Source organism: Flavobacterium sp. Sr18 (assembly GCF_011064265.1).
Lineage (GTDB): Bacteria > Bacteroidota > Bacteroidia > Flavobacteriales > Flavobacteriaceae > Flavobacterium > Flavobacterium petrolei.
Genome location: NZ_CP049329.1, coordinates 1,326,441 through 1,384,111, shown reverse-complemented (window position 1 = coordinate 1,384,111; position 57,671 = coordinate 1,326,441). Strand labels below are relative to the sequence as shown.

The following is a 57,671-nucleotide window of genomic DNA, read 5'->3' as shown; positions in this document are numbered from 1 at the left end:
AGGGAAAGCTGTTGATGTTGGTAAATTCACTGCTCCAGTGATAAGCATAGCATTCAAAACTAACCCAATTGCATATGCAACAACTTCCGGAAATATGTTGGTTCGTTTTAATCCTACAAGCGGGAGTAATAATTCTGTTGCATTAACTGGTTTAGCTGCAAATGAAAGTATTGTCGGTTTAGATTTTAGACCTGCAAACGGAGGTTTATATGCTATTTCAAATCAAAGCAGATTGTTTTCTGTGAATACAGCTAGTGGAGCATTAACAGTAATTGGGTCTCCTTTATTAACGGCATTGTCAGGTACTTCTTTTGGTTTTGATTTTAATCCAACAGTAGATAGAATCAGGTTGGTGAGTAATACAGGTCAAAACTTACGTTTACACCCAGATTTAGGAACAGTAGTGTCAGTAGATGGTAATTTAAATCCTGGAACACCATTTGTGAATGGAGCTTCTTACACCAATAATATTGCTGGAGCTACAACAACTACTTTATTTGTAATTGACTCACAAACGGATATGATATATCGTCAAGATCCACCAAACAACGGGACATTAGTTGCTATTGGAGGTTTAGGGGTAAATGTTGATGCTGATAGCGGATTTGATATCGGTGGAAATAGTGCTGCTGCTTTTGCTTTATTGAAAGTAAATAATGTTACATCAGTGTATAGTATTAACTTGGCAACTGGTGCAGCTACTAAAGTTTCCGATATAAATATTCAAGCTACAGCAATGGCTGTTGGTCTAGGATTCTAAAATAGAATATAATTGAAATAAAAAGTCGGCTCTTTTATTAGAGCTGACTTTTTTTGTTTGAGATAAGAAATAATAATCATTGATGATTATTTTTATTTCAAGCTGACTATTTTAAAAATGCAAAGCAAAACCAATATTAAATTGCAAACTGTTGTCGTAATATTGTTTGTGAGTAGCTAAGTTATAACGAATACCGGGTTCGACACTTACATTTTTTCCTAAAAATACCGCATAACCAATTTGCGCACCTAGGTAGGTTGGATTAGCATCTGCTTCACCAAAACCTACTCCATTATAAGAAAGCTCGATAGGAATCATCGTTTTCAAATAGTATTTAGCTCCTATTTTATAAGCAATCGGTTCTCCATTTCCATCTATTTCACCGTAGCCTAATCCTAATTTAAGCGCCAGATTATCTTTGATAAAATAACCTCCTTCAGCTCCAATGTTGTAGGAAGTGATCCCGTCTGAAGAACTAAAATGCATTGCGGTAGTTCCTACGTTTCTACCAAAGCCAGTATTGGCTTCAATAAGCCATTTTCCTTTTGATACTTGACCTTCTTTGGCTTGACCATTGGCAAAGGCAAAAGCAAATAAGGCTAAGATCGATACAGTAATTTTTTTCATATTGATTTGTTTTTTGTTCATCCAAAAATAGTTTTAAAATTGATTAACGTATGAATTTTATGTCTTATTTAACCTTGTGGATTATTGGTACAAGTTTTTATTCTTAGGAAAATACTTGAAATGGCAAACAGGCATAAAAAAAGGAACTCCAATACGAAGTTCCTTTTAATATTCTGATATAAAATAAATTATTCTTTTAATCTACACGCTTTGGTATCTCCATCAACAACTACTTCAGTCAATCCCAAAGAAGATAAGTTTTTCATGGCTTTGTCCCATTTTTTACCACTCAATCCAGAATTAATTTTAAGTAGACCAAATTCCATTTGGTTATTGTTAGTTTGCAATAACACAACAATCAATTTCTCGTCGTCTTCTAATTCAATTTTAACTTGTTTTTTCTCAGGACGCATTTGTGGAAACAATAATACTTCTTGGATAGATGAATTATTGGTTAAAAACATCATCAAACGGTCCATTCCAATTCCTAATCCAGATGTTGGTGGCATTCCGTATTCTAAAGCTCTCAAAAAATCCTCATCGATAATTCCAGTTGCTTCATCATCTCCTTTTTCAGACAAGCGCATTTGCTCTTCAAAACGCTCTCTTTGATCAATGGGGTCATTTAATTCGGAGTAGGCATTTGCCACTTCTTTTCCGCAAACCATTAACTCAAAACGTTCTGTCAATTCTGGATTGTCGCGGTGTTGCTTGCATAGCGGAGACATTTCCTTTGGATAATCCGTGATGAAAGTAGGCTGAATATAATTCCCTTCGCATTTAGCGCCAAAAATTTCATCAATTAATTTTCCCTTACCCATGGTTTTATCTACGTCAATTCCCATTCCTCTTGCAGCATCAAATAATTCTGCTTCGTTTTTTCCTGAAATATCAAAGCCAGTAAAATGCTTAATAGAATCTGTCATTGTAACTCTTGCATACGGAGCTTTGAAGTTCACAGTGTGTTCTCCAAACGTCGCTTCGCTGGTCCCGTTTACACCAATGGCGCAATGTTCCAATAAGTTTTCGGTGAATTTCATCATCCAGTTGTAGTCTTTGTAGGCTACATATATTTCCATGGCGGTAAATTCCGGGTTGTGCGTTCGGTCCATTCCTTCATTACGGAAATTTTTCGAAAACTCATAAACCCCATCAAAACCACCAACAATCAATCTTTTTAAGTACAACTCATTTGCAATACGCATGTACAATGGCATGTCAAGCGAGTTGTGGTGCGTGATAAAAGGACGCGCTGCAGCACCACCGGGAATCGGTTGCAGAACAGGCGTTTCTACCTCCAGATACCCTTTGTCATTAAAGAAAGAACGCATCGCATTAAACAATTTAGTTCTTTTGATAAACGTTTCTTTTACATGGTCGTTTACCGTTAAATCTACGTAACGACGACGGTATCTTTGTTCCGGATCAGCAAAAGCATCATGCGTTTTTCCATCAGCATCCGTTTTTACAACAGGAAGTGGTTTCAAGGCTTTCGCTAAAACCGTCAAACCATAAACATGAACGGAAATTTCACCCACTTGAGTTTTAAAAACCGTTCCGCGAACCCCAATAAAATCGCCAATATCCAATAGTTTTTTGAAAACCACATTGTACATTGTTTTCTCCTCATCCGTCGAAATATCATCTCTCGAAACATACACTTGAATACGTCCCTCAGCATCTTTCAATTCCGCAAATGACGCCTTTCCCATGATACGTTTCCCCATCAAACGGCCTGCTAAAACAACTTCTTTTCCTTCGTACTTTTCGAAATCAGCTAAGATTTCGCTTGAATAAGCGGTTGTTATAAATTCGGCTGCTGGATAAGGCTCAATACCTAAATTGCGTAATTCTGTAAGTGCTTCTCTGCGTAATATTTCTTGTTCGGATAATGCCATTTTATGCTGATTTTAAGAGCGCAAAGATACTATATAAGTTTTAAAATGTAAAGTTTAAAATTCAAGGTTTTTTGAAGCAGAATATTTTGTTTTTTCAATACGATTTGTCCCGCTATTCGCTCTATCTTTTTTTCTTGTTTGAAAAAAAAACAAGAGAAAAAGGATGCCGCTGTTATCGGGGCTATTCCACTACTTTTTCTTTTTCAAAATAGCGTGAAAAATAGTACAAATAGTGTATATTTGGAAACCAATAAATACTCTAAATTACCAAATGAAAAAATACGCCTTACTACTTTTAGTGTTATTTTTAACCAGTTGCCAAGTCACAGAAACCATTCATTTAAACCAAGATGGAACCGGAAAAATTGAAATTAATGAGTTGAGAGACGAGCATAGTTATATGCAATTAATGGGTGAAAACTACTCCAAAGAAGAAGTCTTTAGAGATACTACTTATGTTTTTCAGGATCTGATAACAAAACATTCCGAGACGTTTTCCAGATTGCCAGCATCAGAAAAAGCAATTTTTCAAAAATTTGGTACTGTAAAAGTACATATCAAGAAAAGTTCATTCGAGAAAGAATTTCGTACAACAATCACGCAAAATTTTACTAAAATAGAGCAAGTTGCTGATCTATATAAAACCGAAGAATATGCTGATGACATCGAAAATAATTATGCATTGGTTGCCGAAGAACATTATTATAGTGTGAACTATGCTTTTGACGGAAGTGTTTTTAAAAGGATAGTGAAAATTACTGATCCGATAGAATTAAAGAAACAGCAGGATAAAATTGAAGGATATAAAACGCAGGTTTCTAAATTCAAAATCACACAGCCTTTTGTTCTAAAATATCATTTCCCAAAGAAAATAAAGTCCGTATCAAATCCGAATGCAAAAATTAGTGAAGACAAGAAATCACTGGAAGTGCAATTTCTGATAGCGGATTGTTTAGTAAATCCGGAGAGTACGAATTTGGAAGTTATTTTAGAGTAATTCATTCGAAGTTTTTCTACTCATTAAGTTCTCTTAAAAACTTTGTACCTTTGCCGCTCTTAACCGTTGCATCTTTCAAGAATGAATAAAAATATCCAACTTCAAGATTTAGGAACTACAGATTACAAAGAGACTTGGGAATACCAAGAGGAATTGTTCAAAGGAATCGTTGACTTGAAAATTCGAAATCGCAGAGAAGAACTTGAATTAGAGACTCCAAATTACTTTCTTTTCGTGGAACATCCACACGTGTATACATTAGGTAAAAGCGGTGATTTAAGTAATTTACTGTTATCTGAAAAACAATTGGAAGCCAAAGGAGCAACTTTCTACAAAATCAATCGTGGGGGTGATATTACGTATCACGGGCCAGGACAAATCGTAGGTTATCCTATTATAGATTTGGAAAACTTCTTTACTGACATTCATAAATACTTGCGTTTTCTGGAAGAAGCCATTATTCTTACTCTTAATGAATATGGAATTGCTTGCGGCAGAAGCGAAGGTGAAACCGGAGTTTGGTTAGGCGCAGGAACTCCATTTGCAAGGAAAATTTGTGCCATGGGTGTTCGCGCCTCCCGTTGGGTAACCATGCACGGATTTGCTTTAAACGTAAATGCCGATTTAGGTTATTTTGACAATATCATTCCATGTGGGATTCGCGGTAAAGCGGTAACTTCCTTAAACGTCGAACTTGGCGTAGCAAAAGTTAATGAAGAAGAAGTCAAAGAAAAGATTCTGAAACATTTCAGCAATCTGTTCGAAGCGATTATTATTCGATAAATTTTTATTTGTGGGTTTTTTGATTTCCAATAATTTTATAAAAAAATTATTGGGATTAGAGTAAAACTATTCTTTTTGTTTTACTCTGTTTTTGGTCCGTTGTAATTTTTTTAATTCTTTTTTTTTAATTGAAATACAGCGCATCAGGTTATATTCTAGATTTTGAAAACAGCCAATTTTTCATCCTTTTCTATTCTTTTTCAGATTTTTTTGAAGCGGCAAACACTTAGAAAATTGAATCTAGAAAAAAGTCTTTTTTTAGGATTCATAAAACCTCTTTTTTGTATGTTTTTAATCAAAAAAAGATGGGTCGATATTTGGATTTTGCTAAAAAAAGTAAGAACCAAAAAACATGCAAAATATAATGTTAAATTAATAGAGCTAGAAGGCGATGTATAACCAGTAGCTGATTTTATTACGTTTTTTGGTTTTATTGCGAAAAATTTAATTTTGATATCTATAGGAATAATTTTAAAAAAAGGAATAATCATTCTTTTTTTAAGAGTTTGTCCTGATAATTTTTAACCGAATGTTAAATGTAATTTTTGGTTGGTGTTTGATATGGATAGTTTAAGCTTTTATTAAGAATTTTGCTGAATAACTAATTCAAATATTTCAATAATGAGGTTAAAATTTAAATGGATTTATGCGCTTTTAATGGCGTTGTCTCTTCAGTTTGCTTTTGCACAAGAGCGAACTGTTACAGGTGTAGTTTCAGATGCCATTGGATCAATTCCAGGGGTTAATATAGTTATCAAAGGGACAAACAAAAGTGTCCAGAGTGACTTAGATGGTAAATATGCCATAAAAGCTAATGCTGGGGATGTTTTAGTATTTTCGTTTGTAGGAATGCAGGACTTTTCGTCTGTAGTGGGAGCATCTTCAGTTGTTAATGTTAAAATGAAAGAAGAAGGCAAAGTTTTAGAAGAGGTTGTGATTATGGGTTATGTTTCTAAAGGGAAAAATCAAGTAACCGGTAGCGTGAAACAACTTTCAGGAGAGAGCTTAAGAGGAGTTCCTGTTGTGTCTGTTGATCAGGCTTTGCAAGGAAAAGTGGCTGGTTTGCAGATTTCACAATCTTCAGGAACACCAGGTTCAGTTCAAGATATCCGTATTAGAGGTGTGGGTTCCGTTTCGGCAAGTAATCAGCCTTTATATGTAATTGACGGAGTTCCGGTAATCAATTCTAACTTTTCAGGAAGTGATAATGTTTCTACTTTATCTCCTTTGGCTTCTATCAGTAGCAATGATATTGAGAGTATGACCGTATTGAAAGATGCTTCTGCTACATCAGCTTATGGAGCAAGAGGTTCAAATGGTGTAATTATCATTACTACTAAAAAAGGGAAATCAGGAAAAACGGCTTTTAATGTTAATACTTCTGTTGGTTTTCAAAATAATGCTGTAAAAGGACAAACACCTTTAACTGGCGCGGAAAGAAAAGAATTGTACTTAGATGCGGTTTATAATACTTACGGAGCTTCTAAAGGATTTACCAGAAATGGCGCCGAAGGATTTTTATTAGGCACCTCTGAAGGACTTTCTATCGATGAAAACTTTGCAGGATTGCAATATTGGAATGGTAAAGAAGGAAATTGGGCAGAAATTTTAAAAAATAAAGATGCCGTTTTGAGAACTTTTGATATCTCTGCAAGTGGAGGTGACGAAAAATCAACTTTTAACCTGTCTTTAGGTTACAATAAAACAGATGCTACCGTGATTGGGTCAGACTTTAAACGTCTTACTGCAAAAATTGGTATGACAAGAAAATTGACTGAGGATGTTAAATTTTCTACAAACAACACTTTTTCGGATTCAAAGCAATCTGGGGTTCTTGAAGGAGGAGGTTTTTTTGCTAATCCACATTTAGCGCGTTATTTCATGAATCCATGGGTTAACCCATATAATGAAGATGGTTCATTGAATATTGAAGATATAAAAAGTTATACTGGCTTGCCAAATACTTTATATGTTGTTGAAAATAATTTAATCGAAAACAATTTAGCTCGTATTCTCTCAAACAATACATTAGAGTGGAGAATTTCAGACCGTTTTAAATATAAATCTGTTTTTGGGATCGATTACAATCTTGCCAGTTACCACCAATACGATAATCCAATTCATGGAGATGGAGCTGATGTAAATGGTGATGCAAGTCAACAAGTTTCTCGTAACTTAAATTTAGTTGCTCAAAACTCGATTAATTACAATTATAGATATAAAGACCATAGTTTTGATGCTACCGCTTTATTTGAATACCAAAAAAACACCTATAATGAATTAGGTGCTTATGGTGAGAACATTGCTTCTGGAGGATTAACATATGTTGATAATGTTGTTTCAAACATAAGTGTTAATGGAAATTACCAAGATTGGTTAAATGTATCTTACTTAGGGTTATTGAATTATAATTATAAAAGTAAATATGTTGTAGACTTCACGTATAGAAAAGAAGGTTCTTCTCGTTTTGTGCAAATTCCAGTGATATTGACCACCCAATTCCAATTTAAAGTGAGCACCTGATTCCAATTCAAAATGACCACCTAATTCCGGAGCAAAATGACCACCCCATTTTTCATTAAAAACTACTCTTTTTCATCTGTTAATTAGTATTCAAATATACTTAAATATTAGCCTTTGTTTATCCCTCTTTTTTTTCTCATGGATTCTCCATGTAATTCGAGTCGATGAGATTGATGAATCAGTCTATCCAAAATGGCATCAGCTATGGTTTTTTCTCCAATGATGTCATACCAGCCTTGCACTGGGATTTGTGAGGTTACAATAATAGAACCGTTATTATGCCTGTCTTCAATGATCTCTAAAAGGGTAATTCGGTTACTGCTATCCAAAGCTTGGAGTCCAAAATCGTCTAATATAATAACATCTTGCCGTTCTATTTTGGCCAATTCTCTCAGGTAAGAACCATCTGCTTTGGCCATTTTTAATTTAGCAAACAGCTTCGAAGTATTAAAATAACTTACTTTAAAACCTTGGATACAGGCTTGATAACCCAATGCTGTGCCTAAATAACTTTTGCCTACACCAGTGCTTCCCGTTATTAAAATGTTTTCATTTTTTTCGACAAATTCACATTCTGCCAGACGCAGTATGGTATTTCGATCCAGATTACGGGTTTGGTCAAAATTGATACTTTCAATATTTGATTTGTAATGGAATCGGGCGTTGGTGATACTGCGGGCAATACGCCGATTGTGCCTTTCATCCCATTCGGCATCAATAAGCATCGATACAAACTGATCGAGCGTGTAATGGTCTGTTTTTCCGCTTTCAATGGCTGTTTTAAAAGCATTGTGCATGCCGTAAAGCTTCATTTGTTTCATTTTTGTTACTGTGGATTCATTCATGATTACTGTGTTTTAATTTAATTATAATACTGTTTTCCTCTTATGTTAGCGTGAATTGGAAGTTCCTGCTCAGGTTCTTGTTCAAATTCGATATGATCTAAGTTGTTTTCTAAAATATTTTGAATGGTCTTAAAATTGTAAATTTTAAAATCAAGTGCCCGCTTACAGGCATTTATTAATCGCTCTTTCCCTACCTTTTTCTCGAAGTTTAATATTCCCAAACAACTTTTATAAGCCTGTTCAGGATGGTTTCTACTTTCAATTATTTGCATAATATATTCTGCTACTGACTCGTCAATACTACTGGCCCAATCAATGAAGCGGGCAGCACTCCACTGAGCTACAAATTGATGCGTGCTAGCCATATGTTCCGGGATTGTGGTATAGATATAAGGTTTGTAATTCCTTGGATGGATGGCTATTCGATTGTATTTGTGATAGATCTCTACCGTTGATTTGGTATACAATAGTTTCGCTTTTTTCTTGACATATTGATACGGAACGCTATAGTAATTTTTGTCCTGACTTAATTGAACATGCCCATTTTGCATTACTGTTGCAAAGGATTGGTATTTGATTTCAAAACGTTCTTGTGGTAATGGACTTAGTTTTTGTTGCTCATCTTCTAAAAATAATTCTATCCGAGAGTACGGACGTCCTGTGAGTTTTCGACTGTTATGAGCATCCAATAAATCCCATATTTGCTGGTTTAATTCTTCCAGAGAAAAGAATTTAGTTTCTTTTAGATTTACATAAATCCTTCGATACAAGATCTTAACAGCTCCTTCAACCAATGATTTGTCTCGGGGTTTATAAGCCCTAGCAGGCAAGATTGTAGTTTGGTAATGTTCGGCTAAATCAGCTAAGGTTTCATTAATTGTGGGTTCAAAACGACTGCTTTTTATTACTGCAGATTTTAAATTATCGGGAACAATTGCCGCAGGAGTACCTTCAAAAAAACGCATAGCATTTTCTACCGAAGTAACAAAATCTTCTTTTTGTTGGCTCATGGAAGCTTCGGCATAGGTGTATTGACTGGCTCCTAATATGGCTACAAAAAATTGTACTTCTTTAATTTCTCCCGTGTCTTTATCAATGATGGAGAGTGTTTTTCCAGCATAATCCACATACATTTTATCACCCGCTTTGTGATTCATGTGCATCACTGGATTGACTCGTTTGCTCCATGTTTTATAATGATGTCCAAATTGCGAGCTTCGGTAACCATTAGGATTTAGGGCAATATATTGCTCCCACATGTGCTGTATGGTAACGCCAACTTTTTTTAGTTCGCGTTCCATTTTAGGAAAAAAATCATAAAGAATCTGCAGTTTGGGACTGATTGATTCCACGGTAGTGTGTGAAAACAAAAGTTCTAACTCAGCATCTGTTTTTTCGTTAATTACTTCAAAACTTAATCCTAGCACTTCAAATAAAGAAATATACTTCTTTACTGTATTTCTAGAAAGAGATAAGTACTTACTTATGAATAACTTACTTTTCCCGTTACAGTAGAATTTAATTGCTTTTCTAATTTTACTCATGTCTGTTATTTTGTTTGCCATAATCCGTATTTTTTTAACGAATGTATGGTGCTAACAACATGAAAAAGTTAGTAGTTTTTAATGTCCAATTTTAGCCCAAAATCAGGTGGTCAATTTGGACTGGAAAATGGTGGTCAGTTTGCTCCGAAACTGGTGGTCAATTTGAACTGGAATAGGGTGGTCAATTTGACTGGTTTTTCCACGTTTTGCACCAACAAGACGTTTTGGAGATTTCTGGTCTGTAGGTTCTGCTTGGAATGCACATAAAGAAGAATTTATGCAAAATTCTATTTTCAATGAATTGAAAGTAAGAGGTTCTGTAGGGACTTCAGGGAATAATGAAATTGATTTGAATCAATATCAAGCGTTACTTGCTTACGATACAAATTATGCAGGTAACCCAACAATATATCCCTCTACTTATGGGAATTTAGATTTGCAATGGGAGAAAAATAGAATGATTGATTTAGGAGTAGATTTTGGAATTTTAAATAATCGCATCTCTGGAAGTATTGGAGTTTATAATAAAAGAACGTTTGATTTATTGCAAGATGTGCCATTATCAAGAACTACTGGTTTTAATTCCTTATCTGCTAACGTAGGTGAGATTGTGAATAAAGGAATTGAAGCTGACTTAACTTTTGCTGCGTTCCAAACTAAAAACTTCAACTGGACTATTTCAGCAAATTATGCTTTGAATCATAATGAAGTAACGAAGTTGGCTAAAGACGCATCAGGAACTGATATTAACATTGCTACCGGGACAAAAATCACTAAAGTAGGTGAAGCTGTAGGAACTTGGAATATGAGAAAATGGGCAGGAGTTAACCCAGACAACGGATTACCTTTGTGGTTCGTAAATGGTGTTGATGGTGCAGTAACTAGCGTTTATAATGAAGCTAAAGTTGCTATTCAGGGAAAATCATTACCAACTTATTCAGGTGGTGTGAGTACCCATTTGGATTACAAGGGATTATTTTTTGATGCTAGTGTTTATTTTGCTGGTGGTAATAAGGTTTTTGAAGACTGGGCCGGTTATACACAAAGTACAGGCCAAAGAACTATTGTTTTTTACAATGGAGTAAATACTTTGTTAGACAGATGGCAAAATCCAGGAGATATTACTGATGTCCCTAAGATGGACTTGACTTCCACCGGTAATAATTCTGCTTCATCTTCAACTCGTTTCTTATATGATGGAGATTATATCAGAATTAAGGATTTAGTAATAGGTTATTCTTTTGATAAAGAATTGGTACAAAGAATGAGTTTGGATGGTTTGACTTTGTCTCTTAGAGGATCAAACTTATTCACTTTTGTAAAAGATAGCCGTCTAAAATATGATCCAGAAGTAAGAGCAGATGGTTTTACACGTTTAACTACACCTCCAGTTAAGTCAGTAACATTTGCCGTTAATTTTAAATTTTAAACAATGAAAACAATAATAAAAAGCCTAATGGCGCTGTCATTACTATTTACGGTAATTTCATGTGACGATAAAGATTTAGATCCAACATTAAGTGTCAATAAAGATATTACAACTATAAAATCAGTTAATGATTTGAACTTAGTTGTTTCTGGTGCTTATGATAGAATGACTAATAGTTTTTATTATGGTCGTGATATATTAATTTTTGGTGATGTTCGTTCAGATAATGCTTATTCTAATGGAAATTCAGGACGTTTTGTGACTGCAGGTTCAATGGATATGGTAGATTCTGATGCGTACCCTAGAGATACTTTTACACAAATTTATAAGGTAATTGGTAGCTGTAATATTGTAATTAATTCTTCTATAGCAGGTGCTAATGCTACTGAAACAAGCCAAATTAGTTATTATAAAGGTCAGGCGCTTACATTGAGAGCTTTAGCCCATTATGATTTACTTCGTCTTTTTGGTCAACAAAATGTTGATGGAGGAGGACTTACTGCTAAAGGGATTGCTTATGTTAGAGAATTTCAAAGTTCTAATTTGAGCCCTTCAAGAAATACTGTAGGTGAAGTTAAAGATTTTATTTATGCTGATCTAGATCAAGCATTATCTTTAATGAATGCTGATTTAGATGGTTCTAAAGAAACGATAACAACGCCAGCTGTAAATGCTATAAAAGCAAGAGTTGCATTGTATTTTGAAGATTGGACTATTGCTAAAAAGGCATCTAGTGATGCGATGAATACTGCTGCTGCAAACGGATCCCGTATCGCTCAAGCAAATGAGTTTGTAAATAGCTATACTATGCCAACTCCTGTTAATTCAATTTTTGAATTGGCATTTAGAGATAACGATAATCAATCTATTGATGGTTTGTATAATATTTATGCAGAAACAAATTATGGAGATGTAGCAGTTTTACAAAATTTTAAAAATCAATTTAGTCCTTCTGATGTAAGAGGTAGTGCGGCAATGTTAGCTGTTGATTCAAAAAACAAATTAAGAAATGTAGGGAAGTTTATTTCAAACTCTTCTAATGTTCCTTTAATACGTTTTGAAGAAATGGTTTTGGTAAATGCTGAAGCTTCTTTTATGTTGAATAGCGCTGATCCATCTGTTTTAGTTTCTTTGAATTCAATTGCAGGTAATAGAGGAGCTAATTTATATATTGCAGTTACCAGAAATGACATACTTACTGAGCGTCGTAAAGAGTTAGCTTTTGAAGGATTTAGATTTGATGACTTAGCAAGAACTAAAAAAGATATGCCTATTGTGGATGCGTTAAGACAAACGTATGATGATAAAGGAGCTATCGTTTTTGGAAGCTACAGATATGCATTTCCAATTCCTTTGGTAGAAACAAATGCTAATGCAAATGCTACGCAAAATAAAGGGTACTAAGTCTAATTAATTAGTGCAATTTATAAAAAAGAGGATACTGAAAAGTATCCTCTTTTTTTATTCATTAAAGCGAATCAAAATCCAATTTTGTTTGCTCTGGCAACAATCGAAATGTCATTCTGTGGTATTTCGTAATCCCGTGTTTTCGGATTGCTTCTCGGTGTTCTTTGGTGGGATACCCTTTGTTTTGTTTCCAATTATACATGGGGAATTCCTCATGAATGCGGTTCATATATTCATCACGATATGTTTTTGCCAAAACCGACGCAGCTGCAATACTCATAAATTTAGAATCACCTTTTACAATACTTGTATTTGGAATCGAATTAAGGATTTCAATTTCAGCATCGGTAAATATCTTTCCTCCTCGATTTTTAATTCCGCCTTTAGGAATGAACGGACTATTTCCGTCTACTATAATATGAAGCGGTCTCGGATCCAGTTTTAGGATACTTTCTTGCATTGCTTTTATAGAGGCATTCAGAATATTTATTTCGTCAATAACTAAAGGTTCCAAGTGGGTTACTGCAAATGAAATGCATTCTTGCTCTATAATAGGTCTTAGTTTTTCTCTCGCTTTTTCAGATAGTTGCTTACTGTCATTCAGTAATTCATTTTGAAAATTTTCAGGTAATAGGACAGCGGCAGCAGTAACAGGTCCAGCCAAACAACCACGACCGGCTTCATCCGCTCCTGTTTCTAAATATGGTGTTAAAAAGAAGGGGCTTAACATTAAATTAATTTTGACAAAAATATAGCTTTATAGAGCATTATTAACGCATGATAAATAGTAAATATCAAAAAAAAATGAGTTTATCTATTAATTTAAGTAGAAACTTTAACAAATGTTAACTTCTTTGTTTGTAAAATAAATTTGTTTCTTTAAGAAATTATTATGATTTTTGTCAAATAACTAATTCAATAAATTAATATGAGATCAAAGTACAAATGGATTATCACGCTTTTTTTAGCGTTATCAATGCAGTTATCGTTTGCTCAAGAGAAAACGGTATCTGGTGTAGTATCTGATGCAGCTGGTTCTATACCAGGAGCTAATGTTGTTGTTAAAGGTACGAATAGAAGTTCGTATACTGATTTTGATGGTAAATATTCCATTAAAGCTAATGTCGGTGAAGTTTTAGTATTCTCTTTTGTAGGTATGAAAGAAATAACTGCTACTGTAGGAGCTTCTGCAACGGTTAATATTAGAATGGAGCAGGATAGTAATACCTTGGAAGAAGTGGTAGTTGTTGGTTATGGAACTCAAAAGAAAAAGAATCTTACTGGTTCAATTTCTCAAATTAAAGGAGAGTCTATAGCAAATTTAGCAACTCCTAGTTTTGAATCTCAATTGGCTGGTAGAGCTGCGGGAGTTCAAATTACTTCTAATTCAGGTGTGTTAGGACAAGCTCCTAGAATCAGAATTAGAGGAATAGGTTCTATTTCTTCTGGAAGTTATCCTTTGGTTGTTGTTGATGGGGTGCCGATTTTTACTGGAGATGTAGGAGGGTATGCTAATACAAATGCTTTAGGGGATATTAATCCAGCTGATATTGAGTCAACAGAGATTTTAAAAGATGGTTCTGCAACCGCTATTTATGGTTCTAGAGCAGCAAACGGGGTAATCTTAATTACAACTAAAAAAGGAAAAGGCGGTAAGTTTAGAGTGAATTATAACACGTACACTGGAGTTGCCTCACCAATTGATTTTTTAGACTTGTTAGGGACTAATGATTTTGTTACAATTCAAAACGAAAAAAGATCAAACAGAGCTGCGTCACCATGGGCTGCTGGAACTAAATTTAATACAGATTGGCAAAAAGCGGTGCTGCGTTCTAATGCTTTTCAAACGGATCATAATTTATCTCTCTCTGGTTCAACGGATAAAACAAACTATTATTTTTCTGTTGGATACAATGAGCAAGAAGGTATTGCAAAATCAAATGACCAAACTAGATATAATATAAGAGCTAATGTAGACCAAAAAGTGAAAAGCTGGTTAAACATTGGTGTAAATGCTGCTTTGTCAAGAACACAGAATAATGGATTGAATATTGGTCAAGGTTCATTATCAGGTTTGATGTTTAATGCTATGCGTCAATTGCCTAATACTGCTATATACGATGCAACAAATCCAACGGGTTATAACATTGCTGGTGGAAGTGTTGGTCAAGGGGAAAACTTATCAGTTATTGGTAATAATTTACCGAACATTGTCTATGTTTTAGATAATAATATTTACAGATCAAAAGTGGATAGATCTTTAGTGAGTCTGTTTGCTGATTTTAAAATTTTACCTAGTTTAAATTTTAAAACTCAAGGAAGTGTAGATGCAATTGGTACAGAAGGTTTTCAATATTTAAATCCAATTAATGGCGATGGTGCTGGTGTAGCAGGATTAGTTAGAAATAACTTTTCAAACTTAACACGTTGGAATGTTCAAAATATTTTGTCATATAACAAAACCTTTGGTGATGCTCATAATATTGGAGCTACTGCAATTTATGAAGCACAAAAACAAAGAGTGAATTCTTTCTTCGGAGGAGGTAATGGTTTGTCTGATACTTTTTTCAATCAAGGTTTGATTTCAGGTTCTTATGCTACACAAGTATCTGGTGGTTCGATTTCTGAAAACGGAATCATTTCTTACGCAGGAAGATTAACATATAACTATAAAGAAAAATATTTTCTTCAAGGATCTATACGTAAAGATGGTCTTTCATCATTGCCTTCTGCAAACAAATGGGGTACTTTCCCGGGAGTTTCTGGAGGTTGGAGCGTAAACAAAGAGTCTTTTATGGCACCTTTAGAAAATGTTATTTCTGAATTTAAATTAAGAGCTTCTTATGCTGAAGTTGGTAATACTGATATTGGTAATTATCCGTATTTAGGATTGTACAATAATTCTAAATATGCAGAGTACAATGGTATTGGATATTCTCAGGCTGGTAATAACCAATTAAAATGGGAAACCTCTGAAAAAATTGATTACGGTGTAGATTTAGCTTTTTTTAATAATCGTTTGAAATTTACGTATGATTATTTTATCAACAATCAAGATGGATTGATTTTAGCTGTGCCTCAGCCATTATCATTAGGTGTTCCAAATAATTCAATATCACAAAATATTGGTTCATTAAAAAATTCTGGTCATGAAATATCTGTTGAAGCATCAGCTGTTAAAACTGAAAACTTTGAATGGACTTTGAATGCTAATTTATCTTTGGTTAAAAGTAAAGTGAACACTTTAGTTAATGGACAGGATATTAATTATGTAGATGCAGATAACTTTAATACTGGAAACAATATATTAAGAGAGGGTGAGTCTCCTTATGCATTATATGGTTTTAAATATTGGGGAGTGAATCCATCTAATGGTAACCCAGTTTATTACAAAGCGGATGGTTCATTAGTTCAAGGAAATATAGATACTCAGGCATACAGAGTTTTTGATCCAAGTAATCCTACAGACGTTTCAGTTGCTTCTTCTTTGAGTACATCTGATAAAAGTATTTTAGGAAATGTGCTTCCTACTTATTTTGGAGCTTTTAATTCTAACATGAGATACAAAGATTTTGATTTAGGCTTTATGTTCCGTTTTAGTGGAGGTAATAAGATTCACAATTCAACAAGACGTGATGCATTGACTATGAATTTCAATAACAACAGTACAGAAATATTAGGAAGATGGCAAAGTGCTGCTAATCCTGGTGATGGCTGGACTCCAAGATTGAGAGATGATAGAGAAACTTTTATCAATTTGAATCAAGCATCAACTCGTTTTGTTGAAGATGGTGACTATATTAAATTGGACAACGTAACTTTAGGTTATAATTTACCGAGAACAGTTTTAGAAAAAATTGGAGTAGATAAATTTAGACTTTTTGTGCAAGGTCAAAATCTATTAATTATAACAGACTATAAAGGTTTAGATCCTGAAATGGAAATTACTGGTATTGATTTAAATGGTACTCCAAGATCTAGAATATTTACTCTTGGTCTTAATGTAGGTTTCTAATTTTAAAACGAAAAAAATGAAAAATAAAAATAAATTTTTATCCTTATGGAGCGCTAAAATTGCGGTTCCGTTAATGATGGTCTCACTTTTATTTACTTCATGTAGTGAAGAAAGTACCATAGAATTAAGTCCTTTTAATAGTATTTCAGAAAATGTTGCATTTGAGACTCCTGCTTTAATTGATCTTTCAGTAACAGGTATGTATAATGGTGCTCAATTGGGTAACTTTAATGGTGCAGGAGCAAGAGGATATGTTTTTGGAGCGGCTTATGTTCAACAAGGAGATAATAGAGGAGAAGATGTAGTTAACTTAGCAGCATTTTATCAATTAACTTACACAGGTACTTACGATCCTACTACAGCGAATAACGTTTATTATTGGGCTGATGCTTATCGCTTGATTAATAGAACAAATATTGTTATTGAAGGTGTTACAAAAGCAGCTGCAAGCGGAATAATTTCTCAGGAATTAGCTAATGATTATATTGGTCAAGCAAAATTTTTTAGAGCGATTGCGCACAATGAATTGCTAATTTTTTATGCAAGACCTTTCCAAGATAATAATGGGGCTAGTTTAGGTGTTCCTTACAGAGAGATTCCTTATAATACTCCTGCAAATATTGAACTTGGTTTGGCTCAAGGTAGAAATACTGTTGCTGAGTGTTATACTAAAATTCTTAAAGATTTAGATGACGCTGAGACGTTGCTTTTTTCAAAAAGTGCTAGAGCTGGTGCTGCAAAAATTGAAAGAATTACCAAGGAGGCTGCTATAGCTTACAAAACAAGAGTTCATTTGCACATGCGTAACTGGGATGGTGTAATTACAGAAGGTAAAAAATTGGATGGTTTGTATTCAATGACGGCTAATCCTGATACTCCTTTCGCTAGTAACAGTTCAAATACAGAATCTATTTTCTCTATTGCAAATGGTGCTACTAATAATCCTGGTGCAAATGGTGCTTTGGCTAATATGTATCATCCTCCAATTCCTGCTGCCTCTAATGGTCGTGGTTTAGTAGCTATTAGTCCAATTATTTGGAGAGATCCAAGTTGGTTGGCAGATGATAAAAGAAGAGCTGAAGGTACTATGGTTATAACTGGTATTGGAAGTTACTATCCTAATTCTAAATTCACCAAAAAATATAAAGACGGTGTAAACAAAACTGATGCTGCACCAATTATTAGATATGCCGAGGTAGCATTAAATATGGCTGAAGCTTATGCTAGAACTAGCGATGTGACGAATGGTTTGGCAAGATTGAATTCAGTAAGAAACAGGTCTTTGGCTAATCCAACAACGCAAGCTTTTACTGCACTTAGTTTTACTTCAAATGTTCAGTTACTTGGAGCTATTTTAAAAGAAAGAAGAATAGAATTTCTTATGGAAGGTCGCCGTTGGGCAGATATCCATAGATTACAAAAAGATCCATTATTTCCAATTGATGGAGTTCCTGCAAAAGCTGCTAACGGAGGATTTTCAAGTGCTCCAACTGCTTTAACTGCATATGCATTAGGTACTCCGTACTCAGGAGCTTTGGGTGTAAATGCAATTCCTTACGATAACTTTAAGTTTTTGTGGCCAATACCGCAATTAGAATTGGATTCTAATCCAACGTTAAGAGCACAACAAAACCCTGGTTATTAAATTGTCTATCCCTGAAAAAGCGATACAAGATTAATAATAAATAACAGTATATTTTTAAAACAGTAGTGAACTTATGTTTGCTACTGTTTTTTTTTAGATTCTCATTTTAATTTGATTTTTTTAATTTCATATTTGTACTTCTTTTTTTATTCATAACTCTTAATGATATACCTTTGTTCGATTATAAGATTTAAAATAATTGCTTAATTATATATCCCAACAAATGAGAATTATCTTTCTTTTCTTTTTTTTGCTAATACCAGTAGCTTTTTTTGCTCAAACAAAAAATGACAGAATTATAGAAAAAAACAAACCCCTTAGAATTTCTGATTCTATCGAAAATATAAAAATAGCAACCATCGATCTCTACAAGGTAATCACCATAGAAAACGACACTACTTACATCGATACTTCGCTTACGATTCAAAAAGAATACAGCCACAACTATTTGCGAAAAGATATTTTTGGACTTTTGCCTTTTGCAAATGATGGACAAACTTATAATACGCTGCAATATAGTTTAACGGATTTTTCACAATATCCTGAGTTTGGTTTTAAAGCAAAACATTTTAATTTTTTAGAAGCGAATCAGATAAGATATTATTCTGTTGCGACACCTGTTACCGAACTGTATTTTAAAACTACTGTCAGAAAAGGGCAGTCTGTCGATGCTTTTATTACATTAAATACTTCTGAAAATCTTAATTTTTCGATAGCTTACAAAGGATTGCGGTCAGAGGGTGAGTATATCAATCAATTGTCTAGTACCGGTAATTTTAGATTCACCACAAATTACAACACTAAAAATAAACGCTATTTTGCTAAAGCACATTACACTTTTCAAGATATTTTGAATGAGGAAAACGGTGGAATCACAACTATTGAAGATTTTGAAAGCGAGGATCCTAACTATAATAACCGACAACGATTTGAAGTGTATTTTAATGATGCCAAATCCTTTCTAAAAGGGAAAAGAATTTTTCTGGATCACAATTTTAGAATTAATCCTAAAAAGGGCGATAATAATTTGTACTTGACGCATCAATTTAATTACGAGAATAAGTTTTTTGAATACAATCAGGCAACAGTCCCATCAACAGTTGGTTCGGAGACAGTTTTCCGTTTTGGAGAATCTTATTTGGATAGTGGTATAAATGATCAAACTCGTTATAATAAAATGTATAACAAAGTAGGATTGATATATGAGAATACTACTTTGGGTACTTTTCATTTTTTTATAGATGATTTCAGATCAAACTATTATTACAATCAAATCCTTATTTTTGATGACCGTACCATACCGAGTTCTTTCAGTCAGGAAATCAATAGCGCTGGTGGGCAGTATGAATATCGACGCAATAAATGGAATGGTAAATTTTTATACTCCAGATCGGTAACGGCACAATCGCTGTCTAATTTAGATGCTAAATTACAATACGAACTGAATGATGAAATCCAACTTGCATTTCAGTACCAAAATATAAATAAACTGCCAAATAATAATTATAATTTGCACCAAAGCAGTTTTGTACAATACAATTGGTCAAATGATTTTAAAAACGAAAAAATCAATACAATCAAAGCAAATGCCATTTCCCCTTGGGTTAATGCCGAGGTACAATTTTCAGTTTTAAAGGATCATTTGTATTTTAATAACATTTCAAATTCAGAGCAAATCCTTGCCAAAACCCAAATTGTGGCTCCATCACAATACGATGGAACTATAAATTATTTATCGATTAAAATCAGCAGAGAGTTAAAATTTGGAAATTTTGCTTTGGACAATACAATTTTATATCAAAAAACGGAACAAGACGAAGCTATTTTGAATGTTCCTGAAATTGTCACCCGAAATACTTTTTATTATTCCAATTATTTGTTTAAAAAAGCGCTATTCCTACAAACAGGGATTTCACTGAATTATTTTTCCAAGTATTATGCTAATGACTATAATCCTGTAATAGGAGAGTTTTTTGTTCAAAATGATAAACAAATTGGGAATCATCCAAACCTAGATTTTTTCATCAATGCAAAAGTGCAGCGAACAAGGATTTATTTCAAGGTGGAACATTTTAATTCGGCTCTTATGGGGAATAATTTTTATGCGTCACCCAATAATCCATCGCGTGATTTTACGATTCGATTTGGTTTGATTTGGAACTTCTTCAATTAATTTCTTCTTAGAATTATAGGGTACCAATTATGTTTTCCTGGGCGTTTTATCGTGCTATCCGCTTTATCTTTCCTTGCTTAAGGGAGGCAAAGAAAGGATATCGCTTTTATCACGAACGCAAAATCCCGTAAACAAGAATATTTTATAACAAAATACTATCTTTGCAGCACTATTTACAACAAATTACAATCTTAAAATAAAACTATAATGCGCTACGCAGATAATATATTAGGCACAATAGGTAATACACCTTTAGTAAAACTTAATAAAGTAACTTCCGAAGTAGAGGCTTTAGTTCTTGCAAAAGTCGAAACGTTCAATCCCGGGAATTCCGTTAAAGACAGAATGGCCGTAAAAATGATTGCAGATGCTGAGGCTGATGGACGATTAAAGCCAGGCGGAACAATCATTGAAGGGACTTCGGGAAATACCGGAATGGGATTGGCATTAGTAGCCATCATAAAAGGGTACAAACTGATTTGTGTGATTTCAGACAAACAGTCTAAAGAAAAAATGGATATTCTTCGTGCGGTTGGAGCAAAAGTTGTAGTTTGCCCCACGGATGTAGAACCAACTGATCCACGTTCCTATTATTCGGTTTCTAAACGTTTAGCAACGGAAACGCCTAATTCTTGGTATGTAAATCAATACGATAACCCTTCAAATGCAATAGCGCATTACGAGCAAACGGGTCCTGAAATTTGGGAACAAACGGAAGGTAAGATTACTCATTTTGTAGTAGGAGTAGGGACTGGAGGGACAATCTCAGGAGTAGCAAAATACCTGAAAGAGAAAAATCCAAATATTAAAATATGGGGAATTGACACCTATGGTTCTGTGTTTAAAAAATACCACGAAACGGGGATTTTTGACGAAAATGAAATCTATTCCTATATCACCGAAGGAATTGGAGAAGATATTTTGCCAAAAAATGTTGATTTCTCTCTAATTGACGGTTTTACAAAAGTGACGGACAAAGATGCTGCGGTCTATACGCGTAAAATTGCACTTGAAGAAGGAATATTTGTTGGGAATTCAGCTGGAGCAGCAATTAAAGGATTGTTGCAACTTAAAGAACATTTTAAACCCGAAGACGTTGTTGTGGTGCTTTTTCATGATTCAGGAAGTCGCTATGTAGGTAAAATGTTTAATGATGATTGGATGCGCGAACGTGGTTTTCTGGAAGAAGAAATCACAAAAGCGGAGGATGTTATCAAAGACCATATCGATAAACCATTAATTGTGGTTCGTACCGAAGAGTTAGTTTCGCATGCCATAGAAAGAATGCGTAAATACAAAATTTCTCAAATTCCGGTGATTGATATTACAGGATTTGTGGGTTCTGTTGATGAAAGTGATTTGTTTCAAAGTTACGTAGCTGATAAAGATGTATCTGACAAACCGATTAAAGAGGTGATGGGGAAACCTTTTCCAATTGTGAAACACGGAACACCTATTGAAGAAGTTTCTAAATTATTCACTAAAGAAAATGAAGCTGTTCTAGTGGAATTAGAAAATGGAAGTCATCATATTATTACTAAATATGATATTATTGGTTCAATAAAATAATCTTAAAAGTACAAGTTATTTCCTAACTATACTCCTGCAAGATTCGAAAAAGCTTGCAGGTTTTTTGGTTTAATTAGTTTGTTGTTGTAAAAATTTTGGAGACTAAAATTTGCAACAAGAAATAAAAAGAAAGTTAGCGAATGCTTTGAACTTTTGTAATTGATAGTACTTTTGTAAATCTATTATCTAAACCGTTAACCTTTAATCCTGAATCAAATTGACCTTTACTGCTATAGATTTTGAAACCGCAATTGGATATCATCCCTGTTCTGTAGGTATCGTAACCGTAGAAAACGGAATAATTGTCGACGAGTTTGTTGCCTTGATTAAACCGCCAAATAATTTATACTCTCCTTTTACCATTCAAGTGCATGGGATATATCCTTGCGATACGGTGAATGCTAAATCATTTGCTCAAGTGTATCCTGAAATTCAAAAAAGACTCAAAAATAGAGTAGTAGTGGCGCACAATGAAAGTTTTGACAGGAATGTTTTGGCAAAATCAATGGCGCTTTATAATTTAGATTACGCTGATTTGAATATCGCTTCTTGATGGGAATGTACCGTTAAAATCTACAAAGCTAAAGGATTGAAGCCAACCAAATTGAGTGATTGTTGCCGAGAAATGAATATTTCATTGAATCATCACGAAGCTTTATCGGATGCTCGGGCTTGCGCCAAATTGTACCTGATGAAATAAAAACATTTATATTTTCCAATTTCGCTACTCTCTTTAGTGAAATTTCTGATTTTTTTTATTTTAGATAATTTGTTATTTCTTTTTTTATTACATTAGTATTCAATCTAATATGGTCAATATGAAAGAAGATTTCCTTCATTATCTCTGGAAATTTAAGAAATTTGATACCTTAAATTTGAAAACCTGCAATGGGGAGGAAATTACAATTATTAATGCTGGACAATATTTAGAACTTGCCGGACCTGATTTTTTTAATGCCCAAATAACTATTGATAAGCAAAAATGGGCTGGAAATGTAGAAATTCATCTTAAATCTTCAGATTGGTACGTGCATCATCACGAAAGAGATGAAGCCTACGAAAACGTGATTCTTCATGTGGTATGGGAACACGACACAGAAATTTTTAGAAAAAATGACACAGAGATTCCTGTTTTGGAACTTAGAAAACATGTTGATTCTTTAACACTATCTAATTATCAATCTTTAGTTTCTCCTAAATCTTGGATTTTCTGCGAAAAACAAATTCAAGAAATTGATGCATTTGTATTCAAAAATTGGCAAGAACCTTTGTTTTTTGAACGTTTGGAAAGAAAATCAAAACCGATATTTGATTTATTGGAACAAACCAATCAGGATTGGGAAGCGGTGTTATTTTGTCTTTTGGCGAAGAATTTTGGATTAAATATGAATGGTGAGATCTTTTTGAAAATCGCACAAAATATTCCTTTTTCAATTGTGAGAAAAGAAAGTTTCGAGGTCGAGAATCTGGAAGCTTTGATTTTTGGAACCGCTGGATTATTGGATTTTAATAAAGAAGACAATTATTTTAAAGATTTAAAATTCAGGTATTTCTATTTATTGCATAAATACCAACTAGAAAAAATTTGTACGGAACCAGTTCAATTTTTCAAGCATCGTCCGGATAATTTCCCAACGATTCGGCTTTCCCAGTTGGCCAACTTATACCATAATCAGCAGAATTTATTCTCAAAAATAAGTGCCATAAATTCTTTGAAAAGCTGTTATGATTTGTTTCAGGTTTCAGTTTCTGAATATTGGCTTAATCATTATCAATTTGATAAAGAAAGCCCAAATAAAAGGAAATCGCTTGCTAAATCTTTCATTGATTTGATTGTTATAAATACCATAATTCCGTTACAATTTGCTTTTGCAAAAAGTCAGGGAAAAGAAATTTCTGAGGATTTGATTCAACTCTTAAATGAAGTTACACCAGAAAAAAATGCTATTATTGATAAGTTTAATTCTTTCGGAATTGTTTCAAAAAGTGCGTTTGAGACGCAATCATTGCTTCAACTCAAGAATGAATATTGTAACAAAAGTAAATGTTTGGAGTGTAGCGTAGGAATAGAATTACTGAAAAAACAATTAGTGGTTTAGCAAAGGCATCAACTGGATAATTTTGTAATTTTGCACATAACTAATAATTTTTTAAAATGTCAGTAATCATAAAGCTCAAGTTTTTTTTTGAGAAACACGGTTTTCATGTTTCCTCGCGTTTGGCGGATACTTTGGGAATGCGTGCCAGTAGTGTCCGACTTTTTTTTATTTATTTATCGTTTGTTACTGCTGGATTGTGGTTTGCCGTTTATTTAACGCTTGCATTCTGGATTCGATTAAAGGATTTGATTCGGGCAAAACGTACATCTGTTTTTGATTTGTAAAAATCTTTAAATAGAAAAAGGGATTATAAAGCAGTTGAAATGCTTTATAATCCCTTTTTTGATTATGATATGAATCTATTTATCTGGATTGTTCAATTTACTATTTTTCCTTCCATAGATAAAATAGATAGCTACTCCTAATGCCATCCAGATGATTAACCTAGCCCAACTTTCATTAGGTAACGAATACATTAATGCCAAACAGATTAATATTCCTGCAATGGGAACATAAGGAACGAATGGCGTTTTGAATGATCTTGGTGCATCGGGCATTTTTTTACGCATTACCAATACTCCAATACATACTAATACAAACGCTAATAATGTTCCGATACTTACCATATGTCCTAAATCACTTACGGGTACGAAACCTGCAAAAAGACTCACGAATACCATGAAGAAAAGATTTGTTTTCCATGGTGTTCTGAATTTTGAGTGAATGTCACTAAAGAATGAAGGCAATAAACCATCTTTACTCATGGTGTAAAAAACACGACTTTGTCCCATTAACATCACCAACATTACAGAAGTATATCCCGCTAAAATAGCCACGATTAAACCAGTTTGTAAAAAAGTATAACCAGTTCTTGCAAATGCTGTTGCTGCTGGTTTAGCATCTCCTGCAAATTCATTATAAGGTACAAGTCCAGTCATTACATGCGCAAATAAGACATATAATATTGTACAGATTACTAATGATCCTAAAATACCAATTGGCATTCCTTTTTGTGGGTTTTTTGCTTCTTGTGCAGCTGTAGAAACAGCGTCAAAACCAATGAAGGCAAAGAAAACAGTTCCAGCACCAGCGGCAATTCCTGACCATCCAAACTCTCCAAAAACACCTGTGTTTTCAGGGATATACGGAGTGTAATTTGCAGTGTCAATAAAGCTCCAGCCTAAAACGATAAACATGATAACTACGATTACTTTTACTACAACTAAAATGTTGTTTATTGAAGCAGATTCTTTTGTTCCTCTTATTAATAATAGTGATAACATAGAAACAATAAAAATGGCAGGAAGATTTATCATACCACCTTCTATAATAGTTCCATCGCTTAGTTTTAATGTTTCCCAAGGAGAACATATTAAATCATGGGGGAGATGTATGCCGTATTTGTTTAATAATTCAAGTAAATAACGAGACCAACTCACTCCAACTGTTGCGGCTCCTAGTGCATATTCAAGGACTAAATCCCATCCGATGATCCAAGCCATAAATTCTCCCATTGTGGCATAGGAGTATGTGTAAGCACTACCTGCTACTGGTATCATGGATGCAAACTCAGCATAGCAAAGCCCTGCAAAAGCACATCCTACAGCGGCTAAAATAAATGAAAGTGTAACTGCCGGACCAGCATGTTCTGCAGCAGCAATACCCGTTAACGAGAATAATCCTGCTCCAATAATTGCTCCAACTCCAAGTGCTACTAATGAACGTGAAGACAAAGTCCTTTTTAATCCTTTTTCAGATTCTGATGCTTCATTTAGCAATACCGAAAGTGGTTTAGTTTTCCAAATTGACATGGGTTATATGGTTTTGTTTGTTATTAAGCTCCAAATGTATTGTTTTTTATAAAAAATAAAAACAATAATTGAATTTTAAGTTGTAAAAAATGATGCATTGCCCTTTTTAATATTGATTTCGTATAAAAAGGGTCTATTGAAAATGTTAATTTTCATTTGAAATATTTTTATTTTCAAAGTTATTTTATCTTAATTTTATTTCTAATTTTAGACTCATTATTTCAACGTGAAAATCCATCAATACAATATGAGTTTCAAAACGATTCAAAGTTATTTTAAATTCACTAAGGAACAACGCACAGGTATTTTCTTTTTGTTTCTAGTTATTGTCGTAATGCAACTCGTATGTTTTTTTGTTGATTTTAGCGCTGTGAGTAAAGAATATCCTGAGAAACAAAAATGGCTTTCTCTCCAGTCTGAAATGGATTCTCTTATAATGGATGCTAAAAATAGCAAACCGAAAATATATCTTTTCAACCCTAATTTTATAACGGATTATAAAGGGTATAAGCTTGGAATGTCTGTTCAGGAAATTGATCGTTTGCTGGCTTTTAGAAAAGAGAACAAGTATGTAAATTCGCCTAAGGAATTTCAAAATGTGACCAAAGTCTCAGATTCCTTGCTACATGTCATGGCTCCTTATTTTAAATTTCCGGATTGGGTAAATAATAAAAAATACAATACTAAATTTAAAGAATATACATCGTATCAAAATCAGGCTTTCGCCAAAAAAGAAAAAATTGTTCTTATTGATATAAATCAGGCTACGAAAGAGGATTTAGTAAAAATATATGGGATTGGCGATGCTATTTCTATCCGGATTTTAAAACAAAAAGAACTTTTGGGAGGATTTGTTTCCATGGAGCAAATGAAAGAGGTTTGGGGATTATCTCCCGAAGTAATCGAAAATTTGAATACTCATTTCAAAGTTTCAATTGTTCCTGACTTTAAGAAAATTGATATTAATAACGCGTCTTTAAAGGAACTTGCTCAATTTTATTATTTCAGATACTCCTTGGCTAAAGAAATAGTTACCTATAGAAGTATGAAAGGAAATATAAAGAATATTGAGGATTTAACAAAAATTAAGGGATTTCCTGTTGATAAAGCAAATTTAATTGGCTTATATTTGGACTTTAATTAGAAGTGTCAAATTTTTGACTATTGACAGCAATATTATAATGCATTTTAAAATAGATGCATTACTTTTCTATTCACTAATTATTTTAACCGTAAAAAAAAGAAATCTGAGGCATAGCTGTATCATAATGTTTCAATTAATACTATTTGTTAAAAAAATATATAATATATGAATTCAAATTATTTCACTGAAGAACATCAGGCGTTTAGAGAAAGTTTAAAAGATTTTTTGCAGAAAGAAGTTGTTCCGCATATTGAAAAGTGGGAAAAAACAGGTACGATAGAACGTTTTATTTGGGAGAAATTTGGCGAGATGGGTTACTTCGGAATTGCATATCCTGAGGCTTATGGCGGTCTAGATCTAGATTTATTTTATACTGTTATTTTTCTAGAAGAATTACAAAAAATTAAGTCATCAGGTTTTGCTGCTGCAATGTGGGCTCATGGGTATTTAGCGATGACCCATTTGAATGCTGAGGGTGACGAAAGAATAAAACAAGACTACTTAGTGCCAAGTATCGCTGGAAAGAAAATAGGTGCTTTATGTATTTCAGAGCCTTTTGGGGGTAGTGATGTTGCGGGGATGCGCACTAACGCCGTTAAAAAAGGAGACAAATATATTATTAATGGTTCTAAAACATTTATTACAAACGGTGTTTATGCAGACTATTATATTGTTGCAGCAAAGACTAATCCTGAACTCGGTAACAAAGGGATTAGCATTTTTTTAATGGATACTGGTTTAAAGGGTATATCTGCCGTTAAGCTAGATAAATTAGGTTGGAGAGCATCGGATACAGCCGAAATTGCATTTGATAACGTAGAGATTCCAGCAGAAAACTTAATGGGTGAAGAGGGGAAAGGGTTTCCTTATATCATGCAACATTTTGCTTTAGAGCGTTTAATAATGGCAATAAACGCACATGCTAGAGCTGAATATGCGATAGATTATACCATAGATTACATGTCGCATAGAGAAGCGTTCGGGAAAAAAATCAGCAAGTTTCAAGCACTTAGACATACGTTAGTTGAGCATGCAACAGAGGTAGAACATTGTAAGGTGTTTAACTATGCCGCTGTTGCTCGTTTAGATAAAGGGGAATACGTTGTTAAGGAGGCAACCATGGCTAAGCTGAAATCCACAAAAGTTGCAGATGATGCTATTTACAGCTGTTTGCAAATGTTAGGGGGTTATGGTTATATGGAGGAGTATCCATTAGCACGTTTGTTTAGAGATAGTCGTTTAGGGCCAATAGGCGGAGGAACTTCAGAAATTCTTAAAGAGATTTTAGGAAAAATGATTATCGACAATCAAAATTATGAGCCAGCTGTGAAATAATAGCTCGCCGATAATCAATTCAGATAGAGGATAGTGAATGTTGAATAATTTCTAAATTATTTCTCTTCGGAGAGGAATTACTGAAATTAAAAAAATAGCGATTTATAGAAATTTGTTGAAAGCGCAAGTGTTTTTAAAATCATAAAAAAAGCGACAATCAGTTACGATTGTCGCTTTTTTCATTTATGCCTTCTATAATTATTTCTTGAACAATCTCGTGTTCTCCCTCTTCTAAGTTTTCTGTTAAATGTTCTTGTTCAGATGTCTTCTTGTTGATGAAAAATTTTGCATATATCGGAAAATGATCAGATCCGAAATGTTCTAAACTTTTTAATTCATCAATAAATACATCTGATGTGTGAAACATCAAGTCAATAGGAAATCTTAGAAACCAGTATTTGGTATGAAAACTGGAGATAAATCCTCTGCCAATTCTTCCGTCTATAGTCTCGCTGGTTTTTCTAAATAAGATGGAGGATTTTGCCCAAGCCACATTGTTAAAATCCCCAACTACAACACAAGTATCAGCGTTTTGTTTTATTTTTTTTGCGATACTCAAAAGCTCTCCATCACGCTCTTTGGAATTTTCTTCCTCAGTAGGACTTGGCGGTGGTGGATGGACGCCAAAGAAAGTAAATTCAAAATTGTCTCCAGTTCTTATTTTTGCCTCAATGCTGGGAAGATCATCCGCTACAAAATAATGAACGCTGTGATTAGTTATTTTTAATTTAGAATATAAATGCATGCCATACGTATTGTCTAAGGCTACTTTGATATTGTATTTGTATTTGTTATCCAAAACTGAGAGTGCCTTTTCCCAATTTTTATCAGATTCCATGGTTAAAAAAATATCCGGATTGTATTTATTAATCAAAGCTATAAATTGTTCATATTCTTTGTTTTCTTGAAATACGTTTGCCGAAAGGACTGTAATTATTTCTGAAGAAATATTACAAGGTTCTTTTTGTACTGATTTGTGAAAAGAAGTGTATTTGGAAAGAGTTGCAAGATGGTCTATAATACTTATTAAAGTCAATAACTGAAGAATAGGTATCCAAACATCAGATTCATCTATCAAGATAAAGCTAAAGATTAAAGCTGTACTCTGTAAAATAAGTATTTGAATTTTCCCAAACTCAAAAAACCTATAGAACCAATGTGTCAGTGGCATATAGGGTAAAATACTTGCAAATAGCAGTAGAATAAAAATTACGATAAACCACATAAACTTTATTTAGTTGGTAAAAATAAATAAAATTATGCAAATACTTGTAAGTTCGCTTTATTATCCTACTTTTGCAGTCTAAAGAAAGGGGGTGTCTATATTATGTTAATTATACCAATTAAAGACGGAGAAAATATCGATAGAGCGTTAAAACGTTACAAAAGAAAATTTGATAAAACAGGAACTGTTCGTCAACTAAGAGCACGTACTGCTTTTATTAAGCCTTCAGTAACCAATAGAATCAAAATTCAAAAAGCGGCTTATATCCAAAATATGAGAGATAACTTAGAGAGTTAGTCGATTCCATTAAATAAAATACCGTTAGTCATCAAAATTTTATAACTTTGATGCTAACGGTTTTTTTATGTCCACAAATAAAGACGCATTTAGAGATTATCTCTCTTTGGAGAAAAAATATTCTTCTCATACAATAACAGCTTATTGCAACGATATTAATTCTTTTGAGTCGTTCAATAAAATTCATTTTGATCAGGAAAATATCGAACGAGTGAATTACGGTCAAATTAGAAATTGGATTGTTTCATTAGTTGATGATTCAGTATCAAATGTTTCGGTGAATAGAAAAATTTCATCCTTAAAAGCATTTTATAAATTTCTATTAAAAACAAAACAGATAGAAGTTAGTCCGCTGTTGAAACACAAAGCGCTTAAAATTCCCAAAATAATACAGATTCCTTTTTCTGAAAAGGAAATGACGGCTGTTTTGGATCAAATGCAAAACACGGTCGGATTTGAAGAGGTTAGGAATAAGCTCATAATTGATTTGTTGTATACTACAGGAGTGCGAAGAGCAGAATTGATTCATCTAAAAATGGATAATGTTAATTTGTCATCTAGTACAATTAAGGTGTTAGGGAAGCGAAATAAAGAGCGTATTCTTCCTGTGTTGCCAATAATTTCAGATCAGTTTTCTTTATACGTAAAAGAAAGAAACTCGTTGTTGGTTATGGTTGATGATGATTATTTTTTTCTCACAAAAAAAGGGTTAAAATTAAATGAATCCTTTGTGTATCGTCTAATAAATTCTTACTTTAGTACTGTGTCGGAAAAAGTAAAAAAAAGCCCTCACATTTTGCGACATACATTTGCGACACATTTATTAAATAATGGAGCAGATTTGAATTCGGTGAAAGAATTATTGGGACATTCCAGTTTGGCATCTACTCAAGTATATACGCACAACAGTTTAGCGGAACTGAAGAATATATATAAAGATGCGCATCCGCGGGGAAGAAAGTGATTTGGTGTTTAACAATTAAAAAAGATGATTATGAAGGTAAGTGTTCATGCAGTTAACTTTACTGTTGACAAAAAGCTAGTAGATTTTGTTCAAGAAAGGTTGGACAAGTTGGAAAAGTATTATGACAAAGTCGTGTCAGCGGATGTTTTTTTGAAAGTTGAAAAGACAAGTGATAAGGAGAATAAAGTTGCCGAGGTGAAAATTAATGTTCCTGGGGATGATTTTTTAGTAAAAAAACAGTGCAAAACTTTTGAAGAAGCTGTGGAACTTTCTGCAGAATCTCTAGAACGAATGTTGGTAAAAAGAAAAGAAAAGATAAGTTCTCATATTTAATATAAATTTTTTTGAAAAAATGTTTTGATTGAGAGATAAAATCTATACATTTGCAGTCCGTTAGAAATAGCGGACTTTTTTTATTGATTCGCCAGCGTAGCTCAGTTGGCTAGAGCAGCTGATTTGTAATCAGCAGGTCGTGGGTTCGAGTCCCTCCGCCGGCTCAAAACTGTAAAGGTTTGATAATATAAAAAGTAGGGGAGATACTCAAGCGGCCAACGAGGGCAGACTGTAAATCTGCTGTGTGAACTTCGCAGGTTCGAATCCTGCTCTCCCCACTAGGATTAATCTTAGATTGCAATAAGTAGATTGAATAGTCTGAGGATTGTAATTTAAGCTCTTTGATAAGGGGTTCTGCCGACTTAGCTCAGAGGTAGAGTGCTTCCTTGGTAAGGAAGAGGTCACGGGTTCAATTCCCGTAGTTGGCTCAAGTAAGTAGGAAATAAAAATTAATATATAACAAGATTAAAATTAAGTAAAATGGCAAAAGAAACCTTTAACCGTAACAAGCCCCACTTAAACATTGGTACAATTGGGCACGTGGATCACGGAAAAACTACATTAACGGCAGCAATCACAAAAGTTTTATCTGATGCTGGTTACTGTCAAGCAAAATCATTTGATCAAATTGATAATGCTCCTGAAGAAAAAGAAAGAGGTATTACAATTAATACATCTCACGTTGAGTATGAAACTGCTAATCGTCATTACGCTCACGTTGACTGTCCAGGTCACGCGGATTACGTAAAGAACATGGTTACGGGAGCTGCTCAAATGGATGGTGCTATTCTTGTAGTAGCTGCAACTGATGGACCTATGCCGCAAACACGTGAGCATATCCTTTTAGGACGTCAGGTTGGTATTCCTAGAATGGTTGTATTCATGAATAAAGTGGATATGGTTGATGATGAGGAATTGTTGGAACTTGTTGAAATGGAAATTAGAGACTTATTGTCTTTCTATGAATATGATGGGGATAATTGTCCAGTTGTTCAAGGTTCTGCTTTAGGTGGATTGAATAATGATCCAGCATGGGTACCAAAAATTATTGAATTGATGGCTGCTGTAGATTCTTGGATTGAAGAGCCAATTCGTGATACTGAAAAACCATTCTTGATGCCAGTTGAGGATGTATTTACAATTACTGGTCGTGGAACTGTTGCTACAGGTCGTATCGAAACTGGTATTGCTAATACAGGAGATGCTGTTGAAATCATTGGTATGGGAGCTGAAAAATTGACTTCTACTATTACAGGAGTTGAGATGTTCCGTAAAATCCTTGATAGAGGTGAAGCAGGAGATAACGTAGGTTTATTGTTACGTGGTGTTGATAAAGAATCTATCAAAAGAGGAATGGTTATCATTAAGCCAGGTTCAGTTAAACCACACGCTACTTTTAAAGCTGAGGTTTATATCTTGAAAAAAGAAGAAGGTGGTCGTCATACACCATTCCATAATAATTACCGTCCACAGTTTTACGTTCGTACAACTGACGTAACGGGGGTTATTACTTTGCCAGAAGGTGTAGAGATGGTGATGCCAGGAGATAACTTAACTATTAATGTATCTTTGTTAAGCCCAATTGCAATGAGCGTTGGTTTACGTTTCGCTATCCGTGAAGGTGGTAGAACTGTAGGTGCTGGACAAGTAACTGAGATTGTAGGTTAATATCCTAAAAATTATATAAAGCCAGTTGATTTTCATAACTGAAAAATCGCTGGCTTTTAACTAACGGGCGTAGTTCAAGGGTAGAATAGCGGTCTCCAAAACCGTTGATGGGGGTTCGAATCCCTCCGCCCGTGCAAAAAAATAAATCATAATGACAAAAGTTGTTAATTACATATCAGAAGCATTTGAGGAATTAAAGTCAAATGTAACTTGGCCAGCTTGGCCTGAGGTGCAACGTCTAACGATTGTTGTTGCTGTTTTTTCGGTATTATTCGCCTTGGCAACATGGGGAGTTGATGAAATTTTCGCAAAAGCTTTAGCTGGATTTTTTAACTGGATAAAAGCTTAATTTTTTTGTTATGGCAGATAATAATATTAAAAAGTGGTATGTCGTTAGAGCGGTAAGCGGACAGGAAAACAAAGTGAAAGCATACATCGAAACCGAAATCGCAAGGTTAGGGATGGGTGATTATGTTTCGCAAGTTTTAGTTCCTACTGAAAAAGTCGTTACTGTGAAAGAAGGGAAAAAAATAATCAAAGACAAAGTTTATTTTCCTGGATATGTTATGATTGAAGCGAATCTTATTGGTGAAATACCTCATATTATCAAGTCTATAACAAGTGTTATTGGTTTTTTAGGTGAAATAAAAGGTGGAGAGCCTGTTCCTTTGAGAATTTCAGAAGTAAACAGAATGTTAGGTAAAGTGGATGAATTGGCTGTAAATACAGACACTCGTTCAATACCTTTCAATATCGGTGAGACAATTAAGGTTATTGATGGACCTTTTAATGGTTTCAATGGTACTGTTGAAAAAATTAATGAAGAAAAGCGTAAGCTTGAAGTAATGGTTAAAATTTTCGGAAGAAAAACACCGTTAGAGTTGAGTTTTATGCAAGTTGAAAAAGTATAATTTTTTGTTACATCTATAATATCCATTATAATCGCTTCCAATGATTATGATGTTAAATTTTTTAAAAAATGGCTAAAGAAATTAGTAAGGTAGTTAAACTACAAGTTAAGGGAGGTGCTGCGAATCCGTCGCCACCGGTTGGACCTGCTTTAGGAGCTGCTGGGGTAAACATCATGGAGTTCTGTAAGCAATTTAATGCTAGAACTCAAGATAAACCCGGCAAAATATGCCCAGTACAAATTACTGTGTATAAAGACAAATCATTTGATTTTGTTGTAAAAACTCCTCCAGCTGCTGTCCAGTTATTGGAAGCTGCAAAGCTAAAGTCGGGATCAGGTGAACCAAATCGTAAAAAAGTAGCAAGTGTTACTTGGGACGTTATCAAAGCAATTGCTGAAGATAAAATGGTAGATTTAAATGCATTCACAATCGAATCTGCTATGAGCATGATTGCTGGAACTGCTAGGTCTATGGGTATAACTGTATCAGGAGATTCTCCTTTTTAATTAAGAGAAAGACATGGCAAAATTGACAAAAAAGCAAAAAGAGGCTGCTTCGAAAATTGAAAAGAACAAACTATATTCTCTTAAAGATGCTGCGGCATTGATAAAATTAGTTGCTTCTGCAAAATTTGATGAGTCTGTTGATATCGCGGTACGTTTGGGTGTAGATCCAAGAAAAGCGAATCAAATGGTAAGAGGTGTGGTAACATTGCCTCATGGAACTGGTAAAGACGTTAAAGTATTAGCATTAGTTACTCCAGACAAAGAAGCGGAAGCTTTAGCAGCTGGTGCAGACTTTGTGGGTCTTGACGATTATTTACAAAAAATTAAAGACGGTTGGACAGATGTTGATGTTATCATCACGATGCCTTCTGTTATGGGTAAATTAGGTCCATTAGGTCGTATATTAGGACCTAGAGGTTTAATGCCAAACCCTAAAACAGGTACTGTAACTATGGATGTTGCAAAAGCTGTTCAAGAGGTTAAAGCTGGTAAAATTGACTTTAAAGTTGATAAAACTGGTATTGTGCATGCAGGAATTGGTAAAATTTCTTTTGGTAGCGAGCAAATCGTTGACAATGCGCACGAAATTATTCAAACATTAATCAAACTTAAGCCAACTGCTGCTAAAGGAACATACATCAAAAGTATATACCTAACTAGCACTATGAGTCCTGCAATTGCATTGGACCCTAAAGCAGTATAATTGGTAGTTAAAAATTTTTAGTATGACTAGAGAAGAAAAATCAATCGCGATTGAAGTTTTAACTGCACAGTTAGCTGGTACAAACATTGTTTATGTATCTGATATTTCTGGAATGAATGCAGAAACAACTTCAAACTTGAGAAGAGCTTGCTATAAAGCAGGTATAAAATTGGAAGTAGTTAAAAACACTTTGCTTGCAAAAGCAATGGAAGCTTCAGCTAATGATTATGGAGATTTACCTTCAGTTTTGACTGGTAATAGTGCTATATTCATTTCTGATATAGCAAACGCTCCTGGTAAAATTATCAAAGATTTCAGAAAAAAATCTGCTAAACCTGTGTTAAAGGGAGCTTTTATAAATTCTGAAGTTTATATTGGAGACGATCAATTAGATGCGTTAGCAACTATTAAATCTAAAGAAGAGCTTATCGGCGAACTTATTGGATTATTGCAGTCACCAGCACAGAGAGTTATTTCTGCTCTTCAAAACCAATTCGCAAAAGGCGAAGAGGCTACCGAAGAAGTGGAAGCATAATAAAAATAGAGTTCTACTCTAATTTTATTTAAAAAAGCGCACAATAAATAAATTATATTTTTACAAATCATTTTAAAACGATAGAAAAAATGGCAGATTTGAAACAATTCGCAGAACAATTAGTTAACCTAACGGTAAAAGAAGTTAACGAATTAGCAACAATATTAAAAGATGAGTACGGAATCGAACCAGCTGCTGCAGCTGTAGTAGTTTCAGGTGGTGGTGAAGCTGCTGCTGAAGAAGTTCAAACAGAATTTACAGTTGTATTGAAAGAAGCAGGTTCTTCTAAATTAGCAGTTGTAAAATTAGTTAAAGAACTTACAGGTTTAGGTTTGAAAGAAGCTAAAGATGTAGTTGATAGCGCACCAAGTAATGTAAAAGAAGGTGTTTCTAAAGAAGAGGCTGAAGGTCTTAAAAAATCTTTAGAAGAAGCTGGAGCTGTTGTTGAGCTTAAATAGTTAAACTCAGTTTAAAGAATTAGGTTTAGGTCTTGGGAGTCACCCAATGACCTAAACCATTTTTCGTATAACAAAAGTCTAGGTTGTATAATTACAGAATAGTCTTTAAAACAAATTCATTTTACCCATTACGAGGAAAAAAAATTAACAGATAATAAGAAAGTAGTTATCTTAAATTGGTTTTTAAAGATGTAATGGTTGTAAAAGAAAAGTATAAATAAGTCCTTATTTGTACAAAAAAATTACTTTTTTAATCAAAATTTTGTCCATTGATGATAACAAATCAGACTGAAAGATTGAATTTTGCCTCAACAAAAAACATTCCTGACTATCCAGATTTTCTAGATGTTCAGGTTAAATCGTTTAAAGATTTTTTTCAATTAGAAACTAAATCTGACGAAAGAGGCGACGAAGGGCTTTACAATACCTTCATGGAAAATTTCCCAATTACTGATACAAGAAATAACTTTGTATTGGAATTCCTTGATTACTTTGTAGATCCACCACGTTATACAATTCAAGAATGTATAGAAAGAGGTCTAACGTATAGTGTGCCTTTAAAAGCAAGGCTAAAACTATATTGTACAGATCCAGAACATGAAGATTTTGAAACTATTGTTCAAGATGTTTATCTTGGTACAATTCCTTATATGACACCAAGCGGTACCTTTGTTATTAATGGTGCTGAGCGTGTAGTTGTTTCTCAATTACACAGATCTCCGGGTGTTTTCTTTGGTCAATCATTCCATGCAAATGGAACAAAATTATACTCTGCCAGAGTAATTCCTTTCAAAGGTTCTTGGATAGAATTCTCTACAGATATAAACAGTGTAATGTATGCTTATATCGACAGAAAGAAAAAATTACCTGTAACTACTTTATTCCGTGCTATTGGATTTGAAAGAGACAAGGATATCCTTGAGATTTTTGATCTTGCGGAGGAAATTAAAGTTTCTAAAACAGGACTTAAAAAATATATCGGTAGAAAATTAGCTGCACGTGTATTGAATACATGGCATGAAGATTTCGTAGATGAAGATACTGGCGAAGTAGTTTCTATCGAACGTAACGAAATAATCCTTGACAGAGATACTATTATCGACAAAGATAATGTGGAAGAAATCATTGATTCTAACGTTAAATCTATTTTGTTACATAAAGAAGATGCTAATCAAGGTGATTATGCTATCATTCATAATACTTTGCAAAAAGATCCAACAAACTCTGAAAAAGAGGCTGTTGAGCATATCTACAGACAATTACGTAACGCTGAACCGCCTGATGAAGAAACGGCGCGTGGTATTATTGATAAATTATTCTTTTCTGATCAACGTTACAACTTAGGTGAAGTAGGTCGTTATAGAATAAATAAAAAGTTAGGTTTAGATACTCCAATGGAAAAGCAAGTCTTGACCAAAGAGGATATCATAACTATTGTGAAATATTTGATTGAATTAATCAACTCTAAAGCAGAGATTGATGATATTGATCACTTATCAAACCGTCGTGTTAGAACAGTTGGAGAACAATTGTCTCAACAATTCGGTGTTGGTTTAGCGCGTATGGCGAGAACTATTCGTGAGAGAATGAACGTTAGAGATAACGAGGTGTTTACACCAATAGATTTGATTAATGCTAAAACATTATCGTCTGTTATTAACTCTTTCTTTGGTACAAACCAGTTGTCTCAGTTTATGGATCAAACGAATCCACTTGCCGAGATTACGCACAAGAGAAGATTATCTGCACTAGGACCAGGTGGACTTTCGAGAGAGAGAGCTGGGTTTGAGGTACGTGACGTTCACTATACGCATTACGGACGTTTATGTCCAATTGAAACTCCTGAGGGACCAAATATTGGTTTGATTTCATCTCTTGGTGTTTATGCTAAAGTAAACGGAATGGGTTTCATTGAAACACCTTACCGTAAAGTGACTAACGGAGTTGTAGATTTAGAGTCTACTCCAGTTTACTTAAGTGCTGAAGAAGAAGAAGGAATGTTAATTGCTCAAGCAAACATTCAAATGGATGCTACTGGTAAAATTACTGCCGAAGACGTAATTGCACGTCAAGAAGGTGATTTCCCAGTAATTGAACCATCAAAAGTAGATTATACAGATGTCGCTCCTAACCAAATTGCTTCGATTTCTGCATCTTTAATTCCTTTCTTGGAACATGATGATGCGAATAGAGCTTTGATGGGATCTAACATGATGCGTCAGGCCGTACCATTAATTCGTCCTGAAGCTCCAATTGTTGGAACTGGTTTAGAGCGTCAAGTAGCTTCTGATTCTAGAGTATTGATTAATGCTGAAGGAGATGGAGTTATAGAATATGTAGATGCAAATATCATCACTATCAAATACGACCGTTCTGAAGAAGAAAGAATGGTAAGTTTTGAGCCAGATGAGAAAACATACAATCTAATTAAATTTAGAAAAACCAATCAAGGTACAAGTATCAACCTTAAACCTATCGTAAGAAAAGGGGATAGAGTGGTTCCTGGACAAGTATTATCTGAAGGATATGCGACTCAAAATGGTGAATTAGCTTTAGGTAGAAACCTAAAAGTTGCATTTATGCCATGGAAAGGATACAACTTCGAGGATGCGATTGTAATTTCTGAAAAAGTAGTTCGTGACGATATTTTTACCTCTATTCACGTTGATGATTATTCATTAGAAGTTAGAGATACTAAATTAGGTAACGAAGAATTAACGAACGATATACCGAACGTTTCTGAAGAAGCTACTAAAGATTTAGATGAAAATGGTATGATTAGAATTGGAGCCGAGGTTAAACCTGGTGATATTCTTATCGGAAAAATTACTCCAAAAGGAGAATCAGATCCTACTCCGGAAGAGAAATTGCTTCGTGCAATCTTTGGGGATAAAGCAGGTGATGTAAAAGATGCTTCATTAAAAGCGTCTCCTTCTTTACATGGTGTTGTTTTAGACAAAAAATTGTTCGCAAGAGCAGTAAAAGATAAACGTAAACGTACTCAGGACAAGGATGCTTTAGGAGCACTTGAAATGGAGTTTGAAGTTAAATTTGTTGAATTAAAAGACAAATTAGTTGAAAAACTGTTCTTGATTGTAAACGGAAAAACATCTCAAGGTGTAATGAATGATTTGGGTGAAGAAGTTTTACCAAAAGGTAAAAAATATACTCAAAAAATGCTTTATGCTGTTGAAGATTTTGCTCACTTAAGTAAAGGTCAATGGGTTGCTGATGATGCAGCTAATAAAATGGTTAATGATTTAATTCATAACTATAAAATTAAATTGAACGATTTACAAGGTGCATTACGTAGAGAGAAATTCACTATTACTGTTGGAGATGAATTGCCAGCAGGTATCTTGAAACTAGCTAAAGTATATATTGCCAAAAAACGTAAATTGAAAGTTGGTGATAAAATGGCGGGACGTCACGGTAACAAAGGTATTGTTGCTCGTATCGTTCGTCATGAAGATATGCCTTTCCTTGAAGATGGAACACCAGTTGATATCGTATTGAACCCATTAGGGGTACCTTCACGTATGAACATTGGTCAAATTTATGAAACGGTACTTGGTTGGGCTGGTATGAACTTGGGTAGAAAATTTGCTACTCCAATTTTTGACGGAGCATCTCTTGATCAAATCAATGCATTGACTGATGAAGCTGGAGTACCACGTTTTGGACATACACATTTATATGATGGTGGTACAGGAGAGCGTTTCCATCAAGCTGCAACAGTTGGAGTAATCTACATGTTGAAACTTGGACACATGGTTGACGATAAAATGCACGCACGTTCTATAGGTCCGTACTCGTTGATTACACAACAACCACTTGGAGGTAAAGCTCAATTTGGAGGTCAACGTTTTGGAGAGATGGAGGTTTGGGCACTTGAAGCTTATGGAGCATCAAGTACACTTAGAGAAATCTTGACTGTGAAGTCTGATGATGTTATCGGTAGAGCAAAAACTTACGAAGCAATCGTAAAAGGTGAATCTATGCCAGAACCAGGATTACCAGAATCATTCAATGTATTAATGCATGAATTGAAAGGTCTTGGACTTGACATTCGTTTAGAAGAATAAATAATAGTTGAAGTAATCAGTCCCAATTTTTATTGGGGCTGATTACTCATTTATAAAAGTTTTTAGGATTTATACCCGTAAACCGTTCCGATTTTTTACTAAGGCCCAAATGGTTTTGTAAATAGCACTTTAAAATTTTATTTAAAGTTTAGAGAAGTAATTCGAGGTAATAGTTTAATGATTTAAGAAAGTCATAAATCTACAATCAATTTTTAATTGCAAATAAATCAATAGTAAAAACTATGATGAATAATAGAAATAATAACAATAAAGATAAAAACCCTGTAAAAAGGTTTAATAAAATCTCAATAGGACTTGCTTCTCCTGAATCTATTTTGAAAGAATCAAGAGGTGAAGTATTGAAACCTGAAACTATCAACTACAGAACGCACAAACCAGAGCGTGATGGTCTTTTCTGTGAACGTATTTTCGGACCAGTAAAAGATTTTGAATGTGCTTGTGGTAAGTATAAAAGAATACGTTACAAAGGGATCATCTGTGACCGTTGTGGTGTAGAAGTAACAGAGAAAAAAGTACGTAGAGACAGAGTAGGTCACATCAACCTTGTTGTGCCGATTGCTCATATCTGGTATTTCCGTTCTCTTCCAAACAAAATTGGTTATATCCTTGGTCTTCCATCTAAGAAATTAGATATGATTATCTACTACGAAAGATACGTAGTAATCCAAGCTGGTATTGCTAAAAATGCAGAAGGGGAATCATTACAAAGACTTGACTTTTTGACAGAAGAAGAATATTTAAACATTTTAGATACGCTTCCTGCTGACAATCAATATCTTGATGATTTTGATCCAAATAAATTTGTTGCCAAAATGGGAGCAGAATGTATTATGGATTTATTGGCAAGAATTGATTTAGATCAACTGTCTTACCAATTGAGACACAATGCTAACAATGAAACGTCTAAACAACGTAAAACGGAAGCATTAAAAAGATTACAAGTTGTAGAATCTTTCCGTGAGTCTAACTTGAACCGCGAGAATCGTCCAGAATGGATGATCATGAAAGTGGTACCAGTTATTCCACCAGAATTGCGTCCGCTTGTGCCACTTGATGGAGGTCGTTTTGCAACTTCAGATTTAAATGATTTATACCGTCGTGTAATCATCCGTAATAACCGTTTGAAAAGATTAATGGAGATTAAAGCTCCTGAAGTTATCTTAAGAAACGAAAAACGTATGTTACAAGAATCTGTAGATTCACTTTTCGATAATACACGTAAAGCATCTGCAGTAAAAACAGAATCAAACAGACCATTAAAATCATTATCTGATTCGCTTAAAGGTAAGCAAGGACGTTTCCGTCAAAACTTACTTGGAAAACGTGTGGATTATTCTGCTCGTTCGGTAATTGTTGTTGGACCTGAATTGAAATTGTCTGAATGTGGTATCCCAAAAGATATGGCAGCAGAATTGTACAAACCTTTCGTTATCCGTAAATTGATAGAAAGAGGAATTGTTAAAACTGTAAAATCAGCTAAAAAAATAATTGATAAGAAAGAGCCTGTAGTTTGGGATATCCTTGAAAATGTAATTAAAGGTCACCCAATATTACTGAATCGTGCTCCTACTTTGCACAGATTAGGTATTCAAGCATTCCAACCAAAATTAATTGAAGGAAAAGCAATCCAATTGCACCCTTTAGTTTGTACTGCATTTAATGCTGATTTTGATGGGGATCAAATGGCAGTTCACTTGCCTTTAGGACCAGAAGCTATTTTGGAAGCACAACTATTAATGTTGGGTTCTCACAATATTCTGAATCCTGCAAATGGAGCTCCAATTACAGTACCTTCTCAGGATATGGTTTTGGGTCTTTACTATATGACCAAAGAACGTTTATCAACTCCGGAACTTAAAATTTTAGGTGAAGGAATTACTTTCTATTCTGCTGAAGAAGTAAATATTGCTTTGAATGAAGGTAGAGTAGAATTGAATGCTCGTGTTCGAATTAGAGCTAAGGATTTCAATGAAGCTGGTGAATTAGTTTTTAAAATTATTCAAACAACTGCTGGTCGTGTATTATTTAATGAAGTAGTACCGGAAGCAGCTGGATATATCAATGATGTATTGACTAAGAAAAATCTTAGAGACATTATTGGTCACGTTTTAAGTTCTACTGATGTACCTACAACAGCGGCTTTCTTGGATAACATGAAAGATATGGGTTACAAATTTGCCTTCAAAGGTGGATTGTCATTCTCTCTTGGAGACATTAGAATTCCGGATCAAAAACCAAAATTAATTGCAGATGCCAGAGAACAAGTTCAAGGTATTTCTGCTAATTATAACATGGGTCTTATCACTAATAACGAACGTTACAACCAAGTTATTGATGTTTGGACTTCAGCGAATGCACAACTTACAGAGTTAGCAATGAAAAACATTAGAGAAGACCAACAAGGTTTTAACTCAGTGTATATGATGCTTGATTCTGGAGCGAGGGGTTCCAAAGAACAAATTCGTCAGTTAACCGGTATGCGTGGTTTGATGGCTAAGCCTAAAAAATCTACTGCTGGTGGTGGTGAAATTATTGAAAATCCGATTCTTTCTAACTTTAAAGAAGGTCTTTCTATCCTTGAGTACTTTATTTCTACTCACGGTGCGCGTAAAGGTCTTGCGGATACGGCATTGAAAACTGCCGATGCAGGATATTTAACAAGAAGATTGCATGATGTATCTCAAGATGTTATTGTTAATATCGAAGATTGTGGTACTCTTAGAGGTGTTGAAGTTTCAGCATTGAAGAAAAATGAAGAAATTGTTGAATCATTAGGTGAAAGAATTTTAGGACGTGTTGTTTTGCAAGACCTTATTAATCCTTTGAACAATGAAGTTTTAATTGAATCTGGACAACAAATCACAGAAGCTATAATGAAAGCAATTGACGCTTCTCCAATTGAGAAAGTTGAAGTGCGTTCGCCATTAACTTGTGAAGCGTTGAAAGGTATTTGTGCAAAATGTTACGGTAGAAATTTAGCTACTGGTAAGATGACACAAAGAGGTGAAGCAGTTGGTGTTATTGCAGCACAATCTATTGGTGAGCCTGGTACACAGTTAACATTACGTACTTTCCACGTTGGAGGGGTTGCGGGTGGTATTTCTGAAGAGTCTAGTATCATTACTAAATTTAACGGTAAACTGGAAATTGAAGATTTAAAAACGGTTAAAGGAGAAGACAGTGACGGTAATGCAGTTGATATTGTAGTATCTCGTTCAACTGAATTGAAATTAATCGATGAAAGAACAGGTATCTTATTGAGTACTAATAATATTCCTTACGGTTCAAGTATCTTCGTTAAAGACGGACAATCTGTAGTTAAGGGAGATGTGATTTGTAAATGGGATCCATATAATGGAGTTATCGTTTCTGAATTTACCGGTAAAATTGCTTACGAAGAATTAGAGCAAGGTCAATCATTCATGGTTGAAATTGATGAGCAAACTGGTTTCCAAGAAAAAGTAATTTCTGAATCTAGAGCTAAAAAATTAATTCCAACTTTATTGGTTTACGGTAAAGACAATGAATTGATTCGTTCTTATAACTTACCAGTTGGAGCCCACTTGATGGTTGAAAACGGGGAGAAAATTAAAGCAGGTAAAGTATTGGTGAAAATTCCGCGTCGTTCTTCTAAATCAGGAGATATTACAGGAGGTTTACCTAGAATTACAGAGTTGTTAGAAGCTCGTAATCCTTCAAACCCAGCTGTTGTTTCTGAAATTGATGGTGTTGTTTCTTTTGGAAAAATCAAAAGAGGAAACCGTGAGATTGTTATCGAATCTAAATTTGGTGACATTAGAAAATACTTGGTTAAATTATCAAGCCAAATTCTAGTTCAAGAAAATGACTTCGTAAGAGCAGGTGTACCTTTATCTGATGGTGCAATTACTCCGGATGATATTTTAAGAATCCAAGGGCCAGCAGCTGTTCAACAGTATTTGGTTAATGAAATTCAAGAAGTATACCGCTTACAAGGGGTAAAAATTAACGACAAACACTTTGAGGTAGTAATACGTCAAATGATGCGTAAAGTAAGAGTACAAGATCCAGGTGATACTTTATTCTTAGAAGATCAATTGATTCACACTAAAGATTTCATCGTTCAAAACGATAAATTATACGGTATGAAAGTGGTTGAAGATGCTGGAGATTCTAGTGCATTGAAAGAAGGACAAATTATTACGCCTCGTGAATTGCGTGATGAAAACTCTTTATTGAAACGTACAGATAAAAATCTTGTTGTGGCTCGTGATGTTGTTACTGCAACTGCAACACCAGTTTTACAAGGTATTACAAGAGCATCGTTGCAAACTAAATCGTTTATTTCTGCTGCATCTTTCCAAGAAACTACTAAAGTATTGAACGAAGCTGCTGTTGCAGGTAAAATCGATTACTTAGAAGGATTGAAAGAAAATGTAATTGTAGGACATAGAATCCCAGCCGGAACAGGTATGAGAGAATATGACAATACGATTGTAGGTTCGAAAGAAGATTACAATGATATGATGGCTAACAAAGAAGAATATATTTATTAAGATGAGTAATTCTAATCAACAACAAGAGCAGATTAATATTGAGTTAGACGAAAAAATTGCTGAAGGAATTTATTCTAATTTGGCAATAATAAATCACTCTTCATCAGAATTTGTTTTAGATTTTGTAAGTATCATGCCCGGTATTCCTAAAGCTAAAGTGAAATCAAGAATTGTCTTGACGCCACAACATGCTAAAAGATTGCTAAAAGCAATTGGCGAAAATATTCACCGTTTTGAAGTCGCTCATGGCGAAATAAAAGACACTGAACAAGCGCCAATTCCGCTTAATTTTGGTCCTGCGGGACAAGCATAATATTCTTAAAAGGCTCCAGAAATGGAGCCTTTTTATTTATAAGTTATTCTTGAATGTGAGGATTTGCTAGTAGCATTCAACGTTTTAAATTTGAAATACAAGTGATTGGAATGATTTTAGGTTTTTAAAAATCAAATCTGATTCTCAAAAATGCACTTCGGTTTTGCTAGAAACTTATTAGTAATAATTGGAATGTTTTTTAGTTTGTGCTTTGTTATTATTTGAGCCTTACCATTATTTTACCACTTTAGGTTAACGTGTTTATTGAATACGTCAACATTAACTCATCATTAAATCTTGGCTATTTACAACAAATTTGTGCTTTAAACGAGTATTCTGGTTCTTTATCGAAAATATTTTTCGCTCGTTTGTAAATGATATACTTTCGCTCTCGAGATAGACAAATGTATTCTGTCTATTATAAAAAAACGAATTGTTATGAAATATTTTTCTTTAGAAGCAAGTAAAAAAGTCATGTTGAATGGCTTCCTAATGTTTGCTTTTATTTTTGTGTCTAATACTACTGTTTTTGCTCAAACTTCAAAAAATGTAGTAGAAGTAAATACAATTGACGTTACTACTAACACTAAACAAGATAATGTTTCTGCAGTTTCATCCTCAAATAGTATGAACTTTGTATTGTGGTTTATGGGTTCTAAACAAGATCCAAACACTACAATATCTACAGAAGGAACAAATACTAAAAAACAAGTTATCACTTCAGGTACAGCACCAAATCGTCTGTTAATCAAAGCTTTTTTGAAAAAAGCAGCGAACTTGGAAAGTATGATTGCTTAAACTAAAAATCATTTTTAAAAGACATAAAAAAAAACGGTAATTTTTAAATTAGCGTTTTTTTTTTATGTAATTTTTTTACTTTGATTTCTGGATAGCATATTGTCATCCAGAAATTATTTTTAACTAAAATATTATTCAAATTCCGAAGTAAAGAATAATTTCACATTTGGATATTTATTCTGTGTCATTTGTATTGTAAAATCAGAATCAGCCAGAAATACTAATTGTCCATATTTATCATGTGCCAAGAATTTTTGTTTGATTCTTCTAAATTCTTTGAATTCCTCACTTTTTGGATCATTGGGTTTTACCCAACATGCTTTGTGTACTGGGAAATTTTCATACGTACATTTAGCGCCGTATTCATGCTCTAAACGGTATTGAATAACCTCATATTGAAGCGCTCCAACTGTTCCAATGATTTTTCGGTTATTCATTTCTAAAGTAAATAGCTGCGCTACACCTTCATCCATTAACTGATCAATTCCTTTGTCCAATTGTTTGGCTTTCATTGGATCAGCGTTATTAATATATCTAAAGTGTTCCGGAGAGAAACTTGGAATTCCTTTGAAACTCATAATTTCTCCTTCGGTTAACGTATCTCCAATTTTGAAATTTCCGGTATCATGTAAACCAACAATATCTCCAGGATACGAGATGTCTACAATCTCTTTCTTTTCAGCAAAGAAAGCATTTGGACTGGAGAATTTTAAGTTTTTCTTCTGGCGTACGTGATAATACGGTTTGTTTCTTTCGAAAGTTCCAGAAACAATTTTTATAAAAGCCAGACGGTCTCTGTGTTTTGGATCCATATTGGCGTGGATTTTAAAAACAAATCCAGTCATTTTTTCCTCTTTAGGATCTACTAATCGTGTTTCGGAATCTTTAGGTCTTGGAGATGGAGCGATTTGTACAAAACAATCCAATAATTCTCTAACTCCGAAATTATTTAAAGCGGAACCAAAAAATACTGGTTGTAGTTTTCCGTCTAAGTAATCCTGACGATCAAATTTAGGATAAACTTCGTCTATCAATTCTAATTCTTCACGCAATCTATCAGCGGGTTTTTGACCGATAATTTTCTCTAATTCTGGATTTTGAACATCGGAGAAAGCAATTGTTTCTTCAATGTTTTTACGATTGTCGCCACTAAATAAGTTGATATTTTGTTCCCATAGATTATAAATTCCTTGAAAATCATACCCCATTCCTATCGGGAAGCTTAATGGTGTAACTGTTAAACCTAGTTTTTGTTCCACTTCATCCATCAAGTCAAAAGCATCTTTTCCTTCTCGGTCTAATTTATTGATGAATACGATAATTGGAATTTTTCGCATTCTACAAACAGCCACTAATTTTTCAGTTTGTTCTTCAACCCCTTTGGCAACGTCAATTACAACAATAACGCTGTCAACAGCAGTTAAAGTTCTAAAAGTGTCCTCGGCGAAATCCTTGTGACCTGGCGTATCGAGAATGTTTATTTTTTTATCTTTATAATTGAATGCTAAAACTGAGGTAGAAACCGAAATCCCTCTCTGGCGTTCAATTTCCATAAAGTCACTGGTAGCACCTTTTTTAATTTTATTATTCTTTACCGCACCTGCCTCTTGAATCGCACCACCAAAAAGGAGGAGTTTCTCAGTAAGTGTTGTTTTTCCGGCATCAGGATGTGAGATAATCCCGAAAGTTCTTCTGCGTTGTATTTCTTCTAAAAAGCTCATATTTGTATAAATAGTTTGCAAAAGTACTATTTATAAATGCCAATTAAAAAAATAGTATCCGCTAATTGGAGTAGGTGGGTTTTGAAGTCGCAATTCAAGTGATTTTGATTCAATATTAGAAACGTGATGATTTAATAAATGATAAAAAAGAAGGCCGTCTTTTCAGACAGCCTTTATGATATTAAGGTGTTACATATTGATTGACCAAACAGAATATCCATTAGGCGGACATTGAATTTTAACCCATTTATCCCCTTGGGTTGTTGGTAGCCAAGTGGAATTTCCAGTGAAATCTTTGATTTGTGCGTTAGTCCAATTCGTCTGAATCCATCTTTCTTGCCAAGTGGATGAATTGTTAATGTAAACTACTAAGCCAGGATTGCCGTTGTATCCGTTTCTGCGGGCGATATATTCGTCAGTATCAGTGAATAAAATTGACGTATTTCCGGTGGCTTTGTTATCATGAATCCAGATTAAATTGTTCATCTTTGTTTTGTTCAGCCATTCTTCATAATCGCGATAAAAAATAGTTGGATAACCTTCATGTGTTAAGATGTAGGCGTATGCTAGCTCTTTTTTCCAGATTTCATCAGTGTCGTGGTTGGCAACGAATGTAACTGCTTTGTACGGATTTCTTTTCCACATCATGTCATCATTCAAAATATTTAGATTATTTCCATCGAAGGCATCATTCATTTTGTAATAACAAGCAAAATCAAAAACAGAACTATTGGCATTATTCGCCCAATCATTTAGTATGTTTACGTTTGAGTCCCATAATTCGCCAACAGAGAAACCGCCAACGTTTGCATTCCAATCTTTTATCACCCACGGAGCAAAACCTTTCACGTAATCAAATCTCCAGCCATCAAATTTCATAGTATTTTTGTAATATTTACCAACTCCGTCTGCTCTTTTCCAAAGCCAGTCTTGTACATTAGGAACGACATGCGCTAAATCAGGAAAACCTCCAAAAGCTCCTTCATCATTATTTCCATAAGAATTTTTATAAAAATCAGCGCTCGTTCTCTTAAATTTTCCAGAAGCAACAGCAGTAAAATTAGTATAGGTTTGCGTCCCTGTAAATGGATTGCTTTCTAATTGCCCACCACTGTTGTGATTTAAAACCATATCAGCATAGACTTGCATGTTCTCGGTATGTACTTTGGTGATTAAACTTTCTAATTCGGTACGGGAACCAAATCGGGTTTCTATCGTGCCATTTTGATTGTAATTTCCAAAATCAAAATAATCTGTAGGATCATAACCCATGGAAAATGGTCCCTTTTGAGCTTTTGAAACCGGAGGAAGCCAGATAGAACCAATTCCAGCATTTGACCAAGCAGTGATTTTTGCATTTATAGTATTCCACCACGTTCCACCGGCTGGCACATCCCAGTAAAATGCCTGCATCATCACACCGCCACCTGGATTTGCAACGTATCTACCTGTTGTGCTTGATTGTTTTCCTGTACTAAAAGGATGACCATCGTGATTTGTAACATTAATCACTTTGAATTGTGCAGTGGCTTCTTTTGAATTGGTTACAAGGTCATCATTTGAATTACACGAGTACAAGCAAACGAGTAAAGCGGTTAAGAAACAAATTTTAAAATTGTGTTTTTTCATAAAATAGATAATTTAGGTTAATTAATAGGTTTTGGGTAATAGTAATTAAGATTGAAATGACAAGTTTCTGTTTTTGTTTGAATTTAAATTCTAAAATTATTTAAAGAATGTACTTTATTATAATGGAAATAAAAAGTATAAAAAAATAGTATAAAATTATTTTAATACTATTATTTTAGATGAAAATGCAAACTTTTAGCTAATTTATACAAATTCTTACAAGCTATGCGTCAGATTTTTTTTAATGAAGAACGAAAACGTTGTAGTGTTCACAAGTTTTGAAATAGAGCGCTAAAAATGAGTATTTTAATAGCTATAATTTTTAATTTGTAACCTTAAAAACGAGAAATTCTTGGCAATTCTAAGAATTTTTGATAGAATGAAAAAATACTGTAATCATAAATTCTGGTGGTTAATCGGAGGTGTCAAATAAGAGAAAACAGGGATGATGAATTTAATTACTGTGGATTTAAGTAAAAGTAATCCGTATTTATGATGTTTTTTCGTAGCTAACGTTCAGTTTCTTCATGGTTTACAAACGGAATAAGCCGATAAATAAATGCGTTTATAATTTTTTGTTAATAGTAGTTAGGAAACTTGTATTATGTAATTGAATTGCTATTTTTGTTCGTTTTAAATTTAAAGAATACTTAAGAATTGTATTGTAAAATTTCAATTCAGTTGTTGATTCTTAAAGTGTATATTTGCCAAAATTATTCTGGCACCTATCAAATGGTTTAATAACAATAGAATAAGTATATTTTTACGACAAATACAAATTAGAATAATGCCAATAAATAAAATAAAAATGAAATCCATTAATAATAGAATTGCACTTACTTTTTTTCTTTTACTTTTTACAAGTGTTATAACAAGTGCACAAGAAATTATTAAGGACTCCGTGATTGTTCCAATCAAGAAAATCCAATCAACTGGTAAACAAAAAATTGATGGCGTAATTGCAACTGTGGGAGATTACATCATTTTAGATTCAGATATTGATAAGTCTTATCTTGAAATTTCAGCGGGAGGCGGATCTGTAAAAGATATTACAAGATGTCAAATGTTGGGGAAATTATTAGAAGATAAATTATATGCGCATCAAGCTATTCAGGATAGTATTGTTGTGACAGATTCTGAGGTAAAAGGAATGTTAGAAGAGCGTTTGAACTACATGGTAGGACAAATTGGGTCTTTGGAAAAAGTAGTGCAGTATTACAAAAAGGATTCTGAAGAAGAATTTAGAACTTATTTCGCTGACATTTTAAAAGAAGGAAAGTTGACTTCTGAAATGCAGAAGAAAATTGTTGATGCAGTAGAAATTACACCGGAAGAAGTTCGTAATTATTTTAAAACAATTCCAAAAGATGATCTTCCGTTCTTTGGAGTGGAATTAGAAGTTGCGCAAATTGTGGTTACACCAAAAGTTTCGGTAGAGGATAAGCAAAAAGTTATTGATCGATTGAATGGTTTCAAAAAGGAAATTGAGGAAGGTTCTAGTTTTTCCACTAAAGCAGTTTTATATTCTCAAGATCCGGGATCAAGATCAAATGGTGGGTTTTATAAAATGAATCGTAAAACACCGTTTGTAAAAGAATTTAAAGATGTTGCTTTTAGTTTAGCGGAAGGTGAAATATCAGCTCCGTTTGAAACAGATTTTGGATATCATATTATATATGTAGAAAAAATAAAAGGACAGGAGGTAGAATTACGTCATATTTTATTATCACCGACGGTTACTGAAACGGCTCTGAATGAAGCGAAAGAAAAAATTACTTTGATCAAAAAAAGAATCGAAGACAAAGAAATTACTTTTGCGGAAGCAGCCAGAACATTATCTGATGAAAAAGAAACAAGAGCAAATGGTGGTGCATTAATTAATCCACAAACACAGGATACTCGTTTTGAATTGACAAAAATGGATCCTACTTTTTACAGTCAAGTTTCTAATTTGAAGGAAAATGAAATTTCAGCTACAATTTTAGACCAAGGAGAAGAAGGTAAGAAAAAATTCAAATTAATTACCGTAACCAACAGAATTGATGAACATGCAGCTGACTATGCCAAAGATTACATCAAAATTAAAGAATTGGCTCTAAAAAATAAACAAATTACTGCTATTGGAAAATGGTTTGATGAGAAAATAAAAGAAACGTATGTGAAAATTATTGGTGAATATAGAGATTGTACTTTTACCAACAATTGGCTTAAAAAATAGTCTTCTTTTTTGCCCTTCGCGGATCGATTAGCAATAAAAAAGTTTTCGATAAATAAAGAAAAAGAGTTAGTTTTATGATTTCATAATGCTAACTCTTTTTAATTTTAAAATACTTCATACATGTCAGACGTAGCAGCAATACATAATTTAGTTCAAAAACGAAATGAGCTAAAAAACGAAATCGCAAAAATCATTGTAGGTCAAGATGTTGTGGTAGATCAAATCTTACTTTGTATTTTTTCTGGTGGTCATGCATTGTTAGTAGGTGTTCCCGGATTAGCCAAAACTTTGATGGTGAATACGTTGGCGCAAGCGCTGGGTCTTGATTTCAAGAGGATTCAGTTTACCCCAGATTTGATGCCTTCGGATATTTTGGGAAGTGAAATTTTAGATGAAAGCCGTCAGTTTAAATTTATAAAAGGGCCTATTTTTTCGAATATTGTTCTGGCAGATGAAATCAATCGTACGCCGCCAAAAACGCAAGCTGCATTATTAGAGGCCATGCAGGAACGTTCTGTTACTATTGCAGGAGTAAATTATAAATTAGACTTACCTTATTTTGTTTTGGCAACGCAAAATCCAATTGAACAGGAAGGTACGTATCCTTTGCCCGAAGCTCAATTAGACCGATTTATGTTCGCCATAAAATTAGAATATCCTTCTTTTGAAGAGGAAGTTCAAGTAGTGAAGCGCACAACATCCGATATAAAAAACACCATAAATCCATTATTTACTGCTCAGGAAATAATAGATTTTCAACATCTGATTCGCCGAATTCCTGTTGCGGATAATGTTATAGAATATGCTGTGAGATTAGTCAGTAAAACTCGTCCGGATAATCCTTTATCAAATGAGTTTGTCAAAAATTATCTTGATTGGGGTGCGGGTCCAAGAGCATCGCAAAATTTGATTTTGGCGGCTAAAGCCAATGCAGCTTTTAATGGAAAATTTTCTCCGGATATTGAAGATGTGAAAGCTGTTGCGACAGGGATTTTACGTCATCGAATTATTAAAAATTACAAAGCCGACGCTGAAGGAATTACAGAAGAAATGATTATTGCTAAGTTAGTATAACTGTTTTTTTTTTTTGAACTCTGAGCTTGATTTTTGATCGTAACTACAACGTTTTCTTAGTTCTGATGGTTTTTATAATTTGATATTCATTAAAATATAATTAATTAATTGTTGATTAATCAGTTTAGTGTTAAATTTTTTAAAATTCATTAATTTTAAAGGATAAAAATCAGTATTTAGTAATAATATCATTTCAAAAAACCCCATCTATTAAATTTTTTCAAATATCATCTTAAAGAGCTAAATTTGCGTCGTGAATAAAAATACAGCTATTATGGCTTGTAATTTTGAGTAAGTTAAAATAATTAGCCTTTAACATTGAAAACAATTTACTATGAACATTTATAACGATTATCTAAAGGAAATCGAAGACAGAAAAACTCAGGGACTTAACCCAAAGCCAATTGATAGCGCTGATTTACTAAGCGAAATCATCACGCAAATTAAGGATTCAAATAACGCAAATCGCGAAGATTCAATTTCGTTTTTTATTTACAATACGGTTCCTGGTACGACACCTGCAGCTGGTGTGAAAGCATCTTTTTTGAAAGAGATTGTTCTTGGGGAATCAGTAGTGAATGAAATTACGCCAGCATTTGCATTAGAGTTGTTGTCACACATGAAAGGTGGGCCATCAATCAAAGTTTTGCTTGATTTAGCTTTAGGAAATGACATTACAATTGCTAAATCTGCAGCAGAAGTTCTAAAAACACAAGTCTATCTTTATGAGGCTGATACTGATCGCTTAGAAGCGGCATTTAAAAGCGGTAATGAGATTGCAAAAGATATTCTAGTGAGTTACGCTAAGGCGGAATTCTTCACCAAATTACCAGAGGTAGTTGAAGAGATTAAAGTTGTTACTTATGTTGCTGGTGAAGGAGATATTTCAACAGATTTACTTTCTCCGGGTAACCAAGCGCATTCACGCTCAGATCGTGAGCTACATGGAAAATGTTTGATTTCGCCTGAAGCTCAAGATGAAATTAAAGCACTTCAAGCGCAACATCCAGACAAAAGTGTGATGTTAATTGCCGAAAAAGGAACTATGGGTGTAGGTTCTTCAAGAATGTCAGGAGTGAATAATGTTGCTCTTTGGACAGGTAGAAAAGCAAGTCCTTATGTGCCATTCATAAACATAGCTCCAATTGTTGCTGGAACTAATGGTATTTCCCCAATTTTCCTTACTACTGTTGACGTTACTGGTGGTATTGGTCTTGATCTTCAAAACTGGGTAAAGAAAACAGATGCAAATGGAGCGGTTCTGCGTAATGAAAACGGTGAGCCTATTCTAGAAGAAGTTTATTCTGTTGCAACTGGAACAGTACTGACTATTAATACAAAAACAAAAAAACTTTACAACGGTGATAAAGAATTAATTGATATTTCTAAGGCATTTACGCCTCAGAAGATGGAATTTATTAAGGCTGGTGGGTCTTACGCGATTGTTTTTGGAAAAAAATTACAAACTTTTGCTTCAAAGACTTTGGGAATTGATATCGTACCGGTATTTGCTCCGTCAAAAGAGGTTTCTATTGAAGGACAAGGTCTTACAGCTGTAGAAAAAATATTCAATAAAAACGCAGTTGGTTCAACTCCAGGTAAAGTTTTACATGCAGGTTCCGATGTGCGTGTTACGGTAAATATTGTAGGTTCGCAAGATACGACTGGTTTGATGACTTCTCAGGAATTAGAGTCTATGGCTGCTACTGTGATTTCTCCAATTGTTGATGGTGCATACCAATCAGGTTGTCATACAGCATCAGTTTGGGATAATAAGTCTAAAGCAAACATTCCAAGATTGATGAAGTTCATGAATGATTTTGGTTTGATTACTGCTCGTGACCCTAAAGGGAACTACCACGCAATGACAGATGTAATCCACAAAGTTCTTAATGATATTACTGTTGATGAGTGGGCGATTATTATTGGGGGTGACTCTCATACAAGAATGTCAAAAGGAGTTGCTTTTGGAGCTGATTCAGGAACGGTGGCACTAGCACTAGCTACGGGTGAGGCTTCAATGCCAATTCCGGAGTCAGTAAAAGTTACCTTCAAAGGTGATATGAAAGAATATATGGATTTCCGTGATGTTGTTCATGCTACACAATCTCAAATGTTGAAGCAATTTGGTGGAGAGAATGTATTCCAAGGACGCATTATCGAGGTTCATTTAGGAACACTTACTGCTGATCAAGCTTTCACCTTTACAGATTGGACAGCAGAGATGAAAGCGAAAGCTTCTATTTGTATTTCTGAGGATGACACTTTAATTGAATCATTAGAGATCGCCAAAGGAAGAATCCAGATCATGATTGATAAAGGAATGGATAACGAGAAGCAAGTCTTAAAAGGATTAATCGCTATCGCTAATAATAGAATTGCAGCAATCCAATCAGGTGAAAAACCAGCTTTGACTCCTGATGCTAATGCAAAATATTTTGCTGAAGTTGTAATCGATTTAGATATCGTTGCTGAACCTATGATTGCAGATCCAGACGTAAATAATGCGGATGTTTCTAAGCGTTATACGCACGATACTATTAGGCCACTTTCCTTTTACGGCGGTGTGAAAAAAGTAGATCTTGGTTTCGTTGGATCTTGTATGGTACACAAAGGTGATTTGAAGATTCTTTCTCAAATGCTAAAAAACATAGATGAGCAATATGGTAAAGTAGAGTTTAAAGCACCGCTTGTCGTGGCACCTCCAACTTATAATATTGTAGATGAACTTAAAGCTGAAGGAGACTGGGAAGTTTTACAAAAGTATTCTGGTTTCGAATTTGATGATAATGCTCCTAAAGGCGTGGCACGTACAGGATATGAAAATATTCTATATCTTGAGCGTCCAGGCTGTAATTTATGTATGGGTAACCAAGAAAAAGCAGCAAAAGGAGATACAGTAATGGCAACGTCTACGCGTCTTTTCCAGGGAAGAGTTGTTGAAGATACAGAAGGTAAAAAAGGAGAATCGTTACTTTCGTCAACACCAGTTGTTGTATTGTCTACAATTTTAGGTAGAACTCCAACTCTTGACGAATACAAAGCTGCGGTAAAAGGTATAAATCTAACGCAGTTTGCGCCATCTCATAAGTTATTGGTTAGGTAATAACTAATTTTTGTTAATTATATCAAAAAGCTTAAGTCTTTCAATAGACTTAGGCTTTTTTTATTTTAATAGGTCTTCTATTTTTTGTACCTTGTGGTTTTAAAGATAATAACAGAAAATAATTAGATATGGCTTTTGATATAGAAATGATTAAAAAAGTGTATGACAACATGACTTCTCGTGTTGACAAAGCACGTGAAATAGTTGGTCGTCCACTTACTTTAACAGAGAAAATATTGTACAATCACCTTTGGGATGGAATGCCGTCAAAAGCTTTTACAAGAGGTGCTGATTATGTCGATTTTGCTCCAGATAGAGTTGCTTGTCAAGATGCAACCGCTCAAATGGCGTTGTTACAATTCATGCATGCTGGTAAAACTAAAGTAGCGGTTCCTACAACAGTGCATTGTGATCACTTGATTCAAGCTAAAGTTGATGCGGTAACTGATTTGGCCAGAGCAAAAACACAAAGTAATGAAGTGTTTGAATTTCTTTCTTCGGTGTCTAATAAATACGGAATTGGTTTCTGGAAACCAGGAGCTGGGATTATTCACCAAGTAGTACTTGAAAATTATGCTTTCCCAGGTGGAATGATGATTGGGACTGATTCTCATACTGTGAATGCAGGTGGTTTAGGAATGGTAGCCATTGGTGTTGGTGGTGCTGATGCAGTTGATGTTATGTCAGGAATGGCGTGGGAATTAAAATTTCCTAAATTAATTGGAGTAAAATTAACTGGAAAACTTTCCGGTTGGACAGCTCCAAAAGACGTTATCCTTAAAGTAGCAGGAATTCTTACCGTAAAAGGTGGAACAGGAGCTATCGTTGAATATTTTGGAGAAGGCGCAACTTCTATGTCTTGTACTGGAAAAGGAACAATCTGTAATATGGGTGCCGAAATTGGTGCAACTACTTCTACATTTGGTTATGATGATTCTATGAGCCGTTATTTGCGTTCTACAAATAGAGCTGATGTTGCTGATGCTGCGGATAAAATTGCTCCATATTTAACAGGTGATGCGGAAGTTTATGCTAATCCAGAATTGTACTTTGACCAAGTTATAGAAATTAACTTAGACGAATTAGAGCCACATTTAAACGGACCTTATACTCCGGATTTAGCAACTCCAATTTCTAAAATGAAAGAGGAAGCTATCAAAAATAACTGGCCTTTGAAAATAGAAGTAGGTTTGATAGGTTCTTGTACCAACTCTTCTTACGAGGATATTGCTCGTGCAGCTTCAATAGCCAAACAAGTCACCGACAAAAAATTAAAATTAAAATCAAAATTCACGATCACTCCAGGTTCTGAGGTAGTTCGTTATACAATCGAGCGTGACGGTTTTATCGATACTTTCGATAAGATTGGTGCGACGGTATTTGCTAATGCGTGCGGACCATGTATCGGAATGTGGGACAGAGAAGGAGCAGAAAAAGAAGAACGCAACACAATCGTTCACTCTTTCAACCGTAACTTCTCCAAACGTGCCGATGGAAATCCAAACACTTTGGCTTTCGTAGGTTCACCGGAATTGGTAACAGCTTTGGCAATTGCCGGAGATTTAAGTTTCAATCCGTTGACGGATACTTTAATAAACGAAGATGGTGAAGAAGTAATGTTAGAAGTGCCAACAGGCGACGAATTGCCGAAAAACGGATTTGATGCTGAAGACCCGGGTTTTCAAGCACCGGCAGAAGATGGTTCAGGTGTTCAAATCGCGGTTAGTGAAACTTCAGAAAGATTACAATTATTAGCGCCATTCTTGCCTTGGGACGGAAAAAATATTACAGGAGCTAAATTATTGATTAAAGCTTTCGGAAAATGTACAACAGATCACATCTCCATGGCTGGACCATGGTTGCGTTTCCGTGGACATTTAGATAATATTTCTAACAATATGTTGATTGGTGCTATCAATGCATTCAACCAAAAACCAAATACAGTGAAAAATCAGTTGACTGGTACT

41 protein-coding genes, 4 tRNA genes and 1 pseudogene (2 of these 46 cut by a window edge) are annotated in these 57,671 nt (G+C 34.3%); 37 read left to right on the top strand and 9 right to left on the bottom strand.

Annotation, left to right across the window (positions count from 1 at the left end; all coding sequences use genetic code 11):
• On the top strand, positions 1-760 hold the 3' portion of the coding sequence (locus tag G7A72_RS06125; RefSeq protein ID WP_165151829.1) for a DUF4394 domain-containing protein. 764 nt of this gene lie to the left of the window's left edge; 760 of the gene's 1,524 nt are visible here — the last part of the coding sequence; its start codon lies off the left edge, out of view; it ends in the stop codon at positions 758-760.
• Positions 761-871: 111 nt separating this feature from the next.
• Here G7A72_RS06125 and G7A72_RS06120 read toward each other — a convergent pair whose 3' ends face one another.
• Together G7A72_RS06120 and lysS are read right to left on the bottom strand one after the other, a co-directional pair.
• The gene (locus tag G7A72_RS06120) at positions 872-1,408 is read right to left on the bottom strand and encodes a hypothetical protein (protein ID WP_241258584.1); all 537 of its coding nucleotides are present in this window, start codon (positions 1,406-1,408) and stop codon (positions 872-874) included.
• A gap of 167 nt (positions 1,409-1,575) precedes the next feature.
• On the bottom strand, positions 1,576-3,285 hold the full coding sequence (lysS, locus tag G7A72_RS06115) for a lysine--tRNA ligase (RefSeq protein ID WP_165151828.1): 1,710 nt from the start codon (positions 3,283-3,285) through the stop codon (positions 1,576-1,578).
• Positions 3,286-3,556: 271 nt separating this feature from the next.
• Here lysS and G7A72_RS06110 point away from each other — a divergent pair, with 271 nt between their 5' ends.
• The 3 genes from G7A72_RS06110 (at position 3,557) to G7A72_RS06100 (ending at position 7,588) form a co-directional block, all read left to right on the top strand.
• Positions 3,557-4,282, top strand: a complete 726-nt coding sequence (locus G7A72_RS06110; RefSeq protein WP_165151827.1) for a hypothetical protein — start codon at positions 3,557-3,559, stop codon at positions 4,280-4,282.
• Between the two features lie 81 nt (positions 4,283-4,363).
• Complete coding sequence (gene lipB / locus G7A72_RS06105; RefSeq protein ID WP_165151826.1) at positions 4,364-5,065, top strand: lipoyl(octanoyl) transferase LipB; 702 nt, start codon at positions 4,364-4,366, stop codon at positions 5,063-5,065.
• A 621-nt stretch (positions 5,066-5,686) separates the two neighbouring features.
• On the top strand, positions 5,687-7,588 hold the full coding sequence (locus G7A72_RS06100) for a SusC/RagA family TonB-linked outer membrane protein (RefSeq protein WP_165151825.1): 1,902 nt from the start codon (positions 5,687-5,689) through the stop codon (positions 7,586-7,588).
• Positions 7,589-7,695: 107 nt separating this feature from the next.
• Here the strand turns inward: G7A72_RS06100 and istB are convergent, their stop codons facing one another.
• Together istB and istA are read right to left on the bottom strand one after the other, a co-directional pair.
• Positions 7,696-8,433 carry an IS21-like element helper ATPase IstB gene (gene istB / locus G7A72_RS06095; RefSeq protein WP_113667236.1) on the bottom strand — a complete coding sequence of 246 codons (738 nt, stop codon included), beginning with the start codon at positions 8,431-8,433 and terminating at the stop codon, positions 7,696-7,698.
• Between the two features lie 17 nt (positions 8,434-8,450).
• Positions 8,451-9,998: an IS21 family transposase gene (istA, locus tag G7A72_RS06090; RefSeq protein ID WP_165151421.1), complete on the bottom strand. Its 1,548-nt coding sequence runs from the start codon at positions 9,996-9,998 to the stop codon at positions 8,451-8,453.
• A gap of 256 nt (positions 9,999-10,254) precedes the next feature.
• Here istA and G7A72_RS06085 point away from each other — a divergent pair, with 256 nt between their 5' ends.
• Both G7A72_RS06085 and G7A72_RS06080 read left to right on the top strand, forming a co-directional pair.
• Positions 10,255-11,406 (top strand): TonB-dependent receptor, encoded by a 1,152-nt coding sequence (locus tag G7A72_RS06085; RefSeq protein WP_241258583.1) that lies wholly within the window; start codon positions 10,255-10,257, stop codon positions 11,404-11,406.
• Positions 11,407-11,409: 3 nt separating this feature from the next.
• Complete coding sequence (locus G7A72_RS06080) at positions 11,410-12,810, top strand: RagB/SusD family nutrient uptake outer membrane protein (protein WP_165151824.1); 1,401 nt, start codon at positions 11,410-11,412, stop codon at positions 12,808-12,810.
• 64 nt (positions 12,811-12,874) lie between these two features.
• On the opposite strand, the gene G7A72_RS06075 is transcribed toward G7A72_RS06080, so the two are convergent.
• Complete coding sequence (locus G7A72_RS06075; protein ID WP_165151823.1) at positions 12,875-13,543, bottom strand: ribonuclease HII; 669 nt, start codon at positions 13,541-13,543, stop codon at positions 12,875-12,877.
• Positions 13,544-13,741: 198 nt separating this feature from the next.
• On the opposite strand from G7A72_RS06075, the gene G7A72_RS06070 reads away from it, so the two are divergent.
• The 7 genes and pseudogenes from G7A72_RS06070 to G7A72_RS06040 all read left to right on the top strand — a co-directional run bounded on the left by G7A72_RS06070 (position 13,742) and on the right by G7A72_RS06040 (position 24,598).
• Positions 13,742-16,828, top strand: a complete 3,087-nt coding sequence (locus G7A72_RS06070; protein WP_165151822.1) for a TonB-dependent receptor — start codon at positions 13,742-13,744, stop codon at positions 16,826-16,828.
• Positions 16,829-16,844: 16 nt separating this feature from the next.
• Entirely contained in the window at positions 16,845-18,473 is a 1,629-nt protein-coding gene (locus G7A72_RS06065; RefSeq protein WP_165151821.1) for a RagB/SusD family nutrient uptake outer membrane protein, read from the top strand.
• A 223-nt stretch (positions 18,474-18,696) separates the two neighbouring features.
• The gene (locus G7A72_RS06060; RefSeq protein ID WP_165151820.1) at positions 18,697-20,646 is read left to right on the top strand and encodes a putative porin; all 1,950 of its coding nucleotides are present in this window, start codon (positions 18,697-18,699) and stop codon (positions 20,644-20,646) included.
• Between the two features lie 207 nt (positions 20,647-20,853).
• The gene (locus tag G7A72_RS06055) at positions 20,854-22,215 is read left to right on the top strand and encodes a pyridoxal-phosphate dependent enzyme (protein WP_165151819.1); all 1,362 of its coding nucleotides are present in this window, start codon (positions 20,854-20,856) and stop codon (positions 22,213-22,215) included.
• A 217-nt stretch (positions 22,216-22,432) separates the two neighbouring features.
• Positions 22,433-22,915: pseudogene (locus G7A72_RS06050) on the top strand (3'-5' exonuclease).
• 118 nt (positions 22,916-23,033) lie between these two features.
• Positions 23,034-24,314, top strand: a complete 1,281-nt coding sequence (locus tag G7A72_RS06045) for a DUF2851 family protein (RefSeq protein WP_165151818.1) — start codon at positions 23,034-23,036, stop codon at positions 24,312-24,314.
• Positions 24,315-24,370: 56 nt separating this feature from the next.
• Positions 24,371-24,598, top strand: coding sequence for a PspC domain-containing protein (locus G7A72_RS06040; protein ID WP_113665250.1), 228 nt, complete (start codon positions 24,371-24,373; stop codon positions 24,596-24,598).
• Positions 24,599-24,673: 75 nt separating this feature from the next.
• On the opposite strand, the gene G7A72_RS06035 is transcribed toward G7A72_RS06040, so the two are convergent.
• Positions 24,674-26,125, bottom strand: coding sequence for an amino acid permease (locus tag G7A72_RS06035; protein WP_113665251.1), 1,452 nt, complete (start codon positions 26,123-26,125; stop codon positions 24,674-24,676).
• Between the two features lie 247 nt (positions 26,126-26,372).
• On the opposite strand from G7A72_RS06035, the gene G7A72_RS06030 reads away from it, so the two are divergent.
• Positions 26,373-27,269: a helix-hairpin-helix domain-containing protein gene (locus G7A72_RS06030; protein WP_165151817.1), complete on the top strand. Its 897-nt coding sequence runs from the start codon at positions 26,373-26,375 to the stop codon at positions 27,267-27,269.
• 165 nt (positions 27,270-27,434) lie between these two features.
• Positions 27,435-28,604 (top strand): acyl-CoA dehydrogenase family protein, encoded by a 1,170-nt coding sequence (locus G7A72_RS06025; RefSeq protein ID WP_113665253.1) that lies wholly within the window; start codon positions 27,435-27,437, stop codon positions 28,602-28,604.
• 157 nt (positions 28,605-28,761) lie between these two features.
• Here the strand turns inward: G7A72_RS06025 and G7A72_RS06020 are convergent, their stop codons facing one another.
• A complete protein-coding gene (locus G7A72_RS06020; protein WP_241258582.1) occupies positions 28,762-29,682 on the bottom strand; it encodes an endonuclease/exonuclease/phosphatase family protein in 921 nt (306 codons plus the stop codon).
• Between the two features lie 249 nt (positions 29,683-29,931).
• Between G7A72_RS06020 and rpsU the strand changes: the two genes are divergently transcribed.
• From rpsU to G7A72_RS05930, 18 genes are all read left to right on the top strand, one after another.
• Positions 29,932-30,126 carry a 30S ribosomal protein S21 gene (gene rpsU, locus G7A72_RS06015; RefSeq protein ID WP_035670421.1) on the top strand — a complete coding sequence of 65 codons (195 nt, stop codon included), beginning with the start codon at positions 29,932-29,934 and terminating at the stop codon, positions 30,124-30,126.
• A 67-nt stretch (positions 30,127-30,193) separates the two neighbouring features.
• Entirely contained in the window at positions 30,194-31,090 is an 897-nt protein-coding gene (locus G7A72_RS06010) for a tyrosine-type recombinase/integrase (protein ID WP_165151816.1), read from the top strand.
• 30 nt (positions 31,091-31,120) lie between these two features.
• Positions 31,121-31,423, top strand: coding sequence for a ribosome hibernation-promoting factor, HPF/YfiA family (hpf, locus tag G7A72_RS06005; RefSeq protein ID WP_113665494.1), 303 nt, complete (start codon positions 31,121-31,123; stop codon positions 31,421-31,423).
• Positions 31,424-31,513: 90 nt separating this feature from the next.
• Positions 31,514-31,587, top strand: a tRNA-Thr gene (locus G7A72_RS06000).
• 33 nt (positions 31,588-31,620) lie between these two features.
• Positions 31,621-31,701: transfer RNA gene (locus G7A72_RS05995), tRNA-Tyr, on the top strand.
• Positions 31,702-31,779: 78 nt separating this feature from the next.
• A tRNA-Thr gene (locus tag G7A72_RS05990) sits at positions 31,780-31,851 on the top strand.
• Between the two features lie 52 nt (positions 31,852-31,903).
• Positions 31,904-33,091 carry an elongation factor Tu gene (gene tuf / locus G7A72_RS05985; protein ID WP_113665256.1) on the top strand — a complete coding sequence of 396 codons (1,188 nt, stop codon included), beginning with the start codon at positions 31,904-31,906 and terminating at the stop codon, positions 33,089-33,091.
• A gap of 63 nt (positions 33,092-33,154) precedes the next feature.
• Positions 33,155-33,225, top strand: a tRNA-Trp gene (locus tag G7A72_RS05980).
• Between the two features lie 17 nt (positions 33,226-33,242).
• Positions 33,243-33,440 carry a preprotein translocase subunit SecE gene (gene secE / locus G7A72_RS05975; RefSeq protein WP_066082297.1) on the top strand — a complete coding sequence of 66 codons (198 nt, stop codon included), beginning with the start codon at positions 33,243-33,245 and terminating at the stop codon, positions 33,438-33,440.
• A gap of 10 nt (positions 33,441-33,450) precedes the next feature.
• Complete coding sequence (nusG, locus tag G7A72_RS05970; protein WP_091164783.1) at positions 33,451-34,002, top strand: transcription termination/antitermination protein NusG; 552 nt, start codon at positions 33,451-33,453, stop codon at positions 34,000-34,002.
• A gap of 68 nt (positions 34,003-34,070) precedes the next feature.
• Positions 34,071-34,508, top strand: coding sequence for a 50S ribosomal protein L11 (gene rplK, locus G7A72_RS05965; protein ID WP_035639405.1), 438 nt, complete (start codon positions 34,071-34,073; stop codon positions 34,506-34,508).
• 13 nt (positions 34,509-34,521) lie between these two features.
• Positions 34,522-35,211 carry a 50S ribosomal protein L1 gene (gene rplA, locus G7A72_RS05960; RefSeq protein WP_165151815.1) on the top strand — a complete coding sequence of 230 codons (690 nt, stop codon included), beginning with the start codon at positions 34,522-34,524 and terminating at the stop codon, positions 35,209-35,211.
• A 22-nt stretch (positions 35,212-35,233) separates the two neighbouring features.
• The gene (gene rplJ, locus G7A72_RS05955) at positions 35,234-35,746 is read left to right on the top strand and encodes a 50S ribosomal protein L10 (protein ID WP_165151814.1); all 513 of its coding nucleotides are present in this window, start codon (positions 35,234-35,236) and stop codon (positions 35,744-35,746) included.
• Positions 35,747-35,835: 89 nt separating this feature from the next.
• The gene (gene rplL / locus G7A72_RS05950; RefSeq protein ID WP_091202326.1) at positions 35,836-36,204 is read left to right on the top strand and encodes a 50S ribosomal protein L7/L12; all 369 of its coding nucleotides are present in this window, start codon (positions 35,836-35,838) and stop codon (positions 36,202-36,204) included.
• 272 nt (positions 36,205-36,476) lie between these two features.
• Complete coding sequence (rpoB, locus tag G7A72_RS05945) at positions 36,477-40,289, top strand: DNA-directed RNA polymerase subunit beta (RefSeq protein WP_113665259.1); 3,813 nt, start codon at positions 36,477-36,479, stop codon at positions 40,287-40,289.
• Between the two features lie 242 nt (positions 40,290-40,531).
• Positions 40,532-44,845 carry a DNA-directed RNA polymerase subunit beta' gene (rpoC, locus tag G7A72_RS05940; protein WP_113665260.1) on the top strand — a complete coding sequence of 1,438 codons (4,314 nt, stop codon included), beginning with the start codon at positions 40,532-40,534 and terminating at the stop codon, positions 44,843-44,845.
• Between the two features lies 1 nt (position 44,846).
• Entirely contained in the window at positions 44,847-45,158 is a 312-nt protein-coding gene (locus G7A72_RS05935) for a DUF3467 domain-containing protein (protein WP_073354716.1), read from the top strand.
• Positions 45,159-45,596: 438 nt separating this feature from the next.
• Positions 45,597-45,956, top strand: coding sequence for a hypothetical protein (locus G7A72_RS05930; RefSeq protein WP_113665495.1), 360 nt, complete (start codon positions 45,597-45,599; stop codon positions 45,954-45,956).
• Between the two features lie 131 nt (positions 45,957-46,087).
• On the opposite strand, the gene G7A72_RS05925 is transcribed toward G7A72_RS05930, so the two are convergent.
• The gene (locus G7A72_RS05925; RefSeq protein ID WP_113665262.1) at positions 46,088-47,677 is read right to left on the bottom strand and encodes a peptide chain release factor 3; all 1,590 of its coding nucleotides are present in this window, start codon (positions 47,675-47,677) and stop codon (positions 46,088-46,090) included.
• Between the two features lie 189 nt (positions 47,678-47,866).
• Positions 47,867-49,306 (bottom strand): alpha-amylase, encoded by a 1,440-nt coding sequence (locus G7A72_RS05920; RefSeq protein WP_165151813.1) that lies wholly within the window; start codon positions 49,304-49,306, stop codon positions 47,867-47,869.
• A 787-nt stretch (positions 49,307-50,093) separates the two neighbouring features.
• Between G7A72_RS05920 and G7A72_RS05915 the strand changes: the two genes are divergently transcribed.
• The 4 genes from G7A72_RS05915 to G7A72_RS05900 form a co-directional block, all read left to right on the top strand.
• Positions 50,094-51,524, top strand: coding sequence for a peptidylprolyl isomerase (locus tag G7A72_RS05915; protein ID WP_165151812.1), 1,431 nt, complete (start codon positions 50,094-50,096; stop codon positions 51,522-51,524).
• Positions 51,525-51,644: 120 nt separating this feature from the next.
• Positions 51,645-52,598, top strand: coding sequence for a MoxR family ATPase (locus G7A72_RS05910; protein ID WP_165151811.1), 954 nt, complete (start codon positions 51,645-51,647; stop codon positions 52,596-52,598).
• A gap of 334 nt (positions 52,599-52,932) precedes the next feature.
• Entirely contained in the window at positions 52,933-55,704 is a 2,772-nt protein-coding gene (locus G7A72_RS05905) for a bifunctional aconitate hydratase 2/2-methylisocitrate dehydratase (protein ID WP_165151810.1), read from the top strand.
• A 128-nt stretch (positions 55,705-55,832) separates the two neighbouring features.
• Positions 55,833-57,671, top strand: the 5' portion of a protein-coding gene (locus G7A72_RS05900) for an aconitate hydratase (protein WP_165151809.1). 429 nt of this gene lie beyond the right edge of the window; the window shows 1,839 of its 2,268 coding nt (coding positions 1-1,839); its start codon is at positions 55,833-55,835; its stop codon lies off the right edge, out of view.

What these genes read in the sequence shown, in the direction of transcription:
- G7A72_RS06100 (WP_165151825.1), top strand. Translation starts at nt 5,687, where the DNA reads ATGAGGTTAAAATTTAAATGGATTTATGCGCTTTTAATGGCGTTGTCT.
- rplK (WP_035639405.1), top strand. Translation starts at nt 34,071, where the DNA reads ATGGCTAAAGAAATTAGTAAGGTAGTTAAACTACAAGTTAAGGGAGGT.
- G7A72_RS06045 (WP_165151818.1), top strand. Translation starts at nt 23,034, where the DNA reads ATGAAAGAAGATTTCCTTCATTATCTCTGGAAATTTAAGAAATTTGAT.
- G7A72_RS06070 (WP_165151822.1), top strand. Translation starts at nt 13,742, where the DNA reads ATGAGATCAAAGTACAAATGGATTATCACGCTTTTTTTAGCGTTATCA.
- rpoC (WP_113665260.1), top strand. Translation starts at nt 40,532, where the DNA reads ATGATGAATAATAGAAATAATAACAATAAAGATAAAAACCCTGTAAAA.
- G7A72_RS05930 (WP_113665495.1), top strand. Translation starts at nt 45,597, where the DNA reads ATGAAATATTTTTCTTTAGAAGCAAGTAAAAAAGTCATGTTGAATGGC.
- istB (WP_113667236.1), bottom strand. Translation starts at nt 8,433, where the DNA reads ATGAATGAATCCACAGTAACAAAAATGAAACAAATGAAGCTTTACGGC.
- G7A72_RS06030 (WP_165151817.1), top strand. Translation starts at nt 26,373, where the DNA reads ATGAGTTTCAAAACGATTCAAAGTTATTTTAAATTCACTAAGGAACAA.
- rplL (WP_091202326.1), top strand. Translation starts at nt 35,836, where the DNA reads ATGGCAGATTTGAAACAATTCGCAGAACAATTAGTTAACCTAACGGTA.
- G7A72_RS06075 (WP_165151823.1), bottom strand. Translation starts at nt 13,543, where the DNA reads ATGTTAAGCCCCTTCTTTTTAACACCATATTTAGAAACAGGAGCGGAT.
- hpf (WP_113665494.1), top strand. Translation starts at nt 31,121, where the DNA reads ATGAAGGTAAGTGTTCATGCAGTTAACTTTACTGTTGACAAAAAGCTA.
- rplJ (WP_165151814.1), top strand. Translation starts at nt 35,234, where the DNA reads ATGACTAGAGAAGAAAAATCAATCGCGATTGAAGTTTTAACTGCACAG.
- rpsU (WP_035670421.1), top strand. Translation starts at nt 29,932, where the DNA reads ATGTTAATTATACCAATTAAAGACGGAGAAAATATCGATAGAGCGTTA.
- G7A72_RS06055 (WP_165151819.1), top strand. Translation starts at nt 20,854, where the DNA reads ATGCGCTACGCAGATAATATATTAGGCACAATAGGTAATACACCTTTA.
- lipB (WP_165151826.1), top strand. Translation starts at nt 4,364, where the DNA reads ATGAATAAAAATATCCAACTTCAAGATTTAGGAACTACAGATTACAAA.
- lysS (WP_165151828.1), bottom strand. Translation starts at nt 3,285, where the DNA reads ATGGCATTATCCGAACAAGAAATATTACGCAGAGAAGCACTTACAGAA.
- G7A72_RS06065 (WP_165151821.1), top strand. Translation starts at nt 16,845, where the DNA reads ATGAAAAATAAAAATAAATTTTTATCCTTATGGAGCGCTAAAATTGCG.
- G7A72_RS06120 (WP_241258584.1), bottom strand. Translation starts at nt 1,408, where the DNA reads ATGAACAAAAAACAAATCAATATGAAAAAAATTACTGTATCGATCTTA.
- G7A72_RS05905 (WP_165151810.1), top strand. Translation starts at nt 52,933, where the DNA reads ATGAACATTTATAACGATTATCTAAAGGAAATCGAAGACAGAAAAACT.
- G7A72_RS06060 (WP_165151820.1), top strand. Translation starts at nt 18,697, where the DNA reads ATGAGAATTATCTTTCTTTTCTTTTTTTTGCTAATACCAGTAGCTTTT.
- G7A72_RS05910 (WP_165151811.1), top strand. Translation starts at nt 51,645, where the DNA reads ATGTCAGACGTAGCAGCAATACATAATTTAGTTCAAAAACGAAATGAG.
- G7A72_RS06040 (WP_113665250.1), top strand. Translation starts at nt 24,371, where the DNA reads ATGTCAGTAATCATAAAGCTCAAGTTTTTTTTTGAGAAACACGGTTTT.
- istA (WP_165151421.1), bottom strand. Translation starts at nt 9,998, where the DNA reads ATGGCAAACAAAATAACAGACATGAGTAAAATTAGAAAAGCAATTAAA.
- G7A72_RS05935 (WP_073354716.1), top strand. Translation starts at nt 44,847, where the DNA reads ATGAGTAATTCTAATCAACAACAAGAGCAGATTAATATTGAGTTAGAC.
- G7A72_RS06085 (WP_241258583.1), top strand. Translation starts at nt 10,255, where the DNA reads ATGCAAAATTCTATTTTCAATGAATTGAAAGTAAGAGGTTCTGTAGGG.
- G7A72_RS06025 (WP_113665253.1), top strand. Translation starts at nt 27,435, where the DNA reads ATGAATTCAAATTATTTCACTGAAGAACATCAGGCGTTTAGAGAAAGT.
- nusG (WP_091164783.1), top strand. Translation starts at nt 33,451, where the DNA reads ATGGCAGATAATAATATTAAAAAGTGGTATGTCGTTAGAGCGGTAAGC.
- G7A72_RS05915 (WP_165151812.1), top strand. Translation starts at nt 50,094, where the DNA reads ATGCCAATAAATAAAATAAAAATGAAATCCATTAATAATAGAATTGCA.
- G7A72_RS05920 (WP_165151813.1), bottom strand. Translation starts at nt 49,306, where the DNA reads ATGAAAAAACACAATTTTAAAATTTGTTTCTTAACCGCTTTACTCGTT.
- tuf (WP_113665256.1), top strand. Translation starts at nt 31,904, where the DNA reads ATGGCAAAAGAAACCTTTAACCGTAACAAGCCCCACTTAAACATTGGT.
- G7A72_RS06035 (WP_113665251.1), bottom strand. Translation starts at nt 26,125, where the DNA reads ATGTCAATTTGGAAAACTAAACCACTTTCGGTATTGCTAAATGAAGCA.
- G7A72_RS06110 (WP_165151827.1), top strand. Translation starts at nt 3,557, where the DNA reads ATGAAAAAATACGCCTTACTACTTTTAGTGTTATTTTTAACCAGTTGC.
- G7A72_RS06080 (WP_165151824.1), top strand. Translation starts at nt 11,410, where the DNA reads ATGAAAACAATAATAAAAAGCCTAATGGCGCTGTCATTACTATTTACG.
- G7A72_RS06010 (WP_165151816.1), top strand. Translation starts at nt 30,194, where the DNA reads ATGTCCACAAATAAAGACGCATTTAGAGATTATCTCTCTTTGGAGAAA.
- rpoB (WP_113665259.1), top strand. Translation starts at nt 36,477, where the DNA reads ATGATAACAAATCAGACTGAAAGATTGAATTTTGCCTCAACAAAAAAC.
- secE (WP_066082297.1), top strand. Translation starts at nt 33,243, where the DNA reads ATGACAAAAGTTGTTAATTACATATCAGAAGCATTTGAGGAATTAAAG.
- G7A72_RS05925 (WP_113665262.1), bottom strand. Translation starts at nt 47,677, where the DNA reads ATGAGCTTTTTAGAAGAAATACAACGCAGAAGAACTTTCGGGATTATC.
- rplA (WP_165151815.1), top strand. Translation starts at nt 34,522, where the DNA reads ATGGCAAAATTGACAAAAAAGCAAAAAGAGGCTGCTTCGAAAATTGAA.